Source organism: Allobosea sp. WAO, from assembly GCF_001509835.1.
Taxonomy (GTDB): Bacteria; Pseudomonadota; Alphaproteobacteria; order Rhizobiales; family Beijerinckiaceae; genus Allobosea.
Genome location: NZ_JXTJ01000004.1, coordinates 166831 through 224501 on the forward strand (window position 1 = coordinate 166831; position 57671 = coordinate 224501).

Genomic DNA, 57671 nt, shown 5'->3' on the forward strand with positions numbered 1-57671 from the left:
CCAGCACCTTGGCGGAATGGCCATGGGCGGTATCGACCACGATGATGTCGACGCCGGCATCGATCAGCATCTCGGAACGCTCGAAGCCGAGATCGCCGGTCGTGGTCGCGGCGGCGACCAGCAGGCGGCCATGCGCATCCTTCGCGGAGTTCGGATGCGCGACCTGCTTCTCCATGTCCTTGACCGTGATCAGGCCGATGCAGCGGAAATGGTCGTCGACGACGAGCAGCTTTTCGATCCGGAACTGATGAAGCAGGCGGCGGGCCTCGTCCTGGCCGACGCCTTCGCGCACCGTGATCAGCCGGTCCTTGGTCATCAGCTCGGAGACGGGCTGTTCAGGATTGGCGGCGAAGCGGACGTCGCGATTGGTGAGGATGCCGACGAGGCGGCCTTTATGGCCCTGCGGGCCGCGCTCGACCACCGGGATGCCCGAGATCGAGTTGTGCTTCATGATCGCGAGGGCATCGCCGAGTGTCTCGTCCGGGAAGATCGTGATCGGGTTGGCGATCATGCCCGACTCGAACTTCTTCACCAGCCTGACCTGAGCGGCCTGCTGATCGGCCTCCAGATTGCGGTGCACGACGCCGAGGCCGCCGGCCTGCGCCATGGCGATCGCCATTCCGGCCTCGGTCACCGTGTCCATGGCGGAGGCAATGATCGGCAGGTTGAGCGAGATCGTCTTGGTCAGCTTGGTCGAGACATCGACATCGGCTGGCATGACCTCCGAGGGACCCGGCTCGAGCAGGACGTCGTCGAAGGTCAGGCCGTCGCGGATAAGGCCGTCGGTGATCGTTGCCATCGTCAACTCCGGGGCCGGCGGGGCCGGCGCTAGTTCATGGCCGGGCAGGGGCGCCCATGGCCGAGTTGACGAGGCCCGTTATCATGCGGGCGCCGAGGCCGCTAGGGGGCCACGGCGGAAAGTTGTCATGGACGCGCCGCGAGGCGCGTCCACATCCGGACCGGTTATTGCTGCCGACCCGCGCGCGAACGTTCCAGCTCGGCCGTCGGGGTCGTCGAGGGACTGACGAAGAAGCAGCCGCGCTCCATCATCATGGCGCCCTTGGCATTCGCCATCGCCTGGCATTCCTTCTGGCGGGCGCAATTGTAGACGCGCAGCGCATCGCCGGAGCCAGGCGAAACCACGCGCTCGGCGCAAGCGCGTTCCCAGCTGTTTGACTGGGCGGTCGCCGCGGTGGAGCCGAGGCCTGGGAAGGCGAAACCGGCGAGGATCGCGAAGGCGGCGGCTCGGACAGGCGCGCCAACCGGCGCCATGCGAAGAGAATGCTGCACTTGATTAGACATGGGACACCTTCGCCGGCGCACCGGCCCTTCCGATCTCGAATGTGAAGATCTTCGCCCCGGACCTCACATAGGGACGCGGCCCCGTCTTTGACCTGCCGCGAACGCATGGCCAGTTTGTCATCACGTATCCGTGCCAAGGCTTGCGCCTGCCTCGCAGTCGCCGTGAGGCAGTTGGATGGATTCGTCATGCAGCAGGCGCAACCCGCGCAGGCCAGCGATTCGTACCACCGTGCTCTCGTCAGCGGGCGGATCGCGGATTAAGGCTGACGCGCAGCCCGCCAGAAAGTCCGCCCGTGCAGCGCGCCAAGCTCCTGCCCCTGATCGTCGCCTGTGCGTTGTTCATGGAGAACACCGACTCGACGGTGATCGCCACCTCTCTGCCGGTCATCGCGCAATCGCTCGGCGAGGACCCGATCGCGCTGAAGCTGGCGGTGACGTCCTATCTCGTCAGCCTCGCGGTCTTCATCCCGATCTCTGGCTGGATGGCCGACCGGTTCGGCGCCCGCACCACCTTCCGCACGGCGCTCGGCGTGTTCATGCTCGGCTCGGTGCTCTGCGCGCTCTCGAACTCGCTCGGCGCCTTCGTCGGAGCCCGTTTCGTGCAAGGCATGGGCGGCGCGATGATGGTGCCGGTCGGCCGCCTCGTCATCCTGCGCAGCGTCGAGAAATCGCAGCTGGTCAGCGCGCTCGCCTATCTCACCGTGCCAGCGCTGGTCGGCCCGGTGGTCGGGCCGGTGCTGGGCGGTTTCATCACTACCTATTTCGACTGGCGCTGGATCTTCTTCATCAACCTGCCGATCGGCCTGCTCGGCATCGTGCTGGCGACGAAGTTCTTCGAGGATATCCGCGAGGAGGATGTGGCGCCGCTGGACATCAAGGGCTTCCTGCTGTCCTCGACCGGCTTCGCTGCCCTGATGCTCGGCCTGGTCACGGGCGGGCGCCATCTCGTGCCCGAGAGCGTCTCCTACGCCTGCGTCGCATTCGGCGTCCTGGCACTGGTGGCCTACTGGTTCCACGCCCGGCGCACCCCCTATCCGGTGCTCAACCTCACTTTGCTGCGGATCCCGACCTACAATATCGGCGTGATCGGTGGCTCGATCTTCCGCATCGGCATCGGCGCGATCCCCTTCCTGTTGCCGCTGATGCTGCAGCTCGGCTTCGGCCTGAATGCGCTGCAATCGGGGCTGATCACCTTCGCCTCGGCGGCCGGCGCGCTGATCATGAAGACCCTGGCGAAGACGATCCTGCAGCGTTTCGGCTTCCGCCGCGTGCTGACCTTCAACGCCCTGGTCGGCGCCGCCTTCCTCGCCGCTTCCGGCCTGTTCACGCCTTCGACGCCGCATTGGCTGATGCTCTCGGTTCTGCTGATCGGTGGCTGCTTCCGCTCGCTGCAGTTCACCGGAATCAACGCGTTGAGCTATGCCGATGTCTCGAACCGCGACATGTCGAGCGCCACCAGCCTGTCGAGCGTCGCGCAGCAATTATCGCTCAGCCTCGGCGTCACCATCGGCGCCTTCGCGCTGGAGACGGCGAACGCCTTCAATGGTGGCCAGACACTGGGCGCGGCCGACTTCTGGCCGGCTTTCGTGCTGGTCGGGCTGATCGCGGCCTCCTCGGCGTTGTGGATGGTGCGCCTGAAGCCCGATGCCGGCGCCGAGGTCTCCGGTCATGCGCCGGTCAGCGCCCGCAAGGCGACGGCACAGGCGATCGAGGACCAGAAGCCGCTCGAATGATTGACGGCATGTCCCCCATACGGTTGACGAACGCGCCCCGCCGGGCGACCGGTGGCAGATGACTTCCGTTTCCCAGCGCGCCTTTCTCGGCGTCGAACGCTCGGCGCTCGGGCGCCCCTGGCGCGACCGGCTCGACATTGCGGGGCTGGCGCGCGCCGAGGCCCTGGCCCAGGTCGAAGGCGTTCCCGACGCCGTGGCGCGCATCCTGGCCGGGCGCGGCGTCGCCGCCAGCGAGGCCCTGCGCTATCTCGAACCGAAGCTGCGCGATCTGCTGCCCGACCCGGCGGTGCTGCTCGACATGGGCGCCGCCGCACAGCGACTGGCCGAGGCGGCGGTGCGTGGCGAGAAGGTTGCGATCTTCGGCGACTACGACGTCGACGGCGCCTGCTCGGCCGCGCTGCTCGCGATCTTCCTCAAGCAGGCCGGCGCCCGACCGCGCGTGCATATTCCCGACCGGCTGATCGAGGGGTACGGCCCCAACAGCGAGGCGATCGCCATGCTGGCCGGGGAGGGCGCGACCCTCCTGGTCACGGTCGATTGCGGCACGACCAGCCATGAGCCGCTGCGTGAGGCCGCCAGGCTTGGGCTCGACGTCGTCGTGCTCGACCATCACCAGGCGCCGGAGCAGCTGCCGGCTGCAGCCGCCATCGTCAATCCGAACCGGCAGGACGATCTCTCCGGCCTCGGCCATCTCTGCGCGGCCGGCGTTGTCTTCCTGACGCTGGTCGCCACCGCGCGCGAGCTGCGCCGGCGGGGGCATTGGGCGAGCCGGGGCGGGGAGCCCGACCTGCTGGCGCAGCTCGATCTCGTCGGCCTCGCGACCGTCGCCGACGTCGTGCCGCTGATCGGTCTCAATCGCGCCTTCGTGCGTCAGGGTATTGCGATCCTCAGGCTGCGCCAGCGTCCCGGCCTTGCGGCGCTGCTCGATGCCGCCGGGCTCGACGGGCCGGCCCAGCCCTGGCATCTCGGCTTCCTGCTCGGCCCGCGCATCAATGCCGGCGGTCGGATCGGCGATGCCGGCCTCGGCGCCCGCCTGCTGATGACAGATGACGAGGTCGAGGCGCGCAGCATCGCCGCCGAGCTCAACCGGCTGAACCAAGAGCGGCAGGAGATCGAGCGCGCAGCCGTCGAGGAGGCCGTGGCCGCGGTCGAGCACCGTCTCGGCGACGCGGCCGAGCATCCTGTCCTGCTGGTCGGTTCGGCCGATTGGCATCCGGGCGTGGTCGGGCTCATCGCCGCCCGACTCAAGGAGCGGTTTCGCCGGCCGGCCTTCGCCCTGGCACGGCATCCCGATGGCGGCGCGACCGGCTCCGGCCGTTCCGTCCCCGGCGTCGATCTCGGCGCCGCGGTACGCCGTGCCGTCGAGGCCGGGCTCGCGATCAAGGGCGGCGGCCATGCCATGGCGGCGGGAATCACCCTGGCGCCGGGACAGGAGGCACCCTTCACCGCCTTCATGAGCGCAGAGCTCGCAGCCAGTGTCGCGGCCTCGCGAGAATCCGAGGCGCTGCTGGTCGATGCTGCGATCAGTGCGGGTGGTGCGAATCCCCGTCTGCTCGCCGAGATCGACCGCGCCGGCCCCTTCGGCTCCGGCTGCCCCGAGCCGGTCTTCGTGCTGCCGGCTCATCGGCTCGCCGATGTCGTCGAGATCGGCAGCGGCGGGCATTTACGCGTCAGATTGCGCGCCGGAGACGGTAGCAGCATCGGCGGCGTCGCCTTCAGGGCGGCGCAGGAGCCGCTTGGCCAGGCGCTGCTGGCGGCGCGCGGCGAGCAGGTCCATCTCGCCGCGACGCTGACCCTGAATCGCTGGGGCGGCTCGGAGAAGGCGGAGCTGCGCGTGCTCGATCTGGCAAGGCCGCTGTGAACGGTCGACAGAAATCCGAAAACCGGGCTTGCCCAACCGCGGCAGGGTGACTATAGCTCGCCCCGCTTCGCAGCAACGCCGCCTCGCGGCAGAAGCTCGCGACCTTCGTCTATCGGTTAGGACACCAGCCTTTCACGCTGGGGAGACGGGTTCGACTCCCGTAGGTCGCGCCACTCAACTATGGGTGGCCCAAGTGGTTGAAAATCAGCGACAATCAGAGATGAAATATCGAGCGCGCTGCCCGCGATGTCTCGTACTTGGATCCCTGCCATAGAGCTTTCGGACCTTGTGTCATCAGTGTTGCACAGTGCTGTCGGCTGCAAATACGGTTCCGATTCAGGCTACTAGCGGCCAACCCGCACCGCTGCTGATGTCCTCCCATCGCTTGCGGTCGGCGGTCGAACTCAAGCTGCGGTTGGGTGGCGTGTTCCTAATTGCCGCGCTACATCTTCCCTGTCCTGACGGCCGAGTATGAGGGATCTCACCGGGAGAAAGGTCGCGTGCCGTCAGTTCGGTACAGATGCGCTGGTATCACGGTCGAGACCGGCCGATTGGACGCAACGCTGCTCGACGTATCGATCGCTCACAAGATCATCCACTGGCATGAATGCGGCGGCCATGGTCGCTGCACGACTTGCCGGGTCCGCATTCTGGACGGCGCATCGCACCTGTCGGAGCCGACAAGGCGTGAGGCGGAGCTTGCGAAGGCCCGGGGTTGGAACCCGACGATTCGGTTGGCGTGCCAGACGTCCGCGAGCGGAGATGTCACGCTGGAGCGGATCGTGCTCAGCGAAGCGACGGCGAGCCAGCTTCGGGCCGAGACAATCGGTCGAGAGGCCGGTTCAGAACGTCAGCTGGCAATCCTCGTCTGCGATATGCGCGATTTCACCGCGCTCGCGGATTCGAACAGCGCATTCGACGTCGTCCATATTCTCAACCGCTTCTTCGAGGCGCTCGGGGATCCGATCCTCCTCAACGGCGGCATCATCAGCCACTATGCCGGGGACCAAATCTGCGGGCTTTTCGGACTCGATGATACGAATCCCACCCGGATCTGCAGTGGAGCGATACGGTCTGCATTCGGGATGGTGGAGGCGATCGAGGGGCTGAACGAGGAGCTCGCGCGCGCCTTCGGCATCCGGCTCAGGATCGGGATCGGGGTGCACTTCGGCAACGCCATCCTCGGCGAAGTCGGCCATCCGACGCTTCGCAGGCTCACCATAATCGGCGATGACGTGAACACTGCGAGCCGCATTGAGTCGATGACGAAGGAGCTGGGGGCCACGATCCTCATCTCGCGGGCCGTCGCTGAAAGAATGGCCGCCGGGTCGCTCTCAGTCGCTGAGACCAAGTTCGCCCGCTTGCGCGGAAGGCGGAACGACGTCGAGCTTCTTGCGGTTGACGGCTTCACCGACCCCAGCCCGTTCACCCTGGCGCAGCGCTCTGTCGGCCGGCTCCTCAACGCGCCTTCCGCGTTTGCCACGCAGTTCTACGCGAACCTGTTCGCCATGCGACCCGAGCTGGAGAAGCTCTTCGTCAACGGTACCGGCGCCCAGGGAGCGATGCTTTCTCACATGCTTCGGAGCGTCGTGTCGAGCCTTGAGAAGCGCAAGCATGTACCGATCGGTCTGCAGACGCTGGGTCGCAAGCACGTCGGGTACGGCGTCGAGCTGGATCACTACGGCACATTCAAGGCCGCGATGCTGAAGACGATCAGCGACGTCATCGGGCCGGGGCCAACCGGCGATATCGAAGAGTCCTGGTCGCAGACTCTCGATGTGATCCTCGCTCTCATGAAAGAAGGAGCTGGCACCGAGCTCCGTCGAAACTGAAGCGAGGAAAGGCGAATGGCTTTCGTCGAATCTTCTCGATTGGGGATGCTGGGCTCTGCGCGGACGCGCCGCTCAGACCGAACTCAGAAGGATGCTGGTTTCGCTGTTCAGGACGCCGTCGATGGTGCGGACCTCGCGCAGGACGCGGTCGAAATCGCTCAGGCTGTCGGCGCGGACCTCGGCAACGAGGTCCCAGCCGCCATTGGTGGTGTGCAGGGAATGCAGTGCCGGCAGGCCGCGCAATTGCCGGATCACCGCCGTCGTCGAGCGGCCGGTGACTTCGATCATCATGATCGCCCGGATCGCCTTGTCGTCGGTGTCCTGCCGGAAGCGGACAGTGAAGCCGAGAACGGCCCCCGATTCGAACAGCCGGTCGAGACGGCTCTGCACGGTTGCGCGCGAGATGCCGAGGATCGTGGCGAGCTTCGAGATCGGCGCGCGGCCATCCTCGCGCAGGGCGGAGATCAAGCGATGATCGAGCTCGTCGAAAACGTGCATGACAAAGTGCTCAATTATGATTGGCAGATTGCTCTTATTTCTGCCTCTGAGTGAACTTGTTCGCAATTCTTAGTGCAAACTGCCTTGTCGTAAAATGGAGAGAACGAGATAGCGGAGGAGGGCGCGCGATGATGCGGTATGTGGGCGTCGACAACATGGTCCGGCTGGTGAGGGCCGTCGGGGTCGAGGCCTATCTGGCCGGGCTCGCGGGCTATATCGAGGAGGACTTCCGGCGCTGGGCCGAGTTCGAGAAGACGCCGCGCGTCGCCAGCCATTCCCGCGATGGCGTGATCGAGCTGATGCCGACTAGCGATGGCGCGCTCTACGGCTTCAAATATGTCAACGGCCACCCGAAGAACACGCGTGCCGGGCTGCAGACCGTGACGGCCTTCGGGGTGCTGGCGGATGTCGGCACCGGCTATCCGCGCCTGCTCTCGGAGATGACGATCACCACCGCTCTGCGCACGGCGGCGACCTCTGCCGTCGCAGCCCGCTATCTCGCCCGCAAGGATGCCGAAGTGATGGCGATCATCGGGCTCGGCTCGCAGTCGGAGTTCCAGGCGCTCGCCTTCAAAGCGCTGAACGGCATCAGGCGCCTGCGCGTCTTCGATATCGATTCGAGCGCGACAGAGAAATTCCTCGCCAATCTCGCTGGTCAGGGCTTTGAGATCGAAGTGGCGGCGAGCGCACAGGAGGCGGTCCTCGGCGCCGACATCATCACCACCGTCACCGCGGACAAGCTGAAGGCGACGATCCTCTCCGACAACATGGTCGGCGCCGGGGTCCACATCAACGCGGTCGGTGGCGACTGCCCAGGCAAGACCGAACTGCAGCGCGAGATCCTGCTGCGCGCCGACGTCTTCGTCGAGTTGCCGGAGCAGACCAGGATCGAGGGCGAGATCCAGCAAATGCCGGCGGACTTCCCGGTGACCGAGCTCTGGCGCGTGATCGTGGGCGAGGCGGAAGGCCGCCGCGCCCACGACCAGATTACGGTCTTCGATTCCGTCGGCTTCGCCACCGAGGATTTCTCGGCGCTGCGCTATCTCAGCGACCTGATCGAGGGCACCGACTATTATGACGAGATCGACCTGCTGACCGAGCCCGAGGATCCGCGCAACCTGTTCGGCCTGCTCGCCGCCTAAAGGCCGCGGCCAAGCGCGGGTGCGGAGAGGCGAGGGGTGCGCTTCACGCCGCTCCCTTGCCTGCGAGTGCACGCGGACCGGGAGCGTTTTCGGAGAGCGCCTCCAGAGCGAGTCGCCTCAGCCGGTCAGGCTCACTGGTCGCGGAACGCGCGACCGACCGTGAGCCTTGCGCCGCAGACGGGTCGACCTTGAACGTCGCGACCAGCCGGTCCAGCGCCTGGACCTGGCTCGAAAGTGCTGCTGCAGAGGCCGCGCTTTCCTCAGCCAGCGCGGCATTCTGCTGCGTCGTCGCATCCATGATCGCCAGTGTCTGGCTCATCTCGTCGATCCCGCTCGCCTGCTCCGACGAGCCGGAGGAAATGCCGGATACGGCCGAGGCCACCTGCTGCGATGCCGCGACGATCCTCTCCAGCACGGAGCCGGCGGAGCGTACCAGGCTGACACCGCGCGCGACCTCGGTGTTGGAAGCGCTGATCAGCGCATTGATGCCCTTGGAGGCTTCGCCTGAGCGTTGCGCGAGGGTGCGCACCTCCGAGGCGACCACGGCGAAGCCGCGGCCGGCATCGCCGGCGCGGGCCGCTTCGACGGCGGCGTTGAGCGCCAGCAGATTGGTCTGGAAGGCGATGCCGTCGATGAGGGAGGTGATCTCGGCGATCTTCTTCGAGGCATCGTCGATCCCCGTCATCGCCTCGACCGCCTGACGGACGATCGCGCCGCCCTCTTCGGCGACCAGCATCGCTTCGCGGGCGGCCTGCTCGGCGTTGCGCGAGGTTTCGGCGTTGCACTTGACCGAAGCGGCGAGCTCCTCGGTCGTCGCGGCGCTCTCCTCGAGCGAGGCCGCCTGTTCCTCGGCCCGCTCGGCCAGATTCTGCGAGGCCTGCGAGACCTCCCCGACGCTGGAACGAATATCCCGCGTCGTCGCGAGGATCGTTCTCATCGTGTCCTGCAAGGTGGCGACCGCCGCGTTGAAGTCATCGCGGAGCTGGCTGTACTCGGCCGGCAGGTCATCAGGCATGCGATAGGTGAAGTCGCCCTGGGCCATGGCAGCCATGGCCTGCCCGACGGAGCTGACGACCGCTGCGCGCTCCTTTTCCAGCACCTCCCGCTCGCTCCTGAGGCGAGCGGCCTCGGCCGCCTCCAGGTAGACCGAAATCGCAAAGTCCATGTCCAGCAGCGTCGCCTTCGCGACAGCGCTCACCTCCGCGCTCACCGATCGGGCACTGGCCGCGCCATCGCTCTTGCTTTGGCGAGCCCGGAACGCCTTTCCGAAGACGCCTGCCGCCCCTTCCTCGTCGGCCTGTGGCCAGCGCGCCGCGATGATCTTGCCGATCAGGGCTTCCAGAACGAGGCCGTAGCCACCGATATACCATCGCGGCGCAAGGCCGATCCGGGCATGGACCTGGCCGACCTTCGAGACGGCGCTGACGTAGCCCTCGTCGAACCGGCCGCCTGAAATCATGTCCCAGTGAGCGATCTGCTTGCTCTTCGCCCCGGCGATCTCGGGTTCGTCTGAAAAGAACGCCTTTGTCTCGGGAAATGCTCGAACCTGATCGTAGAAGTCATCGAGCGCCCTTGGCAGCGCTTCCATGATGATCGGTCTGGCGCTCCGGATGCTGTCCAGGGCGGCCTTGTCCAGCTTCATGAACTGGAGACGTTCGGATAGAGCGCTCGACGACGACATGTGACTATCCCGATGGCGTGAGTTGCAGGCTTGGATCGAGGGCAGGCCAGGTAAATTCGTTCGTTGCGATGAGTTCTGCGTGCGGGCGCTCGGTCAGGCGGCTCTCACCGTCGACAGGAAGATCTCGGCTTCGGACATCAGGCTTCCGGCCTGCCGCGCGAGGTCGGTCGTGGCCGACAGGGCATGCGCGGATGCCGCGCTCGACTCCGAGGCGCGCCTTGTCACGCCGACGATGCTGTTCGCGACCTCGGCCGAGCTCTGCCAGGCCTGCTGGAGATTGCCTGCGGTTTGCTGGGTCGCCTGTTCCTGGTCCGCGATCGCGCGCGCGATATCGGCTCCGATCGCGTTCATTTCGTCGATGGTTCGCCTGATCGTGCCGACCGCGGCTGCCACGTACTGGGTGAAGTCGCGGATGGCTCCGATCTGGGCATCGATCTCCGAGGTCGCCTGGGCCGTATGAGTGGAAAGCAGCCTCACCTCCGCTGCGACGACCGAGAAACCGCGGCCGGTTTCGCCCGCGCGCGCCGCTTCGATGCTGGCATTCATCGCCAGCAGCCTGGTCTTGCCGGCGATCTCCCGGATCACGTCGACGATCCCATCGATCCGGTCGACGGAGCCGGTCAATTCGCCCACTTGGCCGCTGATCTGCTGGGCTTCGGTCACCGCGCGCGTCGAAACCAGGCCGGAGGCCGCGATCTGGCGACCGACTTCGCTGAGGGAGAGCGCGAGGGCGTCGGTCGCTCCGGCGACCGCTTCGATGTTCGTCGTCGCCTCGAGCGAGGATTCCGTGGCGGCGTCGGCCTGCTGCAAGGTCTCGCTCGACGAGACGGCGAGTTGCCCCGCCGAAGCCTGCAGATCGTTCGCGGCAGTGGTGACGGAACGGACGACGGTGGCGACCACCTGCTCGAAATTGCCGGCCAGGCTTTCCAGCGTTTCCCGCCGCTTGCGGCGCTCCGCTTCGAGATAGACGCCGATTGCCAGATCCATGTCGAGCAGGGCGGCACGGTTGAGCGCGATCGCCGCGCGCTGCATCCGGTGCTCCCTGCCGATGCGCCATCCCGCCTTTGGCCTGCCGATGCGGGCGATCAATCGCGCCAGGATGAAGTTGTAGCCGCCGATGTACCAGCGTGGCTCCAGCCCAAGCCGGCAATGCACCTCGCCGATACGCCTGACCGAATTGGCGTACTGGCTGTCGAACGCCGCCTGCGTGATCAGTTCCCAATGCGCGATCTGCATCTGGCGAGCCCGCGCGAGCACGGTCTCGTTCGGGAAAAGCCGGGACACCTCGGGAAAATGCCGGAGGTGACGGTAGAACACGTCGAGCACGCCCGGCAGTTCAGCCGCGACGATCGGACGGATCTCGCGGAGCAGGGCGCGGGCCTCGTCGTCGATCCCGGCGAAACGGAGCCTTTCCGAGATGTCGTCGCAGCACGGCGCATGGCCCGGACCGTTGCCGGAGAGAGGGCGACCAATCAGGGATGGATTGGCGCGCTCGGAGCCTCCGGCGAGCGCTTCCGCAACCCTTTCAGGTCCAGGCAGACTCATGGAATAACTGCTCCCTGCGCCGTGATCGCCTCGCGGAACGGGGACCGAGAGGATGTGAACGATTCCGTTCTTATTGAGTACCGTAGCGTACGTTACGCAAGGTTAATAGAAGATTGTCCGCCATGGCCCAGCGCAACGCCCGGGGGAATGCTTGAAGCAAGAGTTGAAGGGCGATTTCGATATCCGGAATCAGGTGTTGCTCTCGGTTCGGCCCGAGGCGCGGGCCTTCATCGAGCCGCGCCTGATCACGCGGCGACTATCTCTCGGCCAGACGCTGAACCAGGAAAACGAGCCCTTCACGCATGCGATCTTCCCGCATGAAGGCGTGATCTCGCTCAAAGCCGAGATGCGCGACGGGCGCAGCGTCGAAAAGGCCTCGATCGGCTATGAGGGCTTCATCGGTATCCCGTTGATCATGGGCGGAAGCGAAGCGATCAGCCAATCGACGGTCGCGGTTCCCGGCTATGCGTCCTGGCTGTCCATCCAGGACCTGGACGATGCGATCGCCGGCTTTCCCTGCGTTCGCGAAGCCATGCTGCGCTACGCCAAGAGCCTGATCATCCAGCTGCTCGAAACGGTGGCCTGCAACAGCCTTCACAGCGCCGAGGAACGTATCGCGCGCTGGCTCGCGCATGCGCATGACCGCGTTGTGGGCGACAGTTTCCAGCTCACCCAGGCGGCGATCTCGCAGGCGCTCGGCCTGCGTCGGGCGACCGTCAACCAGGTCTGCTCGAAGCTGATGGAGAACGGTGCGATCGCCTATTCGCGTGGCGACCTGACCGTCCTCGACGCCGACCGGCTCCAGGGCCATGCCTGCGAGTGCTATGGCCGGGTCCGCAAGGCGTTCGAGATCAATGCGAAACCCGTCGAGCGCTTCATCAGATAGGCTGCGCACGACCCGGCAAAGACGGCAGGGCCGTTGCCGGTGATCGGGCGCGCCATGACTGAGGCGCATGGGTGCGCAGGTTCTCATCCACCGCCCCGCATCCTATAAGGCCGTACCGCGTGGTTCGCCTTTTTCGGGAAGGCACCAGGTGGACGAACCCACCGAGTGCAGCGCCCGCATGGCCGACCTCGCCAATCTCTTCAATCTGGTTGCGCCCTTCTTCGGGCTGATCGTGCTCGGCTTCGCCGTCGGCCGCTACAAGCAGCTGCCGGAGGAAGGGCTCGCATGGATGCAGTTCTTCCTGATCTATGTGGCGCTGCCCTGCCTGTTCTACCGGCTGATCGCCGACAAGCCGCTGAGCGATCTGACCAATTGGGGCTTCGTCGGCGTGACGACGACGGCGACCTTCCTCGCCTTCGTGCTCTCCTTCGCGCTCGGCTACAGATACACGCGGGGCAACATGCCCCAGGCGGTGATGCAGGGGGTCGCCGGCTCCTATTCGAATATCGGCTATATGGGGCCGCCGCTGATCCTGGCGGCGCTCGGGCCGGTCGCGAGCGCCCCCGTCGTCCTGATCTTCGTCTTCGATAATCTGCTGCTGTTCTCGCTGATCCCGTTCCTGATGGCGGTGGCCGGCGTCGAGAAGCGTAGCCTCGCGGCAACTGCCGGCGACGTCGCCTGGAAAGTGGCGACGCACCCCTTCAACCTAGCGACCGTCGCCGGCGTGCTCGCGGCCTTTACCAAGCTCGAACTGCCGACCGCGATCGACAAGATGACGCTCTGGCTGTCGCAGGCGGCGGCGCCCTGCGCATTGTTCCTGCTCGGCGTCACAGTCGCGCTACGGCCGATGAAGCGCATGCCCGGCGAATTGCCGGCGCTCGTCTTCATCAAGCTGGTGCTGCACCCCTTGCTGGTCTGGGTGCTGCTCTCGGCGTTGGGCAATTTCTCCGATGCCTGGATCTATGCGGCGGTGATCATGGCCGCGCTGCCGCCGGCGCTGAACATCTTCGTGATTTCGACGCAGTACCGCGTCGGCGTCGAGCGCGCCTCGGCCTGCATCCTCGTCGGCACCATCGTCTCTACGGTGACGCTGACGGGCTTCCTGTGGCTGGTGAAGACGGGCAGGATGCCCGCCGACCTCTTCCACTGAGCGCCCGGCCGGGCCTCGCCAAGGGCCAGCCCGACGATGCAGCCGCTTTCCGACCTCCTCGTTCTCGACTTCTCGACGCTGCTGCCGGGGCCGCTCGCCAGCCTGTTCCTGGCCGAGGCGGGCGCGCGGATCGTCAGGATCGAGCGGCCGGAGGGCGAGGACATGCGTCGCTTCCCGCCACGCCTCGGCGAGACTTCGGCGCCGTTCGCGGCGCTCAATCGTGGCAAGACCAGCCTCGCCATCGACCTGAAGGCTCCCGACGCGGTGGGACGCCTGCGCCCGCTGATCGAGACGGCCGACATCCTGATCGAGCAGTTCCGCCCCGGCGTGATGGCGCGGCTCGGCTTCGGCTTTGAGGCCATGCGCGCCATCAACCCGGGGCTGATCTATTGCTCGATCAGCGGCTATGGCCAGGAAGGACCGCGCGCCTTCGAGGCCGGGCACGACATCAATTATCAGGCGATCGGCGGGTTGCTCGGCCAGTCGCTGAAGCGTGGCGAGCCGGCGCCGCTGCCGCCGACGCTGGTCGCCGACATCGCCGGCGGGGCGATGCCGGCCGTGCTCAACATCCTGCTGGCGCTGCGCGAGCGCGACCGCTCGGGACAGGGCTGTCATCTCGACATCGCCATGACCGATGCGATGCCGACCTTCGCCTGGTACGGGCTGGCACAGGGGCAGGCGAGCGGGCGCTATCCGCAGGGGGGCGAGGGGCTTTTGACCGGCGGCAGCCCGCGCTACGGGCTCTATGCCACCGCCGATGGCTGGTTCCTCGCCGTCGGGGCACTGGAGGAGAAGTTCTGGGCGACATTCTGCGCGGCGATCGGCCTGGACGAGACCCTGCGCGATGACCGCAGGCAGGCGGAAGCAACGCGCGCCGCCGTCGCGACGCTGATCGGCGCGCAGCCTGCCGAACACTGGCGCGCGCTGCTCGAGCCGCTCGACTGCTGCTGCACCGTGGTACGGACGCTGGAGGAGGCCCTGGCCGATCCGCATCTCACCGCCCGTGGCCTGCTCGACCGGCAGGCGGAGGAGCCGGGCGGGCGCCGGATCGTCTCGACGCCGTTGCCGCTGGCGCCGGTCTTCCGCGATGCGGCACCCGCACTGCGCAAGGTGCCGGCGGTCGGCGACGAAGTGCCCTGAATCTTGCTTTCAGCCCGCCGCAGTGCCGCCGGCAAGGCCCTGGCGCATGACGAGCCGGCGCAACGGGCCGAAGCGCGACAGCGCGAGCAGGCCGGCACCGCGCAACAGGTCGGCCGGCAGCAGGTCGGTCAGCAGCGTCCGGTTGAGGGCATCGACCGCGCCAGTGCGCAGCCGCACATCCGCCTGGCGCGAGAGATCGTAGCGCGCCAGCGGGCCCTCGGCGCCGGGATCCTCCGCCTCGATCAATGCGTCGCGTAACGCTGCGACATCGCGCAGGCCGAGATTGAGGCCCTGCGCGCCGATCGGCGGGAAGACATGGGCGGCCTCGCCGATCAGCGCGGTGCGGTCGGCCGAGAAGCGCTCGACGGACAAGCCCCCCATCGGCACGCGCCCGCGCCGGCCTTCGACAGTCATCGCGCCGACGATGGAATGAGTCTGGCGCTCGACGGCGCGGGCGAAGCCGGCATCGTCGAGCGCGGCGATCTCGTCGGCCTCGCGCGGGGCAAGCAGCCAGACCAGCGAGGAGCGCCGGCCGGGCAGCGGCACCAAAGTGCACGGCCCGGCACGGGTATGGAACTCGGTCGAGGCGTCGCCATGCTCGCGGCGATGGCCGAGGATCGCGGTCAGCGCGACCTGCGGGTAGGTCCAGTCGCGCGTCTCGATCCCGGCCGCGGCGCGAACCCGCGAATTGCGGCCGTCCGCGCCGACGACGAGGGCCGCATGCATCGGCTCGAAGCCGGCGCCGGAAAGCCGCACCGCTTCCGGTCCGATCTCGATCTCCTCGACCGGCCGCGGCACCATGCGGATCGCCGGCTCCTGCGCGGCACGCGCGGCGAGCGTTTCGACCAGCGCGGCGTTCTCGATATTCCAGCCAAAGGCCGAAAGCCCGAGCTCCGCGGCCTTGAACTCGACCGGCGGCTGGCGGAACAGGCTGCCGGTATCGTCGACCAGGCGCATGATCTCGAGCGGGGCGGCGATGCGCTCCAGCGCCTTGCCGAGACCGAGCTCACCGAGCAGGCGCCAGGAGCCGTCGAGCAGGGCGACGGTGCGGCCGTCGCGCGGGGCGGTCGCAGCGCCGAACAGCACGCTCTTGCGACCGGAGGCGGCGAGGGCGAGCGCGGCGGCGAGCCCGACGGCGCCGGCGCCGACGATGGCGATCTCGCAATCCTGCTTTGGTTGATCCGTCATATCCCTTGGCTAGCCCATGTCGGCGGCGCTGGCGAGCGCCCGCTTGCCGCAGCTCAGACCTCGCGAAACCTCACCAGTTTCTCGTCGATACCTTCATGGCCGAGAACGCGGCGCACCGGTGCCGTGGCGCCGAGGATCTCGACCCTGGCGTCATGGCGGATCGCCTTGTCGACCATCGCCCGCAAGGCCACGGCAGCGCTCGAATCCGCGAAGGGAACGTCCGAGAGGTCGAGCACGATGCGGGCGGGGAAGGGGCCGGTCCGGTCGAGCACGGTCGCCACGCTCATGCTGGCTCCGAAGAAGAGCGGGCCGGAAATGCGATAGCGGAACGTGTCCCCATTGCCGTTGCGGGCTTTTTCCACTTCCGTGGGCTCGGCCGCGTCGTCGTCGTCGACAAGAGCCGGGTCCATGCCGGCCTCGACGGTGACGACATTGGCCATGCGGTGCATGAAGATCAGCGAGCCGAGCACGACGCCGACGCCGATGCCGACCATCAGATCCTCGAAGATCACCAGCAGGAAGGTTGCGAGCAGCACCACCGAATCGGCGCGGGAATGCCTGAGGATGGCGATGAAGGCCGCCTTCTCAGCCATGTTCCAGGCGACGACGGCGAGCACACCGGCCAGAGCGGCCAACGGGATGTAGGAGGCGAGCGGCGCCGCGACCAGCATGAAGAGCAGCACGAAAAGCGCGTGAAGCATGCCCGCCACCGGAGTCTGGCCACCGGCTCGGACATTGGTCGCGGTGCGCGCGATCGTCCCGGTCACGCAGATGCCGCCGAACAGCGAGGCGCCGATATTGGCGGCGCCCTGCGCCACCAGCTCGGTGTTGGAGCGGTGCCGCCGCCCGGTCATGCCGTCGGCGACCACCGCCGAGAGCAGCGACTCGATACCGCCGAGGATCGCGATCGAGACCGCAGCCGGCAGAACCGCGACCAGCTTGTCGAGGCTGAATGCCGGCAGATGCGGGGCCGGCAACGAATTCGGGATGCCGCCGAAGCGGCTGCCGATGGTCTCGACCGGCAGGTTCAGGAGGAAGACCAGCGCGGCGGAGAGAGCGACCGCGATCAAGAGCCCCGGCCAGCCCGGCCGCCATCGGCGCAGGCCGAGGATGATGGCGATGGTGAGCGCCGAGAGAGCCATGGCCGCCGGGTTGACCGTGGGCAGCGCCTGCCAGAGCGCTTGCAGCTTCGGCAGAAGTGCTGCCGGCTCCTTGCCCGGCAGGGTCAGGCCGAAGAGGTCGCGGATCTGGCTGGCGAAGATGATGATGGCGATGCCGGCGGTGAAGCCGACCAGGACCGGATGCGGAATGTACTTGATGTAGGTGCCGAGCCTGAGCAGCCCGATGGCGATGAGGATGGCGCCGGCAACGAGCGTGGCCAGCACCAGCCCGTCGAAGCCGTGCTGATCGATGGTCGCGGCGATCAGGACGATGAAGGCGCCGGCCGGGCCGCCGATCTGATGGCGGCTGCCGCCGAGCGCCGAGACCAGGAAGCCGCCGATGATGGCGGTGAAGAGGCCGGCTGCCGGGGTCGCGCCGCTGGCGATGGCGATCGCCATGGAAAGGGGCAGGGCGACGATTGCAACCGTCAGCCCGGCGAGCGCGTCGGCCCGCAATCGGGCTGGGCCGTAGCCCTCCCGCAGCACGGTGAAGAGCTTGGGAGCGAAGGTTCCATGCGAAGCCGTGTCGCTGCCAAGGCGTGCCCCTGGCTCGTTCATGTCTTGTTCCTGCGTTGCGATTCCGCCAGCCCGACCGCGCTCCGGCACGCGACTCGCGCCGGACGCTGATCCCCATGCGCAGTCCAGCCGTTGCGCCGGCCGGATGCAAGTCCCTATGGTCACGCACCTGCCTCGAGGAGAGATTGCCATGGTGAAGGCCATTCGCGTGCACAAGACCGGCGGACCGGAGGTGCTCCAGCTCGAAGATGTCACGCTGCCGGCGCCGGGCGCCGGCCAGTTGCTGATCCGCAACCGCGCCATCGGCCTCAACTTCATCGACACCTATTTCCGCACCGGCCTCTACCCGGCGCCGCTGCCGTTCACGCTCGGCAATGAATCGGCCGGTGACGTGCTCGCCGTCGGCCCCAATGTCAGCGAGTTCAAGCCGGGCGACCGTATCGCCTGCGTCGCGGGCCTTGGCGCCTATGCCGAGGAGCGGATCGTTCCCGCGGCCGCGGCCGTGGCCTTGCCCGATGCGGTGTCCTATGAGGCGGCCGCCAGCATGATGCTGAAAGGCCTGACCGCCGAGTACCTGCTGCACCGGACCTACAAGGTGAAGCCGGGCGACACGATCCTCGTCCACGCCGCAGCCGGTGGCACCGGCACCATCCTCTGCCAGTGGGGCAAGGCGCTGGGCGCCAAGGTGATTGGCACCGCCGGCTCGAAGGAAAAGGCCGACATCGCCAGGGCTCATGGAGCCGACCATGTCATCCTCTACGGCGAGGAGAACGTCTCCGTGCGCGTCAAGGAGATCACCGGCGGCCAGGGCTGCGACGTGGTCTATGACGGCGTCGGCAAGGACACCTTCATCGCCTCGCTCGATTCGCTGAAGCCGTTCGGCCTGCTGGCGAGCTTCGGCAATGCATCGGGCGCGGTCGACGGCGTCAATCTCGGCATTCTGGCGTCGAAGGGTTCGCTCTATGTGACCCGGCCGACGCTCAACACGCATACTGCCAAGCGCGAGACCATGGTCGAGATGGCGAAGAACCTGTTCGGCGCGGTGAGCTCCGGCAAGGTCACGGTGGCGATCAATGCCCGCTTCCCGCTGGCTGAGGCGGCGGCTGCCCATCGGGCGCTTGAGAGCCGCGGCACCACCGGCTCGACGGTGATCATTCCGTAGGCGCTGCCGCACCGGGAGCGCTATTCCGCCCGAATTACCGTTTAGGAAACCTCCTGCCGGAAGCGTTTTCCGGCTGGAGCGGGCTGCGATCTCGGAATGAAAAGGGTACGGCTGGCGCTGCTGCTGGCGCTCGGGCTCGGTGGCGCGGGGGTGCTCGTCGCTCCGCCGGCCTTCCGGCTGTGGGAGCTTCACGCCGCAGCCGACGATCCCGTGGCGCTGTCGCGGCTGCGCCTCGCCGAGACGCTCGATGCATCGCGCGTCACCACCGGTATCGATGAAGCGATCAATGCCGGCGATGTCGAGCTCGCCGACAGCTTCATCTCGCTCGCCGCAGAGCGCGGCATCGCGGTGGCGCCCGAGCTGCTCGGGCGGTTGCAGGCGTTGCGCGACGATGCCTGGCTGCGCGCCGCCTCTGATTTCGGCCATGGTTTCGTCGCCGGCGCACGCGATAGCGACGCCGCCTTCGCCGGAGCACTGGCGAGTGATGTCGCCGGATTCGGCGATCTGCGCGACCTCGCGCTCGAAGGGCGAAAACTGCTCGGCGGGGAGGGCGCTGACGAGACAATCCTCGCCCTGTCCGCCGTGGGGCTCGCCGTCAGCGCCGCCACCTGGGTCAGCATGGGCGGCGGCCTGCCCGCTCGTGGTGGCCTGAGCGCAGTCAAGGCCGCCGGCAAGGCGAAGTTGCTTTCGCCTGCCCTCACCGCCAGTCTCAGCCGTGCCGCCGCCGGCGCGCTCGACCGACCGGCGCTCACCGCCAGCCTCGGCGCAGCCGCGCGGCTCGATCTTGCCGCGGCGAAAGTCGCCGCCGGCGGCATCGTTCGCCCCGCGGCCCTGGCACGCTTCACGGCGCTCGGCCAGGATGCCGGCGTCCTCTATGCGCGCACTGGCCAGCGTGGTTTGCGCCAGGTGCTCTCCGTCGCCGAAGATGCGGGCGATATCGGCAAGGCGGCCCGACTCGGCGCGGCAAAGCCCTCGACCTTGCGTGCGACGCTGAAGGTGCTCGGCCGCTCGGCGCTGGCGCTCGGAGCACTCAGCCTCAGCGCCGCAGGCTGGATGCTCGCCCTGCTCGGCTATGTGCTGGTGCTCGCCGTGGCCGCACAGCGTTTCGGCTGGTGGCTGGGGCGCCTCGGCCGTCGCCGCCGTCAGGAGCGAGCGGCGCGAAAGCGGGCATCGGCCCTTCGCTGGAATCCACCCCTTCCTGCCGCAGCGTGAGCCTGCGCGGAGGTCAGATCTCGCAGGCCGACACCATGGCCGAATTGACCTGAAAAGAAAAAAGCGAAAGCAGGCGAAAGCGAAAGTCGAAAGCGGTTCTGCCGACGGCAATGACCGGGAAACAATCACCTCCCGGACCTTACGTCATGTACCGTTTCCTGCGCCTTGCAGGCTTCAGCCTCTCCTTCCTGATCGTCGCGACCGTGCTCTACGGCCAGCTGACCAGCCGGCCGACCATCCACGTCGCGCTTCAGCTCGAAGAGGGCCAGGCCCGGCTCGAGAAGCCCTCGCGGATGCGCATCGGGCGTGTCGCCGAAATCCGCCGCATGCCGCGTGTCGTCGGCGCGACCTTCGCCTGATCAGAAGGAGCGAAGGGAGGCCTCGCTCAGACCGCAACCCCGTGGAGGTCATAGGCGTCGGCGCGCTCGACCTTGACCGTGACGATGTCGCCCGGACGCAGCGGCCGCCGGCTCGCGACATAGACATTGCCGTCGATCTCCGGCGCATCCCATTTCGACCGCCCCTTGGCGACCGTCGGGCCGGCCTCGTCGATGATCACCGGAATGCGCTTGCCGACCCTTGCCTTGGCGAGGCGGGCGCTGACCAGCGCCTGCGTCTTCATGAAGCGGTGCCAGCGCGCTTCCTTCTCCTCCTCGGCGATGGCGGGCAGGCCGAGATCATTGGCCTTGGCGCCCTTCACCGGCTCGTATTTGAAGCAGCCGACGCGCTCGAGCTTCGCTTCCTTCAGCCAGTCCAGCAGGAACTCGACATCCTCCTCGGTCTCGCCGGGGAAGCCGACGATGAAGGTCGAGCGGATGGCGAGGTCAGGGCAGATCTCGCGCCATTTGCCGATGCGCTCCAGCGTCTTCTCGTGATGGGCCGGCCGGCGCATTGCCTTCAGCACGCTCGGCGAAGCGTGCTGGAAGGGGATGTCGAGATAGGGCAGCACATTCCCCTCGGCCATCAGCGGAATGACCTCGTCGACATGCGGGTACGGGTAGACATAGTGCAGGCGGACCCAGATGCCCATCTGGCCGAGCTCGCGCGCCAGCTCGAAGAAGCGGGTGCGGATCTCGCGATCCTTCCACATCGAGGGCGCGTACTTGATGTCGAGCCCATAGGCGCTGGTGTCCTGCGAGATCACGAGCAGTTCCTTGACCCCGGCCTTGACCAGCTTCTCGGCCTCGCGAAGCACATCCGAAATCGGCCGCGAAACCAGATCGCCGCGCAGGTTCGGGATGATGCAGAAGCTGCAGCGATTATTGCAACCCTCTGAAATCTTTAAATATGCGTAGTGTCTCGGCGTCAGCTTTATGCCCTGGTCGGGAACCAGATCGACAAAGGGGTCGTGCTTCGGCGGCACGGCCTGGTGCACGGCCGAGACGACGCTCTCATAGGCCTGCGGGCCGGTGATCGCGAGCACGTTCGGGAAGGCGCCGCGGATCTGCTCGGGCTCGGCGCCCATGCAGCCGGTGACGATGACCTTGCCGTTCTCGGCCATGGCCGAGCCGATCGCCTCCAGCGATTCCTGCTTGGCGCTGTCGAGGAAGCCGCAGGTATTGACGATGACGAGATCGGCGCCCGCATGGCTCTTGCTGAGCTCATAGCCCTCGGAGCGCAGCGAGGTGATGATGCGCTCGGAGTCGACCAGGGCCTTGGGGCAGCCCAGCGAGACGAAGGAGATTTTCGGCGCGACGGCATTCATCGGCGGCAGGACTCGACGTCAGGAAAAGGGGAAGGCGCGGCAGGGCCGGCGCATTGCCGCTTCCTTTGATCCTTTTTGGACGAATTTGCAAATGCCGGATGAGCGCGGGCCAACTTCGAAACGGCTTTCGGCATGATCGTCGTCGTGCCGAAAGCCGCGCGAACCGGTGTTTGCCTGGCCCGAAAGCTCTAGCCGACCGCGGTCGCGACCGGGCGCTCGGGATCCTGGGTCCAGTCGGTCATCGAGCCGTCATAGAGCGAGACCTCGTCGCGTCCGAGCACCTCGGAGAGCACGAACCAGTTCAGCGCCGCGGTATGGCCGGTGTTGCAATAGGAGATCGCCGGGCCGCTCGGTACGGCGCCATAGAGCGCCCCGAGATCGCCATGCGGCTTGAGCTTGCCGGCAGCCGGATCGAAGGCCGCCGCATAGTCGCGCGAGACCGCTCCGGGGATATGGCCGGCGCGCGTCGCCTCCGCCGCCTTCTCGCGACCGTCGAAGTAGCTGGCGGCGCGCGCGTCGACCAGCGTGGCAAGCTTGCCGCGCGCGGCGACGAAGGTCGCATCCGCCGTGCTGCGCAGTTCCTGCTTCACGACGACGGGATAGGGGGGGGCAACCGCCGGCCGCGAGGGCCCGGTCGCGATGGGGCGTGTCGGATCGGCCTGCCACCCCCGGAAACCGCCATCGAGAATCGCCTGCTGGCCATGGCCGATCAGCTTCAGCGTCCAGTAGACGCGCGCCGCCGCCGCAAAATCCGTGGCGGCGTGCCCGGCGGGGACGATCACGACCCGGCTTTCCGGGCGGATGCCGAGGCTGCCGGCGAGGGCGGCCAGATGGTCGAGCGGTGGCAGCATGCCCGGCGCATTGCCGACCTTGGCGCGCCAGCCCGCGGCGGCATAGTCGCTATGTACCGCTCCGGGAACATGGCCAGCCTCGAACGCCACCTGTCCGCCTTCGGCGGTGGCGCGGATATCGAGGATGACGAGATCCGGCCGGCCGAAGGCGGCCTGCAGGATCTCGGGCGAAACCAGTCCGGATACGGGAAAATCGCTCATTCGGCTGCCACCTGCTTCAATTCGTCGATCACCTCGAGCGAGGCGCTCATCTCTGCGGTCGCGCCCAGCATGATCGAAGCTGAGCAGTATTTTTCCTTCGACAATGTGACGGCGCGCTCGGCCTTGGCCTGGGAGAGGCCGCGCCCGGTGATGCGATAGGAGATGTGGATCTTGGTGAAGACCTTGGGATCCTCCGTCGCGCGCTCGGCCTCGACCTCGACCTCGCAGCCGGTCACGTTCTCGCGGCCCTTCTTGAGGATCTGTACCACGTCGAAGCCGGTGCAACCGGCGAGACCGATCAGCAGCATCTCCATCGGCCGGATGCCGATATTGCGGCCGCCATATTCAGGCGCGCCGTCCATGATCACGGCATGGCCGCTGCCGGCCTCGCCCATGAAGGCCATGCCTTCGACCCAGCTTGCCCGCGCTTTCATCACTGTCTCCTTCGACTTAGTCCGCTACCGGAATAGCCCGGCGAGGCTTGCGAAGCGAGAGGGTCAGGCTGCGGCGAACAGGCTGCCATGGGTGATGCGCAGCCGCACGCGCTCGCCGATCGCCGGCGCGACCTGGCTGGCGAGGTCGACATCGAGGCGCTTGGGCAGGCCTTCGACGGCGACCTCGGCGCGGCGCAGCGGCCCGTTGCGGCGCAGATGCTCGACGACGCCGGGCAGGGCCAGCGGCGCGTCGTCGACGATGCGCAGATGCTGCGGGCGGACATAAAGCGAGGCTGGCCCGCCCTGGTTCTGGGTGAGCCCGCCAAGTACCGGCCGGTCGAGGAAGAAGGCTTGGCTGCCGACGACCTTGACGGGGAGGTGGTTGGCATCGCCGAGGAACTCGCAGACGAAGGGCGTCGCCGGGTGGTCGTAGACATCGTCGGGCGAGCCGACCTGTTCGAGGCGCCCATCGCTCAGGATCGCGACACGGTCGGCGAGCTCGAGCGCCTCTTCCTGGTCGTGGGTGACGAAGACGGTGGTATGGCCGGTGCGCTGGTGCAGTTGCCTCAGCCAGGCGCGCAATTCCTTGCGGACCTTGGCGTCGAGCGCGCCGAAGGGCTCGTCGAGCAGCAGCACCCGCGGCTCGATGGCGAGCGCACGGGCCAGCGCGACACGCTGGCGCTGGCCACCAGAGAGCTGGCTCGGATAGCGCTTCTCCAGCCCGGGGAGCTGGATCAGTTCCAGCAGCTCCGCGACACGGCGGCGGATTTCCACGGGCTCAGGCCGCTCGCCACGCGGGCGCGACTTCAGCCCGAAGGCGACATTCTCGCCGACGGTCATGGTCTTGAACAACGCATAGTGCTGGAAGACGAAGCCGATGCGCCTGTCGCGCAAGGAGAGATCGCGCGTGTCGATGTCTCCGAACAGGACGCGGCCGCGCTCGGCCTGCTCCAGCCCAGCGATGACGCGCAGCAGCGTGGTCTTGCCCGAGCCGGACGGGCCGAGCAGGGCGACGAGCTCGCCCGGCTGGATATCGAGCGAGACGCCGCGCAGGGCAGGGAAGTTCTGGAAGCGCTTCTCGACGGATTCGATGGTGACGGCGACGGACATGGGCTGAGCTCTCAATGGCGTCGGCTGGCGGCGATCGCGTCGGCGAAGTGCCATTCCAGCAGGGTTTTCAGGGCGAGCGTGACGAGGGCGAGGCCCGCCAGCAGCGAAGCGACGGCGAAGGCGGCGGCGCCCATGTACTCGTTGTAGAGAATCTCGACGTGCAGCGGCATGGTGTTGGTCAGGCCGCGGATCTTGCCGGAAACCACGGCGACCGCGCCGAATTCGCCCATCGCACGGGCGTTGCAGAGCAGGACGCCGTAGAACAGGCTCCATTTCACATTTGGCAGCGTCACGGTCAGGAAGGTGCGCCAGGGCGAGGCGCCCAAGGTCAGCGCCGTTTCCTCCTCGGCCGAGCCGAGAGACTGCATGTGCGGGATGAGTTCACGGGCGACGAAGGGAAAGGTGACAAAGATCGTCGCCAGCACGATGCCCGGCAAGGCGAAGACGATCTGGATGTCGTGCGCTTTCAGCCAGAGCCCGAAATAACCCTGCGCGCCGAAAAGCAGCACGAAGACCAGCCCCGAGATCACCGGCGAGACCGAGAAGGGCAGGTCGATGAAGCTGGTCAGCAGGCTCTTGCCGCGGAACTCGAACTTGGCGATCGCCCAGGCGGCGGCAATGCCGATGACGATGTTGATGGGCACCGCGATGGCGGCGACGAGCAGCGTCAGGCGGATGGCGGCGAGCGCATCCGGCTCGAGAATGGCTTCGCGATAGGCCTGCCAGCCGCGCGCACTGGCTTCGACGAAGACCGTGATCAGCGGCAGGAAGAGGAATAGGCAGAGGAAGGCCAGGGAAATCGCGACCAGGCTCCACTGCACCAGCCGGGACTCGCCGGAGACGTGCCGGGCCGCGCGGGCGGGCTCGAGGTCTTCCGCCTGAAGGGGGAGGCTCGCATCAGACATTGCCGAATCTCCTGCGGGCGCGGGCCTGGACGAGATTGACCAGCAAGATGAGGGCAAAGGAGAGCAGCAGCATCAGCGTCGCGACGACGGCGGCGCCGGCATAGTCGAACTGCTCCAGCCGGATCACGATCAGTAGCGGCGCGATCTCCGAGACCATCGGCACGTTGCCGGCGATGAAGATGACCGAGCCGTACTCGCCGACTGCGCGCGCGAAGGCGAGCACGAAGCCGGTCATCAGCGCCGGCAGGACCGGCGGCAGCAGCACCTGGAAGACGGTGCGCCAGCGGCTGGCGCCGAGCAGCGCGGCCGCCTCCTCGATATCGGCCGGCAGCTCCTCCAGCACGGGCTGGACGGTGCGCACGACGAAGGGCAGGCCGATGAAGATCAGCGCGACCATCACGCCGAGCGGGGTATAGGCGACCTTGATGTCGTAGGGGGCGAGCAGGCCGCCGACCCAGCCATTGGGCGCGTAGATTGCCGCCAGCGCGATGCCGGCGACGGCTGTCGGCAGGGCGAAGGGCAGGTCGACCGCGGCGTCGATCAGGCGCCGGCCTGGGAACTCGTAGCGCACCAGCACCCAGGCGAGGATCAGGCCGAACACGGCGTTGACCGCGGCGGCGAACAGCGCGCCGAGGAAGGAGAGCCGCAGCGCCGCCAGCGTCCGCGGCGAGGTGGCGACGGCCCAGATATCGGCCGGGCCGGCGCTCGCCGCCTTCAGGAACAGGGCGGCGAGCGGGATCAGGACGATCAGCGACAGCGCCGTCAGCGTGATGCCGAGCGCCAGGCCGAAGCCGGGCAGAATACTGGGCTCACGCCAGCGGGAAACTGTCGTGCTCATGGCTCAGCGCGTCGGCTTGTAGAGCTGGTCGAAGGTGCCGCCATCGCCGAAATGGACGGGCTGCGCCTTGGCCCAGCCGCCGAAGGCGGCGTCGATGGTGATCAGCTCGACCTTCGGGAAGCGCGCGATATCCTTGGCGTCGGCGGCTTCCGGATTGCGCGGCCGATAATAGTGCTTGGCGATGATCGCCTGGCCCTTCGGTGTGTAGAGGAAGTCGAGATAGGCCTGCGCCTCGGCCCGCGTGACCTTGGCGTCGACATTGCCGTCGACGATCGTCACCGGTGGCTCGGCCAGGATCGAGAGCGAGGGGACGACGATGTCGAACTTCTCCTCGCCGAACTCCTTCAGCGCCAGGAAGGCCTCATTCTCCCAGGACAGGAAGACATCGCCGATGCCGCGCTGGGTGAAGGTCGTGGTCGCGCCGCGTGCGCCGGTGTCGAGCACCGGAACGTTCGCCAGGAGCTTGGCGATGTAGTCGCGGACCTTGGCCTCGTCCTTGTTGAAGGCCTTCTCGGCATAGGCCCAGGCGGCGAGGTAGTTCCAACGGGCGCCGCCCGAGGTCTTCGGATTCGGCGTGATGATCTGGACGCCTGGCTTCACCAGGTCGCCCCAATCCTTGATCGCCTTCGGATTGCCCTTGCGGACGAGGAAGACGATCGTCGAGGTGTAGGGCGAGGAGTTCTGCGGCAGGCGCTTCTGCCAGTCGAGCGGCAGCTTCTTGGAACGCTCGGCGACGGCGTCGATGTCGCCGGCCAGGGCGAGCGTCAGCACGTCGGCATTGAGGCCGTCGATGACGGTGCGCGCCTGGGCGCCGGAACCGCCATGCGACTGCCGGATCGTGCGGATCGTCTTCTGAGGATTCTTGGCGTTCCAGTCGGCGATGAAGGCCGCATTGACCTCACGATAGAGCTCGCGGGTCGGGTCGTAGGATACGTTGAGAAGCTCGGTCTGGGCGCGGGCTCCGGTGACGACCCCGAAGCAGAGCGAGAAGGCGCCGAGCGTCAATCCGGCTTGCAGAAGGCGGCGAAGTCTCTGTCGCGTCATGTCAGTGCTCCGTGTTGAACGGTCCGGGTGGGATGGATCGTTCGGAATAACAAACGAAACGTACTGAATTGGCGGCGTACACTCAACGGCGTGCGGCAGTAGAGCCCTTCCAAACATTAATCGCCAGAGAGAAAACGCCTCTCCGCTCGATCGGTTCAATCTCAGGCGCGGGCCTGGCGGTGCTCGGCAGCCGAGACGACCGCGCCCATGGCGTGGCCGATGATCACGAGGACCGGCCCCTTGCTCGGCAGCTCGCCGAGGCGCTCGGGCAGATCGGAGACCGTCCCGGAAACCCGTGCCTCATCCGGCCGGGTCGCACCGAAGACGGCGATGGCCGGTGTCGCAGGGTCGATGCCGGCGGCGAGCGCGCCATCGCGGAAGGAGGCGAGGGTGGCCCGCGCCATGTAGACGACCGTCGTCGCGACCGGGTCGGCCATCGCGGCCCAGTCGATATCCTTGGGCAACTGGCCGTCGCGGGCATGGCCGGTGACGAATTGCAGGCGCCTTGCATGGTCGCGATGGGTCAGCGACAGGCCGAGCGAGGCCGCGGCGCCCTGAGCTGCCGAAATGCCGGGTACGATCGCTACCGGAATGCCGGCCTGCGCGCAGGCTTCGATCTCCTCGCCGGCGCGGCCGAAAATTCCGGGGTCGCCGCCCTTCAGCCGGACGACATGCTTGCCCTGGCCGGCGAGCGCCACCAGCATCGCATTGATGTCGTCCTGCTTGACCGAGGGGCCATAGCCCTGCTTGCCGACCAGCATGCGCTTGGCCTCGCGCCGGGCGAGCTCCAGCACATCGGCGGAAACGAGATCGTCGTAGAGGATGATGTCGGCGCTCTGCAGAGCCCGGATCGCCTTCAGCGTCAGCAGCTCGGGATCACCGGGACCGGCCCCAACCAGGGTGACGCGGCCGCCGCCCGAGCCCGAGGCCTCGATCTGGTCGAGCGTGCTGCGCAAGCTGGCATGATCGCCGGAATCCGGCCGGCGCTGCGGCTCACCGAAGGCGAGACTGGTGAAGCTCTCCCAGAACGAGCGGCGCGCTGGAAAGGCCAGTTCGCGCGCCTGCACGGCCGGGCGCCAGTCCTTCGCGGCCTGGGCCCAGTGCTTCAGCCCGGCCGGCAGCAAAGCCTCGATCTTGGCACGAATCGCCTGGCCGAAGACGGGCGCCGCACCATCGGTCGAGATCGCCACGACCAGCGGCGAGCGATTGACCAGCGAGCCGAAGGCGAAATCGCAGAACTCCGGCTTGTCGACGAGATTGACGGGGACGCCGAGCTGGCGCGCCGCCGCGGCGAAGGCCCTTGCCTCGTCGGCCTGCTCCATATCGGCGATGGCGAGCGCCGCGCCGTCGAGATCGGCCGCCTGCCAGTTGCGCGAGAGGACTTCGACCTTCCCCGCTGGCGGATCCACCGCGAGCGTGGCGAAGAGCTCTGCCGAGTCGCCAGCGAGAATGAGCAGGTCGCAGCCGGTGGAGGCCAGCAGCTCCGCCTTCCAGAGCGCACCCTCGCTCGAACCGGCCAGCACGACCTTACGCCCATCCAGCTTGTGGAACAGCGGCAGGGTCGCGAGCCGCTCGATGCGGCGCGGGGCAGTCGGGCGCGGGGCTCTGTCGGTCATTTCTGCGTCACTGCTGCTTTCACGTCCGGCGGCCTCTGCGTCTCGCTGTTCGGCGGCATGAACAACCAAAGCCCGGCGAGCGCAAGGATGATAAGGCGGAAGCAAAGATCGAACCAGCGTTCGCGGGGACCGGGTTTGGCCTGGTCGAGGGCGCTCGTCAGCATGGCTTCCTCCCAATGATCGTCGCTATGCCGATCCGCCGGCTGCAGTTCACGCCGCTGCGCCGCGTTGCTCATGGCCGTCAGCCCGCCGCCTGCGCGAGGCGCTTCGCCCGGCGCTGGTCGAGAATGTTGCCGCCATCGCCATAGCCGCGCTGATAGCGCGCGCCGACATGGCTGAGCGCTCGCTGCCATTGCTCGGCCGGCTGGCGCCCGGCGCTGGAGGCCGGCAGCGCGATCTCGTCGAAGCCGCAGAACAGCGCATAGGCGAACTGGTCGACGATCAGCGGGCCGCTGGCGCGCAGCCTGCCGGTGAAACCGGCGCGCCGGAGCCGCCTCGCGAGGCTGAAGCCGCGCCCGTCGGAATAGGCGGGGAAGCCGATAGCGATCAGCGCAAGCTCCGGCAGAAGCGCCTCGATCTCGGCGATGGCGAGGCTGCCGGGAACGACGACGCCGATCTGCTGGCCCGGTACCCTGTTGGCGAGCGCTTCCGGCAGCGCCTCCCAGGGCACGAGGGCGAGCGGGATGTTGCCGATGGCGGCGCCATCGCTGTGTGTCCACGAGTCGGACGCGGGTCCGTTGCGGTCAAGCAGCACGGTCGAGCTCCAGGAAAGCGGCCTTGAACGGAGCGAGGCCGAGGCGCCGGACATTCTCGATGAAGCTCTCGCCGGCTTGGCGCTGCTCCAGATAGACCGCGACGATGCGTTCGATCGCATCCGGCACCTCCTCGGCGGCGAGGCCGGGGACGAGAATCTCGCCGATCGCCGCATCCTGGGTGGCGTCGCCGCCGAGCGTGATCTGGTAGGATTCGATACCGCGCTTCTCGAGGCCGAGAATGCCGATATGGCCGACATGGTGGTGGCCGCAGGCGTTGATGCAGCCGGAGATCTTGATGTTGAGCTCGCCGATCTCTTTCTGCCTCGTATCCTCGGCGAAGCGGCGGGCGATGGCCTGGGCGATCGGGATCGAACGCGCCGTGGCGAGTGCGCAATAGTCGAGGCCGGGGCAGGCGATGATATCGGTGATCAGACCGATATTGGCGCTCGAGAGCCCGGCTTCGCCGAGCCGGCGCCAGATCGCGAAGAGATCCGACAGCTTCACATGCGGCAGGACGAGGTTCTGCGCATGGGTGACGCGGATCTCCGAGAAGGAGAACTCCTCGGCGAGATCGGCGACGAGCCGCATCTGTTCGCTGGTCGCGTCTCCCGGGGCTTCGCCGACCGGCTTGAGCGAGATCGTGATGGCCGCGTAGCCCGGCTGCTTGTGCGCGGTGGTGTTGACCTCGACCCAGCGGTCGAAATCGGGATTGCCGGCCCGGGCCGTTTCCAGCGCCGTGCTCCTTTCCGGCAGCGCCCGGTAGGTGGGCGGAGCGAAATAGGCGGCGATGCGAGAGACCTCTGCGGGATCGGCATTGATCGAGGGGCCGTCGAGCTCGGCGAACTCCGCCTCGACGCGGCGGGTGAATTCCTCAAGGCCCGTCTCATGGACGAGGATCTTGACCCTGGCCTTGTACTTGTTGTCGCGCCGGCCCTCGAGATTGTAGACCCGCATGATCGCCTCGAGATAGGCGAGCAGATCGGCCTTGGGCAGGTAGTCGCGCACCACCTTGCCGATCATCGGCGTGCGCCCGAGGCCGCCGCCAACGCTGACCTCGTAGCAAGTCTCGTGCGTGTCCGGATGGCGGCGGATGCGCAGGCCGATATCATGGGCCTTGATCACCGCCCGGTCCTGCTCGGCACCGGTCACCGCGATCTTGAACTTGCGCGGCAAGTAGCTGAACTCGGGATGCTGCGACGACCATTGCCGGATCAGTTCGGCGGTCGGGCGCGGATCCTCGATCTCGTCGCGCGCGATGCCGGCGAAATGGTCGGCCGTGACATTGCGAATGCAGTTGCCGGAGGTCTGGATGCAATGCATCTCGACATCGGCGAGCAGGCCGAGGATCTCGGGCACGTCGCGCAGCTTCGGCCAGTTGAACTGCAGGTTGGTACGCGTCGTGAAATGGCCGTAGCCGCGGTCGTAGCGCTCGCCGATCAGCGCGAGCTGCCGGAGTTGGCGCGAAGACAGCGTGCCATAGGGAATGGCGATCCGCAGCATGTAGGCATGGAGCTGGAGATAGACGCCGTTCTTCAGCCGCAACGGCTTGAACTCGTCCTCGGTCAGCGAGCCGTCGAGGCGGCGGGCGACTTGGTCGCTGAACTGCTCCACCCGCTCGCGCACGAAGCGCTCGTCGAATTCGTCGTAACGATACATCTGTCAGGCCCTCTGGCCGGAAGGCGCAATGCCTTCGCCTGCCTGCTTGCCGAGATCCCGGCGATTGCTGGGTCCGAGCGTCTTCATCCGCTCGCGGTAATGGCGCGGCACCGGGCGGCCGGTGCTCGTCTCGACGTCGACGAGATAGGCGTCGACGACGCGCTGCGCCGCGAACTCGGACACGGCGAAGGCTTCCAGACGCTCGGCGCCGGTATCATCGTCGGCGACGAGCGCCAGCGCCGGGTCGCGCGTCCAGGCCAGCGTTTCACCTGCCGCGGAGGCGAAGACGACATCGCCGTCGAGCAGGTCGTTGGCGAGCAGGATTGCGGGCAGGGCGGGGCGCTTCGCTACGGCCGCCATCACGCCCCCCTGCCGTTTCGGCGGGGTGCGATATGCACGCGATCGATCGGATTCTGACGGGGCACTGGCGCTCGCTACGTTCGCTATTACGAACGCTGAAAATAAACTGGCGAACGGCCTCCATCAATTCACGTTGGATAGTGTGATTTTTCTTATTTCCGTTCCAATGTGGGAAATTCCTCTTTCGAGGCTCCTTCGCTGAACGGGCGGGTAGACCGATCTTTCGTCAGGCGAGGCCGCCTAGCCGGTAGCCGACACCGGGCTCTGTCTCGATCAGACGGGGAGTCGAGGGATCGTCCTCGAGCTTCTGGCGCAACTGACCGATGAAGACCCGCAAGTACTGCACGTCGTGCTCATGGGCAGGGCCCCAGACGGCGGTCAGGATCTGCTTGTGCGTCAGCACGCGGCCATGGCCGCCGGCGAGGCAGGCCAGCAGGTCGTACTCTTTCGGTGACAGCTTGACGGGATTGCCGGCGCGGCTGATCCGGCGGTTGACCAGATCGATCTCGACGCTGCCGGCGACCAGCACCGGTTCGGCGCCCTGGCGCTCGATGCGGTGGCGCAGCGCGACGCGCAGTCGGGCCAGCAATTCGCCGACACCGAAGGGCTTTTCGACATAGTCGTCGGCGCCGGCGTCGAGCGCGTCGATCTTCTCGGTCTCGCGGTCGCGGGCCGAGAGGATGATCACCGGGCCGTCATAGAAGGCGCGCGCCTTGGCCAGCGCCTCCTTGCCGTCCATGTCGGGCAGGCCGAGATCGAGAACGACGGCGTCGGGCGGCTTGCGGGCGATTTCGCGCAGGCCCGCCGTGGCATCGTCGGCGCGGATCGGCTCGTAGCCGGCGGCATCGAGCGCGGGCCCGAGGAAGCGATGGATCTGCGGCTCGTCGTCGATGACGAGTATGCGGGGGCGGAAGGCGGTCATGCTTTGGGTTCTCCGCCCGCAATGTCCTTGCGCAGGCTGATCAGGATACGGGTGCCACCCTTCGAGCCGTCGGGCCGCTCGCGGATCGGGCTGGCGGCGGCGATGCGCCCGCCCATGGCCTCGACGAAACCCTTCGCGATGGCAAGGCCGAGGCCGGCGCCCTTGCCGCGCTCGCCGCCGCGATCGATCGCTTCTTCGAGCCGGCGGAACTTCTCGAAGACCCGTTCCAGCTCGGCGGTCGGAATGCCGCGCCCCTCGTCCTCGATCGAGATCACGACATTGCCGCGGTCCTCATAGGCCGCCGTCTCGATCAGCGCACCATCCTCGCTATAGGCGATGGCGTTCTCGAGGATGTTGACCAGCACCTGTTCGAGCAGGACGGGGTCGGCCCTGACCATCGAGAGCTCGGCAGGGAAATCGCGCAGCGCCCGCCGCTCGCCGAGGCGACGCGCGACGCGCGCGAGCGCCGCGGCGATGACGTCGCGGACATCGATCCAATCCCGGCGCGCCACCAGCGCACCGCCTTCCAGCTTCGTCATGTCGAGGAGGTCGCCGACATAACGGTTGAGCCGCTCTGCTTCCTCTCGGATCGAGAGCAGGAGGTCGTCGCGGACGGCGGACTTCATGCCCTTGCCATAGTCGATCAAGGTGGTCGCCGAGCCGAGCACGGTCGCCAGCGGCGTACGCAGGTCGTGGCTGACCGAATTGAGTAGTGCCGCGCGCAAACGGTCGCTGCGGCGCAGGGCTTCGGCATCGACGGCCGCGGCGGCGAGCTCGGCGCGCTCGATCGCGATCGCGCCCTGGTCGAGCAGGGCGAGCGCGAAACGCTCGTTTTCGGCAGTCGCAAGCGCGCTCGGCTCGAAGCCCACGACGCCTGAGCGCAAGCGCACCCCCTGCAGCGCGCGGAAGGTCCAGCCGGCATTCGGCAAGGTGCCGGTGCCGGCGCCAGCAGGCTCGCCACGGTTCCAGGTCCAGCGCGCGGCGGTCATATCGGCGGTCGAGAGCGGTTCCAGATCCGGGGCGCCCGCGGTCGCGGCGATCTCGCCGCCATCGGTCGGCAACAGGACCACGACCTTGCCCGAGGTCGCGGCCGAGACCTGCTCGGCGAGGATCGCCGCGGCGTCCTCCTTGCGGGCGGCGCCGGAGAGGCGGCGGCTGGCGGCGAGCAGGGCGGTGATGGCCGAGGCGCGCCTTGCCGTAGCCGTCGCCTGGTCGCGGACACGGCCGGTCAGGCTGCCCGTCGTCATGGCCACGGCGAAGAAGACGAGGAAGGTCAGGAGGTCGGCCGGGTGGCCGATCCAGAAGGACAAGCGCGGCTGCAGGAAGAAGAAATTGTACGCGAAGGCGGCGAGCGCCGCCGCCGTCACGGCCGGCCAAAGCCCGAAGGCGAGGCCCGAGCCGAGGGCGCTGACCATGAACAGCATGGCGAGATTGGCGTTCTCGACATGCCGGTCGAGCAGGGCAGCGAGGCCGACCGCGGCGCCGACCATGGCGATGGCGCCGACATGACCGCGCCATTGGAACTTTGATTTCGGGCCCGGGAAGGCGGGAGCTGCGGCCGGCGCAGCGACCGTCTCGGTGATGATGTGGAGTGCTGCGCCGTTCTGCGCCTTCAGCAGTTCCGGGGCGAGCGAGCGGCGCAGCCAGGCTCGCCAGCCGCGGCGATGTGATTTGCCGACCACGATCTGGGTAACGTTGTTGCGCCTGGCATAGTCGAGCACGGCGCCAACGAGATCATCGCCATTGAGGACGACGGTCGTTCCGCCGAGCTGCTCGGCGAGCTTCAGGGCCTCGACGAGCGGCGCGCCCCGGCCGGGATCGCCATCTGCGCGGTTCGGGCGCTCGACATGGGCGACCGTCCAGGGCGCGTCCATCATCATGTCGGAGAGCCGCCTTCCGGCGCGAACCAGCGGGCCGGCCATGGCGTCGGGGCCGATCAGAACGAGGATGCGCTCGCCGGCCGCCCAGGGCCCCTCGACGCCGGCGCGCTTCATCGCCAGGCTGAGCTGGTCGTCGACGGTCTGCGCCGCCCGGCGCAAGGCGAGCTCGCGCAGCGCGGTCAGGTTCTCGGGCTTGAAGAAATTGCTGGCGGCGAGCCGCGCTGTCTCGGGCAGGTAGACCTTGCCCTCGTCCATGCGCTGGCGCAGCTCGGTCGGCGTGATGTCGATCAGCTCGATCTCGTCAGCGCGGCTGAGCGCGCTGTCCGGCACCGTCTCGCGTTGACGCACGCCGGTGATCTTCCAGATGACCTCGACCAGGCTTTCGAGGTGCTGGACGTTGAGCGTGGTCCAGACGTCGATGCCGGCCTGAAGCAGCTCCTCGACATCCTGCCAGCGCTTGGGATGCCGGCTGCCGGGCGCATTGGAATGGGCGTATTCGTCGACCAGCAGCAGCCGCGGTTTGCAGGCGAGCGCCGCGTCGAGATCGAACTCCATGAGGATACGGCCGCGATGCTCGATCGGCCGCCGCGCCATGACCTCCAGCCCGTCGAGCAGCGCTTCGGTCTCGCGCCGGCCATGGGTCTCGACGACGCCGACCAGCACCTCGCCATGCTCCGCCTGAGCGCGGCGCCCCTGCGTCAGCATCTCGTACGTCTTGCCGACGCCCGGCGCCATGCCGAGAAAGATCTTCAGCCGGCCGCGCTTGCCGCGGCCGGCCGATGACAGCAGGGCGTCCGGGTCCGGGCGACCCGCCTCGCGGAACTGGGATTCGTCGCTGGCCATTACCCGGACGTTCTCAACCATCTTTCATGGTCACCCCGGGCCTGCGCTTCGCTCGGCCCGGGACGACCAAACCTATAACCTGTTTCTGATGCTAGCGCTGCGGCTGAGGCCAGCGCGCGTCGAGCGCCAGATTGGTCGCGAGCACGTTGACGCGCGGCTCGCCGAGCACGCCGAAGGTCGAGCCCTCGGTGTTGGCGGCGATCACTGCCAGCACCTCGGCCGGCTGGGCCTTGCGGGCGGCGGCGATGCGCGCGACCTGCCGGGCCGCATAGGCCGGCGAGATGTGGGGATCGAGCCCCGAGGCGGAGGCAGTGACCGCGTCGACCGGGATCGGCCCAGCCGCCTCGGCCCGCAAGGTCTCGGCTTCGACCTTGATACGGGCTGCGAGATCCTCGTTCAGCGGGCCGAGATTCGAGCCCGAGGACGAGGACGCATCGTAGCCGTCCTTGCCGGCGGCGGAGGGGCGGGGACGTAGATAGGCCTCGCCCTTGAAGTTCTGGCCGATCCATTGCGAGCCGACGACCACGCCGTTCGCGTTGCGGACCAGCGAGCCGCCGGCCTGGGCCGGGAACAGCGCCTGGGCGAGGCCGGTCACGCCAAGCGGATAGGCGAGACCGAGCAGCAGGGAGAAGAAGACCATCGAGACGATGGCAGGGCGCAAATGGGAAGTCATGACCTTTGTCCTTTCCCGCAGCTCAGGCGAGCCCGAGCGCTGAAACGAGCATATCGATCAGCTTGATACCGACGAAGGGAGCGATCAGCCCGCCGATGCCGTAGAGGGTGAGGTTGCGCGAAAGCAGCTTGGCCGCGCCAATCGCCCGGTAGCGCACGCCGCGCAGCGCCAGCGGGATCAGTGCGACGATGACCAGCGCGTTGAAGATCACCGCCGAGAGGATTGCGCTCTGCGGGCTCGACAGGCCCATGACGTTGAGCGCCCCCAGAGCCGGCAGCGAGACGACGAACAGGGCCGGGATGATGGCGAAGTACTTCGCCACGTCATTGGCGATCGAGAAGGTGGTGAGCGCACCGCGGGTGATCAGCAGCTGCTTGCCGACCTCGACGATCTCCAGGACCTTGGTCGGGTCGCTGTCGAGGTCGACCATGTTGCCGGCTTCACGCGCAGCTTGGGCGCCGGTCTGCATGGCGACGCCGACATCGGCCTGGGCGAGCGCCGGGGCGTCGTTGGCGCCGTCGCCGCACATGGCGACGAGGCGGCCCTTGGCCTGCTCGGCGCGGATGATGCGCAGCTTATCCTCGGGCGTCGCCTCGGCAAGGAAGTCGTCGACGCCGGCCTCCGAGGCGATCGCTGCGGCGGTGACCGGGTTATCGCCGGTGATCATCACCGTGCGAACGCCCATGCGGCGCAGATCGGCGAAGCGTTCCTTGACGCCCGGCTTCACCACATCCTTGAGGTGAATGATGCCGGCGAGCGCGCCGTTTTCGCTGACCGCGAGCGGCGTGCCGCCCGAGCGGGCGATGGCGTCGACCGCCTGGCGCAGTTCCGCCGGAACCTGCGCTTCGCTGAGGTCGAGCGTCCTGATCACGGCATCGACGGCACCCTTGCGCCAGGACATCTTGCCAGCGTCCTTGCCGTCATAGTCGAGGCCGGACTGACGGGTCATGGCGCTGAACGGGATGGCGTTTGCCCCGCTCGGAATCTCGGCGGTGACGCCGAGGCCGCGGGCGAGATCGACGATCGACCGACCTTCCGGCGTCTCGTCGGCGAGCGAGGCCATCAGGGCGGCGCGCAGGGCCGCTTCCGGGCGCATGCCGGGAGCGGGAATGACCTCGACGGCCATGCGGTTGCCGAAGGTGATGGTGCCGGTCTTGTCGAGCAATAGCGTGTCGACGTCGCCGGCGGCCTCGACGGCGCGGCCAGAGGTGGCGAGCACATTGACCTTCAAGAGCCGGTCCATGCCGGCGATGCCGACGGCGCTGAGCAGGCCGCCGATCGTGGTCGGGATCAACGTGACGAAGAGGGCGCCGAGCACCATCGGGTCGAGCGAGACGCCCGAGAAGGCGCCGAGCCCGGTCAGCGTCACCACTGCGATCAGGAAGACTAGGGTGAGGCCGGCGAGCAGCACGGCGAGCGCCAGCTCGTTAGGCGTCTTGCGACGGTCGGCGCCCTCGACCATCGCGATCATCCGATCGAGGAAGGAGGAGCCCGGACGCGAGGTGACCCGGACCTTGATCCAGTCGGAGACGACGGTGGTGCCGCCGGTGACGGCCGAGCGGTCGCCACCGCTCTCGCGGATGACCGGCGCGGATTCTCCGGTGATGGCGGCCTCGTTCACCGAGGCGACACCCTCGACGATCTCGCCATCGGCTGGGATGACGTCGCCGGCCTCGACCAGGACGATGTCGTCCGGCGCGAGCTCGTGCGCCGGCGTCGGGATGATAGCATTGCGCGAGGCGTCGATGATCAGCTTGGCCTTGGTCGTGACGCGGGTGGCGCGCAGCGAATCCGCCGCGGCCTTGCCGCGCCCCTCGGCGATCGCCTCGGCGAAGTTGGCGAAGAGCACGGTGAGCCAGAGCCAGACGGCGATCTGGATGGCGAAGCCCGCGGGCTGGCCGCCGGTGATGGCGACCGCGGCCGAGACCGTGGCCAGCATGGCCACAACCTCGGTGGCGAGGATCACCGGATTGCCGGCGAGCGCGCGCGGGTCGAGCTTGGTAAAGGCGCTCTTCAGGGCCGTCATGATGACGGCTTGGTTGAAGGCACCGGATCTGGCGAGAGATACACTCATGAATGCGTTCTTTCGTTGGCTCAGCGAGCGGCCGCAAGCACCTGGAAGTGCTCGACGATCGGCCCGAGCGCGAGCGCGGGGAAGAATTGCAGGCCGCCTAGGATCAGGATGATTCCGATGAGCAGACCGACGAAGAGCGGGCTGTCGCTCGGCAGCGTGCCGGCGGTCGGCTTGAGCTTCGGCTTGGCGGCGATGGCGCCCGCCAGGGCGATCACCGGGACCATGTAGGCGAAGCGACCAAGCAGCATCGCGATGCCGAGCGTGGTGTTCCACCACGGCGCGTTGGCGGTCAGTCCGGCATAAGCCGAACCGTTGTTCCCTGTAGCCGACGAATACGCGTAGAGTATCTCGGTGAGGCCGCGCGGTCCCTTGTTCAGCAGGCCTTCCAGCGCGACCGGCAGCACGGCAGCGATGGCCGAGAAGCCGAGAATGGCGAGCGGCAGGATCAACACCGCCAGCATGGCGAACTTGATCTCGCGCGCCTCGACCTTCTTGCCGAGGTATTCGGGCGTGCGCCCCACCATAAGCCCGGCGACGAAGACCGAGAGCAGCGCCATCACCACCATGCCGTAGAGGCCGGAGCCGGCACCGCCGGGCACGATTTCGCCGAGCTGCATCAGGAACATGGCGACGCCGCCGCCGAGCGGCATGTAGGACGCGTGCATCGAATTCACCGAGCCGTTCGCGGTGCCCGTGGTCTGGGCAGCCCACACGGCCGAGGCGGCTGCGCCGAAGCGCACTTCCTTGCCTTCCATATTGGCGGGCGCGTCGGTGATGCCCGCTGCAACCATGGCAGGCTGCGGCGTCAGCGTCTCGGCGGCATAGATCGCTGCGGCGCCGAGGCTGAGAAGGATCACCATCGCCGAGATCAGCGCTCGCGCCTCCTTGCGGGCGCCGGCGACACGCCCGAAGGCAACGACGGTGGCGAAGGCGATCGCATTCAGCGAGACGACCTCGATCAGATTGGTCAGCGGCGTCGGATTCTCGAACGGATGCGCCGAGTTGACGTTGAACAGACCGCCGCCATTGGTGCCCCATTGCTTGATCGCCTCCTGGCTGGCGACTGGGAAGAGCGCGATGATCTGGTCGGCGCCATCGAGCGTCTTGGCCGTGACGTTGGCGAGCAAGCTTTGCGGTACGCCGGCGGCGACCAGTGCCAGCGCGGTAATGATCGAGACCGGCAGCAGCACGTAGAGCGTGCTGCGGGTCAGATCGACCCAGAAGTTGCCGAGCGTTTCGCCACGATCGGCGGCAAAGGCGCGCGCCATGGCCGCCGCCACCGACAGACCGACCGCGCCCGAGACGAAGTTCTGTACGGTGAGGCCCAGCATCTGGCTGAGGCTGCTGACCGTCGTCTCGCCGCCATAGGACTGCCAGTTCGTATTGGTGACGAAGCTGACGGCCGTGTTGAAGGCTAGATGCGGCGACAGACCGTCGAAGCCCTGCGGGTTCAACGGCAACTGCCCCTGCAGCCGCAGGAGCGCATAGAGCAGCACGAAGCCGGCCGCGCTGAAGGCGAGCACCGCCCCGGCATAGCCGAGCCAGCCTTGGCCCTTGCCTCGATCGATGCCGAGCGCCGAATAGAGCCCGGCCTCGACCGGGCGTAGCACGGGGTCGAACCAGGTTCGTTCGCCCGCCCAGACGCGCGCCATGTAGATGCCGAGTGGCCAGCCCACGGCCACAGTCAACGCGATCGTAAAGACGATCTCGGCCCAGCCCCGCCATTCCATGCGAGGTCTCCTTTGTTCTCGAAGTTCAGAAGCGGTCGGGGCGCAGCAGCGCGGCGACCATGTAGACCGCGAGCCCGAGGGCCGCGGCGGCGTAGAGGATGGTGAGCGCCATGGTCGTCAGACCTTGCGCAGCAGCGCCGCATAGAGGCCGAAAAGCGCAAAGGCTCCGGTCCCAAGCGCGAAGAAAAAGATGTCGGCCATATCGGTCTCCAGCCTGTGTTTCAGACCGGAGATGTGGGGGCGGGCCGGGTAAGCGTTCGAGCGGGAAGGGCCGTGAAGGGCATAAGGGCGGCGTAAAGATCAGGATCCTTCCAAGGGAAGATCGAGATCGAGTTCGCCATAGCCCATGCCGTCGAGGAGCCTTCGCGTGCGGCGCAGGATGTCGTTCGGCGCACCAGGGACGGGATGGTCGAGCACAAGTGCGGCCAGAAGGTCCGGCGGCAAGTCAGAGGTGATCCCACCTAGGGACGCGCCTCGGGCATCGAACACTGTCGCAACGGCTTGATCATGTCTGAAGTTGCAGCGCCAGATCTCCCGGCGGCGATCGCGGCTCCGGATATCGATCGAACTGATCGAGAGCGGTTCCTCGGACAACGACCGACGGTGGAGCGAAACCTCGGCGAGGCGCTCTATGCCGTAGAGCAGGAAACGCGAGTGATACCCGATCGGATCGGCGCCCGGCGACGTCTGATCGATCCAGCTCTGATGCGCACGCTGAGGGTCCACGATACTGAGCAGGAGCATGCCGTCGTGCAGGCGCTGCGCCGCGATCAGTCGCTCATGGGCCCGGTAGGCCCGTTGCCCGGCCGCGATCGTCATGGGTTTCAGCAGGAGGGGAAAGCCGCGGCGAAAGATATACTCCCTGCTGAACTTGAGTTCGCCGGGCTGGTCGGGCAGTGGCGCCAACAGGCCGTCCGGTGTCGCAGGCCAGGTGCCCGCCTGGAATTGCGGCTCCGCCACGCTCTCGCGTAGATGTTCCGGCAACTCGGCGGGGAAGGGAGAGGGCTCCCAGATCGACGCGATCTTGAGCGCCTGGACTGTTCGTTCCTCCCGCTCGCGGAATTCGGCGCAGACCGCCTTGACGTCACGATCGAGGAGCTGCCGCTCCTCGGCGAGCCAGTGCGCCCAGATGGCGTCCCTTGCCTCGAGACCGTCTATGATTGTGCTGGCCGTTTGGGGCCGCCCGGCCAACAGCAAGGCCACGACGCATGCAGACACCTTTTCTCGATTGCTCTCCAATCGACTGCTCAGCCCTTCCAGAGTGGTGATGGATCCGACATCGGCGAACACATCATGAAGCAGCGCATCTTGCAGCAATGGCATGAAGTGGCTTGCCGTAACGTCCCAGAGCGATCCATGGATCGGTTCCAGGCACCCGGTGGAAACCGGACATCCGTAGAGCGGTTGGAGGTACGGCCAGATCCGGAAGCGAGTCCGTTCCCCTGTGCGATCGAACAGTGCGCCGCGCAAAATGTGGCGAACGGGCCGGATCAAGAGGTGCCGACCGACAAGGACGAGGTCTTCCCGTTCGGCCAGGAGGCCTTTCAGGTAGCGCTTGATGTCCGCCGGGCGCGTTCCTGGTTCAGCTGGACCGCACCTTGCGCCCGCCGCCTCGATATACTGCCTGGCATGGTCGATCGCTTTGCCCGCGCCCTGCCACTTGCCTGATCCCTCATCGAGCACCATGCCCTGCGTCAGCCTAGCCAAGGCCGCCGCGACGCAAAGGCCGACTATGGCTTCGTCCTTATCGCTCGCCCAACGCAGACTGACACGATGTGAGAATGGCTTGCCGGTCTCGGGCGCCTCGATGTCGCTGACGGCGTCGGGGCCGCCGTGGACATCGATCTCGCAGCCGGATTGCTGGTGCCGCAGCATCGCCGGCAGGAAGCCACTATGGTCGGCAAGACGACCGTCTCCATATCGAATCCTGACGGGGAAACCGAGGCGCTTCAACTCGGCGTTGATGTTCCCGACAGCTGGCAAGGCCGCATCGAAAAGCACATGCGCTTCACTCGCCACGGCGGGCCCTTCGTCAGTGTCCGCCACAACCATAACGGGAACGCGGCGCAATGCACGGCTTCGAACGAGCTTGACCGCAGTCGTGCCGATCTGGTTTCGGAGATGAAAGCTGCGAAAGCGCCGGAAGGCCGCCCTTGCCGGTCAGCTCGACGCTTCGAGCCCCGCCGTGGTGATGAAGGCCGAAATGGCGAGGCCGGCCCAGAAGAGGTCGTTGAGAATACCCTGCAGGGGCACGCCCCCCATGGTCACGGTTGAAAGACCGCCGGCCAGGAACAGCGCCGAGACCGTAACAAGGCTGCTCATGATATCCTCCCGCATTTTTGGCTCCGAACGCGGCGAGGGTGATTCGGTTCCCTTCATTCGATCTGATGTCGAGTGATTTGTGTTGATGGAACTCTCGTATGACCTCACGTTCCGTGATGTGTTGTGGCTCCAAAGGAACATCACGGTGAGGGGTTCGTCCGCCTGGCGCCTGCCATTGGTTATGTCCCGATAGGCCAGATCGGCTCGCCGACGTGAAGAAGGCCGATCAGGAATAGCATGACCCGCGACCACTTCGGCGGCTGAATCAGGCCTGCTGGCGAGCCCATACGATCGAGGATGCCGGGCCTTGAGCTACTATCCGGATTTGGGTGGCATCAGCGCGAGCAGACGCTCGCGCACCGCATCGGAGAAGGGGCGTGACCTACGTGTCGCCTCGTCCACCAGGACGATGACCGTGACAGCATTCGCGGCACAGCGCCCAGACTGAAAGATCACCTGCTCGAGCCGAACTGAGCTGCGGCCGATTGAAGCGACGCGCATTCCGCTCTCGACCTCGCCGGGCCAGAGCAGCTCCGCCCGGAAATCCACCTCCAGCCTGGCGATGACGAAGGCGGTACCGGGCTCCGCCAGAGGCTGGACGGGATCGTAGATCAGCTCGACGCGGCCGGTCTCGAACAGCGTCGAAAACACGGCATTGTTGATATGCCCCTGTCGATCCGTGTCGCCATAGCGCAGCTTGTCACGGGTCCGAAGGGGAAAATCGGCAAGGGCGATTTCGACGGACAAGGCGGCCTCCGGTCGCGGCCGGAAACTTGCCGCCGGTGATGGCGGAAGGGGTGGGATTCGAACCCACGGTAGGCTTTCACCTACGGCGGTTTTCAAGACCGCTGCCTTAAACCACTCGGCCACCCTTCCGGTGTGACCGTCATTGCCGCCGGTTGCGGCGTTTTGCAAGCGCCTCGCGGCCCTGCGCTGCCGAAAGTGCGCCATCCAGGACCGGCGTCGGCTAGAAAACCCATACTTTTCCGTGTTTTGGATGATTTTCCGATTCGGCGTGTGCGCTCGGGAGGCCGCGCTACAGGCGCCGTTGCGCCGCTGCCACGCCGGTCCAAAAAATGGCGGAGAGATGGAGACGGGTTGACAGTTGCCGCATTTCCGACACCTTTGTGCCCGCCCAAAGGGGGCAGCTGGGCTTTTGTTAACGGTGTCGCCTTCGCGCCTCACCGCCTTAACGATCCCTTAATTGAATCGGCCGAAAGCTGCCGTATCGCTGCGTTCGCGCGGCGGTGGCATTGCGTTTTTTTGGCGAACCGCAGGAATTTGGGCATGATCGGACGCGCAAGCTCTTCGGCACCGGTGGTATCCAGCGCCAATGAAGCCCGCTACGACTCCCGCTCCTGCTCGCACCTTAAGACCGTAGCTCGCCTCGGCTGCGTCATGGTGGCTGGGGTCTTTCTGGCCAACTGCGCCAATGACGGTGTCGCCCGGCGCGGCAAATCGAAGGAAATCGGCGCCTTCCCCTCGTCGAAATATGGCCCGGCCAGCGCCCGCGTGGTCGCGGATGGCGAGCCGGTTCCGAAGGGAGGCGGACGGCAATTGATCGGCCGCAGCTACACCGTCGCCGGCAAACGCTACACGCCTTACGACAAGCCCCTCGGCCATACGCTGGTCGGCACCGCCTCCTGGTATGGCGAAGCCTTCCATGGCCGCCGTACCGCCAATGGCGAGGTCTATGACCGCTACGCCATCAGCGCTGCGCATCCGACCATGCCGCTGCCAGCCTATGCCCGCGTCACCAACGTCACCAACAGCCGCTCGATCATCGTGCGCGTCAACGATCGCGGCCCGTTCCATGGCGGGCGTCTCATGGACGTGTCCCAGCGTACGGCCGACGCGCTCGCCTTCCGCCATCTCGGCACGGCGCGCGTCAAGGTCGAGTATCTCGGTCAGGCTTCGCTCGGCGGCTCCGACGACAAGATGCTCCTCGCCTCCCTGCGCACCGACGGCCAGCCCGCGTCGATCCCGGGACAGAGCTCGCGTAGCCTCGTCGCCGGGAACACACAGGTCGATCTCGGCTCCGAAGTCGAAGAACAACGCCCGCAGCCGGCTCCGGTTCCCGTTCGTGCAACGCCGGTCTCGCAGCCAGTGGTTCAGGCCTATGCCGAACAGCCGCAGCGCGCCTCGCTGCAGAGCCCGATCCAGGTCACGACCGTCAGCGCGCCCGGCGACGGCGTGCCGATGCGCGGGGTGAGGCTGCCGCCCGAGCGGCCGTTCGATCTCGACACCATCGCCAATGCCGGCAAGCCGGTCCCGGTGCTGCGGCCGGCCGTCATGACCTCGGCATCGACGACGCCGCGCACCAGCGTCGCCAGCCTCTTCGCGGCCCCGGAGAGGGCGCCGACCGCGCGCTTCGCCGCCGGTCATCCGCTGGCCGCAGGCGTCAAGCCGCAGATTCTTCAGCCGCTTGCGCGGAATTGATCCGCGCCGGGCTTGACCGCCCGCACGGCGCCATCATCTGATCGAGAGATGGCGCGAGGTCGTTCGATGCTGGTGTTCGGCCGTTTTCTGGCGCGTGGCGGGCGCTCCCTCGGCGCTGTGGCGTTTCTGCTCGCTGCCATTCCCGGCGCTGGCGCTCAGAGCTTCCAGTCCGCCGCACCGCACGCCGTCCTGCTCGATTCGGGCAGCGGCGCCATTCTCTACGAGAAGGCCGCCGACGAGCTGATGGTTCCGGCGAGCCTTGCCAAGATCGCGACGGCGCTCGTCGCCTTCCAGGAAATAGAGCAGGGCAAGATGACCCTCGACACCGAGATCACGATCTCGGAGAACGCCTGGCGCAAGGGCGGGGGTGTCTCGGGCGGCTCGACCATGTTCGCTTTGGTCAACAGCCGGGTGAAGCTCGGCGACATCCTGCAAGGGCTGATCGTGCAATCCGGCAACGACGCCGCGATCGCGCTTGCCGAGGCGGTCGCCGGCGACGAGGCGAATTTCGCGAGATTGATGACGGAGCGGGTGCGGGCGCTCGGCCTGAGCAAATCGGTGTTCCGCAACGCCTCGGGAATGGCCGACCCCGAACAGAAGGTCACCGCCCGCGAGCTCGCACGGCTTTCGGACCACATCATCAAGACCTATCCGGAGCTCTACAAGATCTTCGGCCAGCGCGAATTCACCTGGAACAAGATACGGCAACAGAACCGCAACCCGCTGCTCGCGATGGATATCGGTGCCGACGGGCTCAAGACCGGCAATGTCGACGATTCCGGCTACGGCCTGGTCGGCTCGGCCGTGCAGAAGGACCAGCGCCTGATCGTCGTCGTCGCCGGCTTGAAGAATGCACGCGACCGGGCGAGCGAGGGGCGCAAGCTGCTGGAATGGGGCTTCCGATCCTTCGAGCAGCGCCAGGTCTTCGCGGCGGGCGAAACCGTCGGCGAGGCCAGCGTCTATGGCGGTGAGAAGGGCAGGGTGGCGCTGAAAGCCAAAGGTCCGGTCAACCTGCTGGTGCCACGGGGCAGCAGCGAGCGGCTCAATGCCCGCATCGTCTATCGCGGGCCATTGCAGGCACCGGTGGAGGAGGGCGCCCAGGTCGCGCGGCTGCTGGTGACGCGCGGCGAGGTCAAGACGCTCGACATCCCGCTCTACACGGCCGAAGCGGTCAAGGTCGGCAGTCTGCAGCAGCGCGCGCTCGATGCCCTCTTCGAGGTTTCGACCGGCTGGATCCGCAAGGCGCTGGGGCGGAGCTGAGCGCGGGGATGGCAGAGCAGGATCCCAAGGCAGCCGAGACGGACGCCGGGCACTTTATCACCCTGGAAGGCGGCGAGGGCGCCGGAAAGTCGACGCTGGCAAAGGCGCTCGCAGCCCGGCTAGAGGCTCTCGGCCTCGTCGTCGAGCTGACGCGCGAACCCGGTGGCTCGCCGAAGGCCGAGCGGATCCGCAACGCGCTGCTCACCGGACAGATCAAGCCCTATGGCGCCTTCGCCGAGGCGCTGATGTTCTCCGCGGCCCGCATCGACCATGTCGACCGGCGCATCGGGCCCGCCTTGGAACGCGGCGCCTGGGTGATCTGCGACCGCTTCATCGACTCGACGCGGGTCTACCAGGGCGCCCTGGGCGAGATCGGGGCCGAGAAGCTTGCAGCACTGGAGACGATCGCCATTGCAGGGCTGAAGCCGGAACTGACCTTCATCCTCGATCTCGCTCCCGAGATCGGGCTGGCCCGGGCGGCGAGCCGTCGACAACCGGGCGAAACGGTCGATCGGTTCGAGGGCGAGACCCTCGCCTTCCATCGCCAGCTGCGCCAGGCCTTCCTCGATATCGCCGCGGCCGAACCCGACCGCTGCGTCGTGCTCGATGCCGGCCTTACCCCCGACCAGCTGGCCGAGCAGGCTTGGCGGGCTCTGGCCAGCCGGCTGCCGCTGCCGCAGATTGCGCCGGCATGATCGAATCGACCAACGAGCCCGACCGCCTGCCGAACGCGCCGCATCCGCGCGAAACGCTGGCGCTGATCGGACACGAGCATCAGGAGCAAGCCTTTCTCGCCGCCCTGCGTTCCGGGCGGCTGCACCATGCCTGGCTGCTCGGCGGCCCGGAAGGAATCGGCAAGGCGAGCTTTGCCTATCGCGTGGCGCGTTTCCTTCTGGCGGAGGGCGACCCGATGCAGCGGGCCCGCGCCACGAGCGATCTTTCCATGCCGGCCGAGGACGCCGCGACGCGCAAGATCATGGCGCAGTCGCACCCGGACCTGCATCTGCTGCGCCGGATCTCGAAGCCTGACGGCAAGAGCTTCACCAGCAACATCCCGGTCGATCTGGTCCGCCGGGTGCTCGAACGCTTCGGCTCCAGCGCCGGGGAGGGCGGCTGGCGCGTCTGCATTGTCGATTCCAGCGAGGAGCTCGACCGCTCGGCGGGCAACGCCCTGCTCAAGCTGCTCGAAGAGCCGCCGGCCCGCACGCTCTTCCTGATCGTCGCGCATGCGCCGGGCCGCATCCTGCCGACGATCCGCTCGCGCTGCCGGCTGCTCGGCTTCGAGCCCCTCTCCGAGGGCGACGTCGCCGAGGCCGGCCGGATCGCGCTCGAGCGGATGGGCCTGCCCTATGACGACTCTGCCCTGCAGCGCGCCGCAGCGCTCTCCGAGGGCTCGGTGAAGCGGGCTCTAAGCTATGTCGATCCGGCGACGCTTGCACTGGTCGAAGCGGTGAGGGCGCGGCTCGACGCTCTGCCCGGCGTCGACCTCCCGGCCCTGCTGGCGCTCGGCGAGGAAGTCGCGGGCAAGGCCGGCGAGGCCGAGTTCGCGGTGATGCTCGAGACCGTGCAGGGCTGGCTCAGCGGCCACCTGCACGCGCATGCCGCCGCCGGCCCGGCCCGGCTTGCGCCCCTCGCGGAGGTATGGGAGAGACTTGCGCGCGCGGCCCGGGAGGTGGAAACCTACAATCTCGACCGCCGCCCCCTCGTCATGTCGCTGTTTCACGATCTGTCGGAGGCGGTAGCGCGGTCGCGCGCAGCCTGAAACGAGACAGCACCGGACAGATGATGGCCTCGGCCCCGACATTCTATATTTCGACGGCGATTTCCTATCCCAACGGCGCGCCGCATATCGGCCACGCCTATGAGGTGGTGGCAGCCGACGCGATCGCGCGTTTCAAGCGGCTCGACGGCTACGACGTCTTCTTCCAGACTGGCACCGACGACCACGGGCTGAAGATCTTCCAGGCCGCCGCGAAGCAGGGCATCACCGCCCGCGAGCTCGTCGACCGGACGGCGCCGCGCTTCCAGGCGATGGCCGACACTCTCAACTGCGCCTATGACCGCTTCATCCGCACGGTCGATGCCGACCACCTGCCGTCGACGCTCGAACTGTGGCGCCGGATGGAAGCGAACGGCGACATCTATCTCGACCGCTATGCCGGTTGGTACTCCGTGCGTGACGAAGCCTATTACGGCGAGGAAGAGACTCATCTCAACGCCGATGGCGTCCGCATCGGCCCGCAGGGCACGCCGGTCGAATGGACCGAGGAGGAGAGCTATTTCTTCAGGCTCTCTGCCTATCAGGACCGGCTGCTCGCCCATTACGAGGCCGACCCGTCCTTCATCGGCCCCGACACCCGCCGCAACGAGGTGGTGAGCTTCGTCAAGGGCGGGCTGCAGGATCTGTCGATCAGCCGCACCACTTTCGACTGGGGCCTGCCGGTGCCCGGCGACCCGAAGCATGTGATGTATGTCTGGGTCGACGCGCTCAACAATTACGTCACGGGCTGCGGCTTCCCCGACGAGAACGATCCGCGCTGGCGCTTCTGGCCGGCCGATGTCCACGTCATCGGCAAGGACATCATCCGTTTCCACGCGGTCTACTGGCCGGCCTTCCTGATGTCGGCCGGGCTGCCCCTGCCCAAGCGCGTCTTCGGCCATGGCTTCCTGCTCTCCAAGGGCGAGAAGATGTCGAAGTCGCTCGGCAACGTCGTCGACCCGTTCGACCTCGCCAAGGCCTATGGCGTCGACCAGTTGCGCTACTTCTTCCTGCGCGAGGTCTCCTTCGGCCAGGACGGCAACTACAGCCACGAGGCGATCGTCGGGCGCATCAATGCGGACCTTGCCAATGATCTCGGCAATCTGGCGCAGCGCTCGCTGTCGATGATCGCCAAGAATTGCGAGGGCAGGGTGCCGGCGCAGGGCGCACTGAACGAGGCCGACCGGGCGATGCTGGCGCAGGTCGACGGGCTGGTCGCCAAGGCGCGCACCGCCATAGACGAGTTCGCATTGCACACGGTGCTGGCCGATATCTGGGCCGTGGTCGCCGAGGCGAACCGCTATTTCGCCAACAACGAGCCGTGGAAGCTCTCCAAGAGCGATCCGGCGCGGCGCGATACCGTGCTCTATGTCACGATCGAGGCCCTGCGGCAGGTCGCGATCCTGACCCAGCCGATCATGCCGGAGGCGATGGCCAAGCTGCTCGATCTGCTGGCGGTCGACGCTGGCGCGCGCGACTTCGCGGTGCTGGGCGAGGCCGGCCGGCTCGTTGCGGGCACGGCCTTGCCGGCGCCGAGCGCGGTCTTCCCGCGCTATGTCGAGCCCGAGGAGGCTGCGGCCTCCTGATGCTGATCGATACGCATTGCCATCTCGATTTCCCCGACTTCGCCGAGGATATCGAGGCCTATGTCGCGCGGGCGGAAGACGCGGGCGTCGGCCGCATGGTGACGATCTCGACGCGGGTCGCGCGCTTTGCGACCTATGCCGCGCTGGCCGAGCGTTTCCCTTCCGTCTGGTGCACCGTCGGCACGCACCCGCATGGCGCCCATGAGGAGCTCGACGTCACGGCCGCGCAACTGGTCGAGCTGTCGCGCCATCCGCGCTGCGTCGCCATCGGCGAAGCCGGGCTCGACTACCACTACGACAAGAGCCCGCGCGAGGCGCAGGCTCAGGGATTGCTGACCCATATCGATGCGGCGCGGCAGACCCAGCTGCCGCTCGTCATCCATTCGCGCGAGGCGGATGAGGACATGGCGGCGATCCTGCGCGCGGAAATGGGGAAGGGCGCCTTCCCTGCCATTCTGCACTGCTTCACCGCCGGCGAGATGCTGGCGCGGACCGGCGTCGAGCTCGGCCTCTATGTCTCGTTCTCCGGCATCCTGACCTTCAAGACCTCCGAGGCGCTGCGGGCCATCGCCCGCGAGGTCCCGCTGGAGCGCCTTCTGGTCGAGACCGATGCGCCCTACCTTGCTCCGACGCCTTATCGCGGCAAGCGTAACGAACCCTCCTATGTCGTTGAAACAGCGAAGGTTCTGGCCGAGGTGAAGGGCGTGTCCTTCGACGAGATCGCGCGCGTCACCTCGCAGAATGCGCGTCGCTGCTACTGGAAGATGGATCACGCCACGCGCCCGGCGCAGGTCGGCTGAGCCGGGTCGGTGTCCGCATGAGCCTGAAGGTCACGATCCTCGGCTGCGGTTCCTCCGGCGGCGTGCCCAGGCCGGGTTCCGGTTGGGGCGCCTGCGACCCCGGCAATCCAAAGAACCGCCGCCGGCGCTGCTCGGTGCTGGTCGAGCGCGAAGGCGCCGATGGCACGACGAGCGTGCTGGTCGACACCACGCCGGATCTGCGTGAGCAATTGATCGGCGCGGATGTGAAGCGACTCGATGCGGTGCTGTTCAGCCATGACCACGCCGACCATACCCATGGCATCGACGATCTCCGGGCGCTGGTCCTGCACATGCGCAAGCGCATTCCGGTCCATGCCGACGCCGTGACCGGCGCGACGCTCCGGTCACGCTTCAGCTATCTGTTCGAGACGCCGCCCGGCAGCCTCTATCCGCCGATCCTCGATCTGTGTCCGCTGGCGGCCGGCGAGCTTCACGCGGTCGACGGACCAGGCGGCACGATCGAGACCTTGCCGTTCCGGCTTGAGCACGGCCCGGGCTACGACGCGCTCGGCTTCCGCTTCGGCGGCATCGGCTATGCTCCGGATGTCAGCGCGATCCCGCCGGAAGCCCAGGCGGCCATGACAGGGCTCGACCTGCTGATCCTCGACTGCCTGCGCGAGGCACCGCATCCCAGCCATTTCAATCTCGAGCAGGCGCTCGACGCGATCGCACTGCTGAAGCCGCACCGGACCGTGCTGACCAACCTGCATGTCGATCTCGATTATGCGGCTCTTTCCAAACGTTTGCCGCGAAATGTCGAACCAGCCTATGACGGGATGGTGCTGGCGGCCTGACGCGCCGTGAGCCTGCGACCGGAGTCAGGCGCATCTCCGGCTATCAATTTAAGTTCCATAATATGTCTTATGCGAATCGTAGATAGGCAGGCCCCCGCTCAAGAATGCTCCGCCTTTGTCGTGTAGCCCGATTGGCCGTCGTTTAGCCCATATAATCGCGCGATGTAGCCCGATTGAACGTCGCACGGATTTTGATGCGTGCTTAGCGAGGCGGCAATGGCGGTGCTAGGCACGGTGATCATTGGCAGATTGGGGTCCACCGGTCGCCTCACATGGCGTGGCAGGCCTCAGTTCGCGATTGCGCCAACCTGCACAGTGCAAATGGCCTCTAGACCGGCGGCCGACGCGAAGCGTTGTGACATGCGATCGCGAACCTGACCTCGGCAACAGCGCCGCTGCATGGTTTGTTTCGCGACCGCTTCTCCGAATACGGCCTAGCCCAATCCTGGCTACCTACGGGCGCTGATTTTCACGCAAATTCATTCGGTACGCCAGGACGGGAAGCAATACCTTGATAAGGGCGGCCGAGTCTCTCTCCCGGAGCCGCGCGGGCTTCTCGCTCGCGAGGCTTATCCGTAGCCGCCACCCCAGCTACCTAAACCGCTACCGAGGATACCTCTTGAACAACTCGTGTTTCCTTATTTTCGAAATTCCGGAATCATGAATTTGGACTCCTATCCTTCACAACCGGCGAGCAACCCGCGAAGATACAAGCATACCGCCAGGCGCTCCCATGGTTTTTGGCATTGCGAGTTCGACCAACATGGACGCGGAAGCATTTCGAACGGCGCGACGGGACCTTGGTCTGACAGAGATCGGGTTTGGAAATGCGTTCGGAGTTTCGAGGCGAACAGTGCAGAACTGGTCCAGGAAGGGACCGCCTCCTTACATCGCAGAGCTGCTGCAACTGGCCCTTCTCATGCGCATAGTTGGGCCGGGACGCTCAGACGCCGTGCCATCAGTGGCCCCTGCCCTTGACGCTCTTTTGACCTCGGCTGTTGCTGCAGGCTGGAATAAGGCCGCCGTGCTTGCGGCAGTCGACACATGGGCGGCGGGCCAGAAATGAGCGGTGGTCGTTAACCATAATGGATGATGAGCATCATCGTTAAAGTTTTAGGGATTGAAAGCGCACAATGTGCGCTTCTATAATGTATGCATCGTCAACGGCCCGACGCCCCGGCTGGCAGCTCAGACTCGAAATAGCGAGCGTCCGATCCCACTAGCCAAATGACGAGCCCCCTCGCTCGGCTGGCCGATTAAAGCCTGTGCCGATCTTCTCGCCGTTCTTCAAAAGCCTGCGTACAAGTCCTTTCAATGGAGGCGTGCATGCTCGCTCAGCGCCGTGTTGGTCGCTCGAAACGACGGTCTTTGATTCTCTCGCTCCAACGTAGAACGAGCGGCGACCGCCATGGTCGCGACCTTGTCGTTCTGCGCGAGATGAACAGAAGGAGGGTGCCTATGATCGCACCGTCCGCCGATCTCATTGATGATGACTTCGACGAGCTCGACTGCAGCGCCGAGGTTCTGTTGCAGCTGGCGAACCAGCTCTGATCGTAGATTCTTGTGCGGAATTGCGCTCGTTTTGCGCGCCGCCTAGCTGCCCCGCCTTCGCCTTGAACCAAACGAGCGCCGGTCCGCGCGCCCGGAGGAATCGTCATGTCTCGAACGATGTCCAAGCCCCCCTCTCCTGCCCCCTCAATCGCGGCCCGCCCTGATCTGCTGGCCAGGGCCTATCTCGACATCCTGGCGCGTGAGGAAGGCGCCATGGTGAAACCGATGCTGCGCAGCAATCAGGTCGATGCCATCGAGCATCTCTTGGATGATCTGGATGGTGGAAGCACAGACAATAACCGGCTCGTGCTACGTCCTGATCTTGCTGCCGTCGCTGTCTTGGTGGCGAGAGCAATCGAGGCCGAACCAGGGCTGGCTCGACGGCTGCGCCGCGAAGCCCCCATCGTCATCCTGGCAACGCACGGACCGGACACTGTCCAGATGACTGAGGACATCGTCACGCGTTGTGCGCTGGCGCCGAATGCGCGGGTGTTAGGACCTCAGAGCAACCTGCAATCATCCCATCGAGACGGTGCCGTTCTGCTCGTGGCCCACCCATTACGTGATCGGCACCGGCGCCAACGATCCGCAGAAGATGGACCCGAAGGCGAGCCGTGAGACGCTCGACCACTCGATCATGTACATCTTCGCCGTCGCGCTGGAGGACGGCGGCTGGCATCATGAACGCTCCTATGCGCCCGAGCGAGCCAATCGACCCGAAACGGTCGCGCTCTGGCACAAGATCTCGACGGTCGAGGATTCCGAGTGGACGCGGCGCTATCACAGCCACGACCCCAAGGAGAAAGCCTTCGGCGGCCGCGTCGTCGTCGCGCTTCAGGATGGTTCGACAATCACCGACGAGCTCGCCATCGCCGATGCCCACCCGCTCGGCGCCCGCCCCTTCGCCCGAGCCCAGTACATCGAGAAGTTCCGCACGCTGGCCGAAGGCATCGTCTCGGCAGCCGAACAGGAGCGCTTCCTCGGCGCGGTCGCCCGGCTGGAGCGGCTCAAGGCGGATGATCTCGCGAGCCTGAACTTCGCGGTCGACCCCGGCCTGCTCGGCACGCGCACCACCGGCATCTTCGATTGGAACGGCGGCAATGGCGAGGCCCGCTCCGGGCTTTCCGTCGTGGCCTGACGAGGGAGGACATCATGAGCCAGGAGAGCATCGCGCCGAAGCCGGCCCCGAAGAAGTCCGTGGCCCTGTCCGGCGTCGTCGCCGGCAACACCCCCTGTGCACCGTCGGGCGGACCGGCAACGACCTGCACTATCGCGGATACGACATCCTCGATGTCGCCGAGACCTGCGAGTTCGAGGAGATCGCCCATCTCCTCGTTCACGGAGCGCTGCCGACGACGGCCGAGCTTTCAGCCTACAAGGTCAAGTTCCGCTCCCTGCGCGGCCTGCCGGCTGCGGTGCGGGCCACTCTGGAAGCCATCCCGGCCGCGGCCCATCCGATGGACGTGATGCGCTCGGGCGTCTCGGCTCTCGGCTGCGTCCTGCCCGAAGCACACGACCATAACCATCCCGGCGCGCGCGACATCGCCGACCGGCTGATGGCCTCGCTCGGCTCTATGCTGCTCTATTGGCACCACTTCGCTCAGAACGGCCGCCGCATCGAAGTGGAGACCGATGACGACAGCATCGGCGGTCATTTCCTGCACCTGCTGCACGGCAAGCGGCCAAGCGCGGAGCATGTGCGGGCGATGCATACCTCGCTCGTCCTCTATGCCGAGCACGAGTTCAACGCCTCGACCTTCACCGCCCGTTCGATCGCCGGAACCGGCTCCGACGTTTATTCGGCGATCACCGGCGCGATCGGCGCATCGCCCGAGCCTCCGGCCTGCCTCTGCTGGTCGATGGCGATACCGGCTATGGCGAGGCCCTCAACGTCATGCACATGGTCCGCGTCTTCGAGGAGGCAGGCGCCGGGGCCGTCCATATCGAAGACCAACTCCTGCCGAAGAAATGCGGCCATCTGAACGACAAGAAGCTGGCCGATGCCCATGACATGGCGGCCAAGGTCGCCGCGGCGGCCAGGGCCCGCCGGCACCTCTATCTCATCGCCCGGACCGACGCGGCGGCGAGCGAAGGCATGGACGGCGCGGTCGCGCGCGCCAAGCTCTTCGTCGAGGCCGGCGCGGACGCCATCTTCCCGGAGGCGTTGACGACTGCCGAGATGTTCCGGGAATTCGCGCGCCGCATGCCCGGTGTGCCGCTCCTCGCCAACATGACCGAGTTCGGCCGCACGCCCTTCTTCACCGCCGACGAATTCGAAGCGATGGGCTATCGCATGGTGATCTGGCCGGTCTCCTCGCTGCGCGTCGCCAACAAGGCCCAGCAGCGCCTCTACGCGGCCATTGCGCGTGATGGCGGGACCCATGCCATGGTCGAGCACATGCAGACCCGCGCGGAGCTCTACCAGACGATCGGTCTTGCCGACTACGAGACGCTCGACGCCTCGATCGTTGCGACGATCGTCCCGGAGGGCATGCCGCAGCGCGAGCGCAAGGCGTCGTGACCTCTGAGGTCGTAGGCGTCGCGGGAGGTTCGTCGGCTTGATCTAGGCCGATATCCGACGCGCGGTTGCGAGAAAGCCGGCGATGAAATCGATCGCCTCGTCGCCAGTTCTCAAGCCCAGATGGATGCTTTTCTGGATTCCGGCCCCGCCGATACGGACGGGACGGACGCCCAGCACCTCCTCCTGCTGGCGCAACAGCCAGTTCGGGATCGCGCTGACCCCGCGCCCCGCCGCCACGAGCTGAAGCATCATCTCGGTGGTCTCCACATTCCGGTGGTGACGCGGGCCGCGATTGGCGGGCACGAGGAACTGCGTGAAGATGTCGAGCCGCTCGGGTGGCACCGGGTAGGTGAAGAGCGTTTCTTCCAGCAGGTCTGCCGGCTCCGCATGGCCCGTGGCGGCCAGCGGATGATCGGCCGGGACGGCTAGGACCAGTTCATAGGCGAACACCGGCAGATAATGGATGCCCGGCGCCTCGAGCGGGTCCGGCGTGATCAGGATGTCGATCTCATATCCCGTCAGGGCGGCCACACCCCCGAAGGCGAATGATGTCGTCAGGTCCAGGTCCACATTGGGCCATGCCATGAGATAGGGCTTTGTCACGCCCATCAGCCATTGATGGCAGGGATGACACTCCATGCCGATCTTGAGCGACCCGCGCTGGCCATCGCGATAGTCCGACAGCGCCTCCTCGGCCCTCTCGATCTGGGGCAGGACGCGTTGAGCCAGGGTCACGATCGAGCGCCCGGCTTCGGTGAGGCGAACCTTGCGCCCGTCCTTCTCCCACATCCCCACGCCATAGCGTTCCTCCAGCTTGCGGATCGTGTGGCTGAGCGCGGATTGGGTGACGTTCAGCCGCTCCGCCGCGGCCGTCAGGCTGCCCATTCGGTCCACCTCACGCAGGATCGAGAGATGTTGCCTGTCCAGCATGGTTTTGCCCGCCCGCTTACCCGGACCTCACCACGAACGATGACGTCTGCTCATTGATTCATGAAGCAATACCATTTTTTGTCACCGATCGCATCCGCTATAACGAACGACATGTTTCGCCTGAGACGTCGCCACGGCTGCTGACGGAGATGCCCCGAAGAAAACTGGGGCATCCCGGATAGGCAGGCGGTCATCTAGGCATCGTCTTAGAAATCGGGGTGCCGGATCATGCAGAGTCAAGTTTTCACGTTCAGCATCAAGGCGATCCGCTTCGACGAGAACTATCAGCCGTCGGAGAATACGCGCGCCACGACCAATTTCGCCAATCTGGCCAGGGGCAACAACCGTCGCGAGAACCTGCGCAATGCGCTGAAGATGATCGACAGCCGGTTCAACAGCCTGGCGCATTGGGACAACCCGAACGCGGACCGTTACTCCGTCGAAGTCGAGATCATTTCCGTCGAGATGAACGTCGGCGAGGGCGACGTCAGCGGTGCGTTTCCGCTTATCGAGATCCTGAAGACCAACATCATTGACCGTACGACGAACGAGGTGACCGAAGGCATCGTCGGAAACAACTTCTCGTCCTATGTCCGGGATTACGATTTCAGCGTGCTCCTGCCAGAGTACAACAAGAACCGAACCGAGTTCAGAACGCCGGATAAATTCGGCGAGCTACACGGCAACCTGTTCAAGCTGTTCCTGAATTCAAAAGCCTACAGGGATCATTTCAGCAAGCCGCCCGTCATCTGCCTTAGCGCGTCCAGCAGCAAGACCTATCAGAGGACGGACAATCATCACCCCATCCTCGGCGTCGAGTACGTTCAGAACGAGTTTTCTCCGACGGACGAGTATTTCAGGAAGATGGGCTTGAAGGTTCGCTTCTTCATGCCGCCGAACAGCGTCGCGCCGTTCGCCTTCTATTTCATGGGCGACATTCTCCGGGACTATACCAATCTGGAACTCATCAGCATCATCGCCACGATGGAGACGTTCCAGAAGATCTACCGTCCCGAGATCTACAACGCCAATGCCGTCGCCGGGACGTGCTACCAGCCGAGCCTAAAGAACCAGGACTATTCGCTGACCCGGATCGTGTACGATCGCGAGGAGCGCGGCCGGCTAGCCGTCGAGCAAGGAAAGTTCGCCGAGGAAAAATTCATATCGCCCTACAGGACCATGCTCGAACAGTGGTCCGCCAACTACGCTTCCTGACGAACCGAAGAGAATAAGGCTGCCGATCATGAAGACACTGTTGCCCACCTCGACCGCCGGCAGCTTGCCGAAGCCGTCCTGGCTTGCAGAGCCCGAGAAGCTCTGGTCGCCCTGGAAGCTTCAGGATGAGGAATTGGTCGAGGGCAAGCGGGATGCGCTGCTCCTGTCCCTGGAAGCTCAATCGCAGTCCGGCATCGACATCGTCAGCGATGGCGAGCAGACGCGCCAGCATTTCGTCACGACGTTCATCGAGAACCTCGACGGCGTCGATTTCGAGAAGCGCGAGACCGTCAGAATTCGCAATCGCTATGACGCGAGCGTGCCGACGGTTGTCGGCGCAGTGTCTCGCCCGAAGCCCGTTTTCGTCAACGACGCCAAGTTTCTGCGCCAGCAGACCAAGCAGCCTATCAAATGGGCCCTGCCCGGCCCCATGACGATGATCGATACGCTCTTCGACGCGCACTACAAGAGCCGCGAAAAACTGGCTTGGGAGTTCGCCAAGATCCTCAATGAGGAAGCCAGAGAACTGGAGGCTGCCGGGGTCGACATCATCCAGTTCGACGAGCCCTCGTTCAACGTCTTCTTCGACGAGGTGAACGACTGGGGCATCGCCACGCTGGAGAAGGCGGCAGAAGGCCTCAAATGCGAGACCGCCGTGCACATCTGCTACGGCTACGGCATCAAGGCCAATACGGACTGGAAGAAGACCCTCGGTTCGGAGTGGAGGCAATACGAGGAGACGTTCCCGAAGCTTCAGAAATCCAGCATCGATATCGTCTCTCTCGAATGTCAGAACTCCCACGTTCCGATGGAGCTTATCGAGCTGCTCCGGGGCAAGAAGGTCATGGTCGGGGCTATTGACGTCGCA

The 57671-nt window shown here is 66.5% G+C and carries 48 protein-coding genes, 2 tRNA genes and 3 pseudogenes (2 of these 53 only partly in view); 24 read left to right on the forward strand and 29 right to left on the reverse strand.

Going from position 1 to position 57671, the window contains the following annotated elements:
- A protein-coding gene (gene guaB, locus DK26_RS05345; RefSeq protein ID WP_066469134.1) for an IMP dehydrogenase crosses the window boundary here: on the reverse strand, positions 1-799 show its 5' portion. 695 nt of this gene lie to the left of the window's left edge; only the first 799 of its 1494 coding nucleotides appear in the window; it begins with the start codon at positions 797-799; the stop codon falls past the left edge of the window.
- Positions 800-963: 164 nt separating this feature from the next.
- Positions 964-1302 carry a hypothetical protein gene (locus DK26_RS05350; RefSeq protein WP_157089524.1) on the reverse strand — a complete coding sequence of 113 codons (339 nt, stop codon included), beginning with the start codon at positions 1300-1302 and terminating at the stop codon, positions 964-966.
- A 293-nt stretch (positions 1303-1595) separates the two neighbouring features.
- Here DK26_RS05350 and DK26_RS05355 point away from each other — a divergent pair, with 293 nt between their 5' ends.
- The 4 genes from DK26_RS05355 (at position 1596) to DK26_RS05370 (ending at position 6728) form a co-directional block, all read left to right on the forward strand.
- On the forward strand, positions 1596-3035 hold the full coding sequence (locus DK26_RS05355; protein WP_066469137.1) for a DHA2 family efflux MFS transporter permease subunit: 1440 nt from the start codon (positions 1596-1598) through the stop codon (positions 3033-3035).
- A 58-nt stretch (positions 3036-3093) separates the two neighbouring features.
- Positions 3094-4896: a single-stranded-DNA-specific exonuclease RecJ gene (gene recJ, locus DK26_RS05360; RefSeq protein ID WP_066469138.1), complete on the forward strand. Its 1803-nt coding sequence runs from the start codon at positions 3094-3096 to the stop codon at positions 4894-4896.
- A gap of 98 nt (positions 4897-4994) precedes the next feature.
- Positions 4995-5069, forward strand: a tRNA-Glu gene (locus DK26_RS05365).
- Positions 5070-5447: 378 nt separating this feature from the next.
- The gene (locus tag DK26_RS05370; protein ID WP_066469139.1) at positions 5448-6728 is read left to right on the forward strand and encodes an adenylate/guanylate cyclase domain-containing protein; all 1281 of its coding nucleotides are present in this window, start codon (positions 5448-5450) and stop codon (positions 6726-6728) included.
- Positions 6729-6800: 72 nt separating this feature from the next.
- Here DK26_RS05370 and DK26_RS05375 read toward each other — a convergent pair whose 3' ends face one another.
- Complete coding sequence (locus DK26_RS05375) at positions 6801-7226, reverse strand: Lrp/AsnC family transcriptional regulator (protein ID WP_066469140.1); 426 nt, start codon at positions 7224-7226, stop codon at positions 6801-6803.
- Between the two features lie 128 nt (positions 7227-7354).
- Between DK26_RS05375 and DK26_RS05380 the strand changes: the two genes are divergently transcribed.
- Positions 7355-8368 carry an ornithine cyclodeaminase gene (locus tag DK26_RS05380; RefSeq protein WP_066469144.1) on the forward strand — a complete coding sequence of 338 codons (1014 nt, stop codon included), beginning with the start codon at positions 7355-7357 and terminating at the stop codon, positions 8366-8368.
- 43 nt (positions 8369-8411) lie between these two features.
- Here DK26_RS05380 and DK26_RS05385 read toward each other — a convergent pair whose 3' ends face one another.
- Positions 8412-10049, reverse strand: coding sequence for a globin-coupled sensor protein (locus tag DK26_RS05385; protein ID WP_083532979.1), 1638 nt, complete (start codon positions 10047-10049; stop codon positions 8412-8414).
- 93 nt (positions 10050-10142) lie between these two features.
- Positions 10143-11594 (reverse strand): globin-coupled sensor protein, encoded by a 1452-nt coding sequence (locus tag DK26_RS29585; protein WP_066469146.1) that lies wholly within the window; start codon positions 11592-11594, stop codon positions 10143-10145.
- A gap of 151 nt (positions 11595-11745) precedes the next feature.
- Here DK26_RS29585 and DK26_RS05395 point away from each other — a divergent pair, with 151 nt between their 5' ends.
- From DK26_RS05395 to DK26_RS05405, 3 genes are all read left to right on the forward strand, one after another.
- Positions 11746-12480 carry a Crp/Fnr family transcriptional regulator gene (locus DK26_RS05395; RefSeq protein ID WP_248309873.1) on the forward strand — a complete coding sequence of 245 codons (735 nt, stop codon included), beginning with the start codon at positions 11746-11748 and terminating at the stop codon, positions 12478-12480.
- A gap of 148 nt (positions 12481-12628) precedes the next feature.
- Positions 12629-13630: an AEC family transporter gene (locus DK26_RS05400; RefSeq protein WP_349236321.1), complete on the forward strand. Its 1002-nt coding sequence runs from the start codon at positions 12629-12631 to the stop codon at positions 13628-13630.
- 36 nt (positions 13631-13666) lie between these two features.
- Positions 13667-14770, forward strand: coding sequence for a CaiB/BaiF CoA-transferase family protein (locus DK26_RS05405; RefSeq protein WP_066469155.1), 1104 nt, complete (start codon positions 13667-13669; stop codon positions 14768-14770).
- 9 nt (positions 14771-14779) lie between these two features.
- Here DK26_RS05405 and DK26_RS05410 read toward each other — a convergent pair whose 3' ends face one another.
- Positions 14780-15958: a UbiH/UbiF family hydroxylase gene (locus DK26_RS05410; protein ID WP_066469156.1), complete on the reverse strand. Its 1179-nt coding sequence runs from the start codon at positions 15956-15958 to the stop codon at positions 14780-14782.
- A gap of 53 nt (positions 15959-16011) precedes the next feature.
- Positions 16012-17676, reverse strand: a complete 1665-nt coding sequence (locus DK26_RS05415; protein WP_066469158.1) for a SulP family inorganic anion transporter — start codon at positions 17674-17676, stop codon at positions 16012-16014.
- 148 nt (positions 17677-17824) lie between these two features.
- Here DK26_RS05415 and DK26_RS05420 point away from each other — a divergent pair, with 148 nt between their 5' ends.
- From DK26_RS05420 to DK26_RS05430, 3 genes are all read left to right on the forward strand, one after another.
- Positions 17825-18796 (forward strand): quinone oxidoreductase, encoded by a 972-nt coding sequence (locus DK26_RS05420; protein ID WP_066469160.1) that lies wholly within the window; start codon positions 17825-17827, stop codon positions 18794-18796.
- A gap of 96 nt (positions 18797-18892) precedes the next feature.
- Positions 18893-20008 (forward strand): hypothetical protein, encoded by a 1116-nt coding sequence (locus DK26_RS05425; protein WP_066469162.1) that lies wholly within the window; start codon positions 18893-18895, stop codon positions 20006-20008.
- A 146-nt stretch (positions 20009-20154) separates the two neighbouring features.
- Positions 20155-20367: a hypothetical protein gene (locus tag DK26_RS05430; RefSeq protein WP_066469164.1), complete on the forward strand. Its 213-nt coding sequence runs from the start codon at positions 20155-20157 to the stop codon at positions 20365-20367.
- Positions 20368-20393: 26 nt separating this feature from the next.
- Here the strand turns inward: DK26_RS05430 and rimO are convergent, their stop codons facing one another.
- From rimO to DK26_RS05530, 21 genes are all read right to left on the reverse strand, one after another.
- Positions 20394-21713: a 30S ribosomal protein S12 methylthiotransferase RimO gene (gene rimO, locus DK26_RS05435; protein WP_066469168.1), complete on the reverse strand. Its 1320-nt coding sequence runs from the start codon at positions 21711-21713 to the stop codon at positions 20394-20396.
- 188 nt (positions 21714-21901) lie between these two features.
- Entirely contained in the window at positions 21902-22765 is an 864-nt protein-coding gene (locus DK26_RS05440) for a rhodanese-like domain-containing protein (RefSeq protein ID WP_066469169.1), read from the reverse strand.
- A complete protein-coding gene (locus DK26_RS05445; protein WP_066469170.1) occupies positions 22762-23199 on the reverse strand; it encodes an OsmC family protein in 438 nt (145 codons plus the stop codon). The genes DK26_RS05440 and DK26_RS05445 overlap by 4 nt, the downstream gene beginning before the upstream one ends.
- A 63-nt stretch (positions 23200-23262) precedes the next feature.
- Complete coding sequence (locus tag DK26_RS05450; protein ID WP_248309874.1) at positions 23263-24309, reverse strand: sulfate/molybdate ABC transporter ATP-binding protein; 1047 nt, start codon at positions 24307-24309, stop codon at positions 23263-23265.
- A gap of 11 nt (positions 24310-24320) precedes the next feature.
- A complete protein-coding gene (cysW, locus tag DK26_RS05455) occupies positions 24321-25214 on the reverse strand; it encodes a sulfate ABC transporter permease subunit CysW (RefSeq protein ID WP_066469173.1) in 894 nt (297 codons plus the stop codon).
- The gene (cysT, locus tag DK26_RS05460; protein WP_066469177.1) at positions 25207-26052 is read right to left on the reverse strand and encodes a sulfate ABC transporter permease subunit CysT; all 846 of its coding nucleotides are present in this window, start codon (positions 26050-26052) and stop codon (positions 25207-25209) included. The genes cysW and cysT overlap by 8 nt, the downstream gene beginning before the upstream one ends.
- 3 nt (positions 26053-26055) lie before the next feature.
- Complete coding sequence (locus DK26_RS05465) at positions 26056-27096, reverse strand: sulfate ABC transporter substrate-binding protein (protein WP_066469178.1); 1041 nt, start codon at positions 27094-27096, stop codon at positions 26056-26058.
- A gap of 161 nt (positions 27097-27257) precedes the next feature.
- Positions 27258-28712 (reverse strand): siroheme synthase CysG, encoded by a 1455-nt coding sequence (gene cysG, locus DK26_RS05470; RefSeq protein WP_066469180.1) that lies wholly within the window; start codon positions 28710-28712, stop codon positions 27258-27260.
- Complete coding sequence (locus DK26_RS05475; protein WP_066469181.1) at positions 28709-28948, reverse strand: hypothetical protein; 240 nt, start codon at positions 28946-28948, stop codon at positions 28709-28711. Before DK26_RS05475 ends, cysG begins: the two co-directional genes overlap by 4 nt.
- Before the next feature lie 5 nt (positions 28949-28953).
- Positions 28954-29466 carry a DUF934 domain-containing protein gene (locus DK26_RS05480; RefSeq protein WP_198162285.1) on the reverse strand — a complete coding sequence of 171 codons (513 nt, stop codon included), beginning with the start codon at positions 29464-29466 and terminating at the stop codon, positions 28954-28956.
- Entirely contained in the window at positions 29456-31123 is a 1668-nt protein-coding gene (locus DK26_RS05485; RefSeq protein ID WP_066469185.1) for a nitrite/sulfite reductase, read from the reverse strand. The genes DK26_RS05480 and DK26_RS05485 overlap by 11 nt, the downstream gene beginning before the upstream one ends.
- Positions 31124-31126: 3 nt before the next feature.
- Positions 31127-31483, reverse strand: coding sequence for a DUF2849 domain-containing protein (locus tag DK26_RS05490; protein WP_066469187.1), 357 nt, complete (start codon positions 31481-31483; stop codon positions 31127-31129).
- 226 nt (positions 31484-31709) lie between these two features.
- Positions 31710-32405, reverse strand: a complete 696-nt coding sequence (locus DK26_RS05495) for a winged helix-turn-helix domain-containing protein (protein ID WP_066469190.1) — start codon at positions 32403-32405, stop codon at positions 31710-31712.
- Positions 32402-35149, reverse strand: coding sequence for a sensor histidine kinase KdpD (locus tag DK26_RS05500; protein WP_248309875.1), 2748 nt, complete (start codon positions 35147-35149; stop codon positions 32402-32404). The genes DK26_RS05495 and DK26_RS05500 overlap by 4 nt, the downstream gene beginning before the upstream one ends.
- A 70-nt stretch (positions 35150-35219) precedes the next feature.
- Positions 35220-35801, reverse strand: a complete 582-nt coding sequence (gene kdpC, locus DK26_RS05505) for a potassium-transporting ATPase subunit KdpC (RefSeq protein ID WP_066469195.1) — start codon at positions 35799-35801, stop codon at positions 35220-35222.
- A 22-nt stretch (positions 35802-35823) separates the two neighbouring features.
- A complete protein-coding gene (kdpB, locus tag DK26_RS05510) occupies positions 35824-37875 on the reverse strand; it encodes a potassium-transporting ATPase subunit KdpB (RefSeq protein ID WP_066469197.1) in 2052 nt (683 codons plus the stop codon).
- Between the two features lie 20 nt (positions 37876-37895).
- Entirely contained in the window at positions 37896-39605 is a 1710-nt protein-coding gene (gene kdpA / locus DK26_RS05515) for a potassium-transporting ATPase subunit KdpA (RefSeq protein ID WP_066469198.1), read from the reverse strand.
- A gap of 300 nt (positions 39606-39905) precedes the next feature.
- Positions 39906-41624 carry a hypothetical protein gene (locus tag DK26_RS05520; protein ID WP_157089525.1) on the reverse strand — a complete coding sequence of 573 codons (1719 nt, stop codon included), beginning with the start codon at positions 41622-41624 and terminating at the stop codon, positions 39906-39908.
- A gap of 141 nt (positions 41625-41765) precedes the next feature.
- Positions 41766-41927: a hypothetical protein gene (locus DK26_RS28880; protein WP_157089526.1), complete on the reverse strand. Its 162-nt coding sequence runs from the start codon at positions 41925-41927 to the stop codon at positions 41766-41768.
- Positions 41928-42242: 315 nt separating this feature from the next.
- A complete protein-coding gene (locus DK26_RS05525) occupies positions 42243-42674 on the reverse strand; it encodes a thioesterase family protein (protein ID WP_066469207.1) in 432 nt (143 codons plus the stop codon).
- A 39-nt stretch (positions 42675-42713) separates the two neighbouring features.
- A tRNA-Ser gene (locus DK26_RS05530) sits at positions 42714-42803 on the reverse strand.
- 411 nt (positions 42804-43214) lie between these two features.
- Between DK26_RS05530 and DK26_RS29820 the strand changes: the two genes are divergently transcribed.
- From DK26_RS29820 to DK26_RS05580, 11 genes and pseudogenes are all read left to right on the forward strand, one after another.
- Positions 43215-44366: a septal ring lytic transglycosylase RlpA family protein gene (locus DK26_RS29820; protein ID WP_083532983.1), complete on the forward strand. Its 1152-nt coding sequence runs from the start codon at positions 43215-43217 to the stop codon at positions 44364-44366.
- 48 nt (positions 44367-44414) lie between these two features.
- Positions 44415-45626: a D-alanyl-D-alanine carboxypeptidase family protein gene (locus DK26_RS05540; protein ID WP_157089527.1), complete on the forward strand. Its 1212-nt coding sequence runs from the start codon at positions 44415-44417 to the stop codon at positions 45624-45626.
- A gap of 8 nt (positions 45627-45634) precedes the next feature.
- Positions 45635-46321: a dTMP kinase gene (gene tmk, locus DK26_RS05545; protein WP_066469212.1), complete on the forward strand. Its 687-nt coding sequence runs from the start codon at positions 45635-45637 to the stop codon at positions 46319-46321.
- Positions 46318-47388, forward strand: coding sequence for a DNA polymerase III subunit delta' (locus DK26_RS05550; RefSeq protein WP_066469213.1), 1071 nt, complete (start codon positions 46318-46320; stop codon positions 47386-47388). The genes tmk and DK26_RS05550 overlap by 4 nt, the downstream gene beginning before the upstream one ends.
- Positions 47389-47408: 20 nt before the next feature.
- The gene (metG, locus tag DK26_RS05555) at positions 47409-48971 is read left to right on the forward strand and encodes a methionine--tRNA ligase (RefSeq protein ID WP_184231667.1); all 1563 of its coding nucleotides are present in this window, start codon (positions 47409-47411) and stop codon (positions 48969-48971) included.
- Positions 48971-49771, forward strand: coding sequence for a TatD family hydrolase (locus DK26_RS05560; RefSeq protein WP_066469214.1), 801 nt, complete (start codon positions 48971-48973; stop codon positions 49769-49771). Before metG ends, DK26_RS05560 begins: the two co-directional genes overlap by 1 nt.
- 17 nt (positions 49772-49788) lie before the next feature.
- Positions 49789-50586, forward strand: coding sequence for an MBL fold metallo-hydrolase (locus DK26_RS05565; RefSeq protein ID WP_066469215.1), 798 nt, complete (start codon positions 49789-49791; stop codon positions 50584-50586).
- A 1656-nt stretch (positions 50587-52242) separates the two neighbouring features.
- Entirely contained in the window at positions 52243-52755 is a 513-nt protein-coding gene (locus tag DK26_RS28885) for a hypothetical protein (protein WP_157089528.1), read from the forward strand.
- Positions 52691-53275, forward strand: a pseudogene (locus DK26_RS05570) (MmgE/PrpD family protein); the annotation flags it as partial. The gene DK26_RS28885 and the pseudogene DK26_RS05570, both read left to right, overlap by 65 nt.
- Positions 53276-53289: 14 nt before the next feature.
- Positions 53290-53963 (forward strand): annotated as a pseudogene (locus tag DK26_RS05575) (citrate/2-methylcitrate synthase); the annotation flags it as partial.
- Positions 53957-54658: pseudogene (locus DK26_RS05580) on the forward strand (isocitrate lyase/phosphoenolpyruvate mutase family protein); the annotation flags it as partial. The pseudogenes DK26_RS05575 and DK26_RS05580, both read left to right, overlap by 7 nt.
- 42 nt (positions 54659-54700) lie before the next feature.
- Here the strand turns inward: DK26_RS05580 and DK26_RS05585 are convergent.
- Complete coding sequence (locus DK26_RS05585) at positions 54701-55588, reverse strand: LysR family transcriptional regulator (protein ID WP_066469220.1); 888 nt, start codon at positions 55586-55588, stop codon at positions 54701-54703.
- 228 nt (positions 55589-55816) lie between these two features.
- Here DK26_RS05585 and DK26_RS05590 point away from each other — a divergent pair, with 228 nt between their 5' ends.
- Positions 55817-56803, forward strand: coding sequence for a DUF1852 domain-containing protein (locus tag DK26_RS05590; RefSeq protein ID WP_066469222.1), 987 nt, complete (start codon positions 55817-55819; stop codon positions 56801-56803).
- Positions 56804-56831: 28 nt separating this feature from the next.
- Positions 56832-57671, forward strand: partial view of a methionine synthase gene (locus DK26_RS05595; RefSeq protein WP_066469224.1) — the 5' portion only. It continues 192 nt past the right edge of the window; the window shows 840 of its 1032 coding nt (coding positions 1-840); the start codon lies at positions 56832-56834; its stop codon lies beyond the right edge, outside the window.

What these genes read in the sequence shown, in the direction of transcription:
- DK26_RS29820 (WP_083532983.1), top strand. Translation starts at nt 43,215, where the DNA reads ATGATCGGACGCGCAAGCTCTTCGGCACCGGTGGTATCCAGCGCCAAT.
- DK26_RS05485 (WP_066469185.1), bottom strand. Translation starts at nt 31,123, where the DNA reads ATGTATCGTTACGACGAATTCGACGAGCGCTTCGTGCGCGAGCGGGTG.
- metG (WP_184231667.1), top strand. Translation starts at nt 47,409, where the DNA reads ATGATGGCCTCGGCCCCGACATTCTATATTTCGACGGCGATTTCCTAT.
- kdpA (WP_066469198.1), bottom strand. Translation starts at nt 39,605, where the DNA reads ATGGAATGGCGGGGCTGGGCCGAGATCGTCTTTACGATCGCGTTGACT.
- cysW (WP_066469173.1), bottom strand. Translation starts at nt 25,214, where the DNA reads ATGTCTGATGCGAGCCTCCCCCTTCAGGCGGAAGACCTCGAGCCCGCC.
- DK26_RS05565 (WP_066469215.1), top strand. Translation starts at nt 49,789, where the DNA reads ATGAGCCTGAAGGTCACGATCCTCGGCTGCGGTTCCTCCGGCGGCGTG.
- DK26_RS05425 (WP_066469162.1), top strand. Translation starts at nt 18,893, where the DNA reads ATGAAAAGGGTACGGCTGGCGCTGCTGCTGGCGCTCGGGCTCGGTGGC.
- DK26_RS05500 (WP_248309875.1), bottom strand. Translation starts at nt 35,149, where the DNA reads ATGGTTGAGAACGTCCGGGTAATGGCCAGCGACGAATCCCAGTTCCGC.
- DK26_RS05560 (WP_066469214.1), top strand. Translation starts at nt 48,971, where the DNA reads ATGCTGATCGATACGCATTGCCATCTCGATTTCCCCGACTTCGCCGAG.
- DK26_RS05385 (WP_083532979.1), bottom strand. Translation starts at nt 10,049, where the DNA reads ATGTCGTCGTCGAGCGCTCTATCCGAACGTCTCCAGTTCATGAAGCTG.
- DK26_RS05495 (WP_066469190.1), bottom strand. Translation starts at nt 32,405, where the DNA reads ATGACCGCCTTCCGCCCCCGCATACTCGTCATCGACGACGAGCCGCAG.
- DK26_RS05475 (WP_066469181.1), bottom strand. Translation starts at nt 28,948, where the DNA reads ATGAGCAACGCGGCGCAGCGGCGTGAACTGCAGCCGGCGGATCGGCAT.
- DK26_RS05430 (WP_066469164.1), top strand. Translation starts at nt 20,155, where the DNA reads ATGTACCGTTTCCTGCGCCTTGCAGGCTTCAGCCTCTCCTTCCTGATC.
- DK26_RS05415 (WP_066469158.1), bottom strand. Translation starts at nt 17,676, where the DNA reads ATGAACGAGCCAGGGGCACGCCTTGGCAGCGACACGGCTTCGCATGGA.
- DK26_RS28880 (WP_157089526.1), bottom strand. Translation starts at nt 41,927, where the DNA reads ATGAGCAGCCTTGTTACGGTCTCGGCGCTGTTCCTGGCCGGCGGTCTT.
- kdpB (WP_066469197.1), bottom strand. Translation starts at nt 37,875, where the DNA reads ATGAGTGTATCTCTCGCCAGATCCGGTGCCTTCAACCAAGCCGTCATC.
- DK26_RS28885 (WP_157089528.1), top strand. Translation starts at nt 52,243, where the DNA reads ATGTCTCGAACGATGTCCAAGCCCCCCTCTCCTGCCCCCTCAATCGCG.
- tmk (WP_066469212.1), top strand. Translation starts at nt 45,635, where the DNA reads ATGGCAGAGCAGGATCCCAAGGCAGCCGAGACGGACGCCGGGCACTTT.
- cysG (WP_066469180.1), bottom strand. Translation starts at nt 28,712, where the DNA reads ATGACCGACAGAGCCCCGCGCCCGACTGCCCCGCGCCGCATCGAGCGG.
- DK26_RS05550 (WP_066469213.1), top strand. Translation starts at nt 46,318, where the DNA reads ATGATCGAATCGACCAACGAGCCCGACCGCCTGCCGAACGCGCCGCAT.
- DK26_RS05445 (WP_066469170.1), bottom strand. Translation starts at nt 23,199, where the DNA reads ATGAAAGCGCGGGCAAGCTGGGTCGAAGGCATGGCCTTCATGGGCGAG.
- DK26_RS05375 (WP_066469140.1), bottom strand. Translation starts at nt 7,226, where the DNA reads ATGCACGTTTTCGACGAGCTCGATCATCGCTTGATCTCCGCCCTGCGC.
- DK26_RS05420 (WP_066469160.1), top strand. Translation starts at nt 17,825, where the DNA reads ATGGTGAAGGCCATTCGCGTGCACAAGACCGGCGGACCGGAGGTGCTC.
- DK26_RS05540 (WP_157089527.1), top strand. Translation starts at nt 44,415, where the DNA reads ATGGCGCGAGGTCGTTCGATGCTGGTGTTCGGCCGTTTTCTGGCGCGT.
- DK26_RS05465 (WP_066469178.1), bottom strand. Translation starts at nt 27,096, where the DNA reads ATGACGCGACAGAGACTTCGCCGCCTTCTGCAAGCCGGATTGACGCTC.
- DK26_RS05405 (WP_066469155.1), top strand. Translation starts at nt 13,667, where the DNA reads ATGCAGCCGCTTTCCGACCTCCTCGTTCTCGACTTCTCGACGCTGCTG.
- cysT (WP_066469177.1), bottom strand. Translation starts at nt 26,052, where the DNA reads ATGAGCACGACAGTTTCCCGCTGGCGTGAGCCCAGTATTCTGCCCGGC.
- rimO (WP_066469168.1), bottom strand. Translation starts at nt 21,713, where the DNA reads ATGAATGCCGTCGCGCCGAAAATCTCCTTCGTCTCGCTGGGCTGCCCC.
- DK26_RS29585 (WP_066469146.1), bottom strand. Translation starts at nt 11,594, where the DNA reads ATGAGTCTGCCTGGACCTGAAAGGGTTGCGGAAGCGCTCGCCGGAGGC.
- DK26_RS05380 (WP_066469144.1), top strand. Translation starts at nt 7,355, where the DNA reads ATGATGCGGTATGTGGGCGTCGACAACATGGTCCGGCTGGTGAGGGCC.
- recJ (WP_066469138.1), top strand. Translation starts at nt 3,094, where the DNA reads ATGACTTCCGTTTCCCAGCGCGCCTTTCTCGGCGTCGAACGCTCGGCG.
- kdpC (WP_066469195.1), bottom strand. Translation starts at nt 35,801, where the DNA reads ATGACTTCCCATTTGCGCCCTGCCATCGTCTCGATGGTCTTCTTCTCC.
- DK26_RS05490 (WP_066469187.1), bottom strand. Translation starts at nt 31,483, where the DNA reads ATGGCGGCCGTAGCGAAGCGCCCCGCCCTGCCCGCAATCCTGCTCGCC.
- DK26_RS05350 (WP_157089524.1), bottom strand. Translation starts at nt 1,302, where the DNA reads ATGTCTAATCAAGTGCAGCATTCTCTTCGCATGGCGCCGGTTGGCGCG.
- DK26_RS05440 (WP_066469169.1), bottom strand. Translation starts at nt 22,765, where the DNA reads ATGAGCGATTTTCCCGTATCCGGACTGGTTTCGCCCGAGATCCTGCAG.
- DK26_RS05585 (WP_066469220.1), bottom strand. Translation starts at nt 55,588, where the DNA reads ATGCTGGACAGGCAACATCTCTCGATCCTGCGTGAGGTGGACCGAATG.
- DK26_RS05410 (WP_066469156.1), bottom strand. Translation starts at nt 15,958, where the DNA reads ATGACGGATCAACCAAAGCAGGATTGCGAGATCGCCATCGTCGGCGCC.
- DK26_RS05450 (WP_248309874.1), bottom strand. Translation starts at nt 24,309, where the DNA reads ATGTCCGTCGCCGTCACCATCGAATCCGTCGAGAAGCGCTTCCAGAAC.
- DK26_RS05590 (WP_066469222.1), top strand. Translation starts at nt 55,817, where the DNA reads ATGCAGAGTCAAGTTTTCACGTTCAGCATCAAGGCGATCCGCTTCGAC.